Source organism: Phytohabitans maris (genome assembly GCF_031085175.1).
Taxonomy (GTDB): Bacteria; Actinomycetota; Actinomycetes; order Mycobacteriales; family Micromonosporaceae; genus Phytohabitans; species Phytohabitans maris.
In genome coordinates this window covers 229,079-275,496 of sequence record NZ_JAVHUY010000005.1, presented here as the reverse complement: position 1 = coordinate 275,496, position 46,418 = coordinate 229,079, and the positions used below count along the sequence as shown (strand labels likewise).

The 46,418-nt window shown below is 71.5% G+C and carries 39 protein-coding genes and 1 pseudogene (1 of these 40 cut by a window edge); 19 read left to right on the top strand and 21 right to left on the bottom strand.

Annotated features, from left to right (window positions below; all coding sequences use genetic code 11):
* Window positions 1-125: 125 nt before the first annotated feature.
* Entirely contained in the window at window positions 126-1,790 is a 1,665-nt protein-coding gene (locus RB614_RS07540; RefSeq protein WP_308711638.1) for a helix-turn-helix domain-containing protein, read from the top strand.
* 238 nt (window positions 1,791-2,028) lie between these two features.
* On the opposite strand, the gene metK is transcribed toward RB614_RS07540, so the two are convergent.
* The 4 genes from metK to RB614_RS07520 form a co-directional block, all read right to left on the bottom strand.
* Entirely contained in the window at window positions 2,029-3,222 is a 1,194-nt protein-coding gene (gene metK / locus RB614_RS07535; RefSeq protein ID WP_308711637.1) for a methionine adenosyltransferase, read from the bottom strand.
* A gap of 117 nt (window positions 3,223-3,339) precedes the next feature.
* Window positions 3,340-3,762 carry a roadblock/LC7 domain-containing protein gene (locus RB614_RS07530; protein ID WP_173072002.1) on the bottom strand — a complete coding sequence of 141 codons (423 nt, stop codon included), beginning with the start codon at window positions 3,760-3,762 and terminating at the stop codon, window positions 3,340-3,342.
* Between the two features lie 57 nt (window positions 3,763-3,819).
* Entirely contained in the window at window positions 3,820-6,294 is a 2,475-nt protein-coding gene (locus tag RB614_RS07525; protein ID WP_308711636.1) for a nitrate- and nitrite sensing domain-containing protein, read from the bottom strand.
* A gap of 288 nt (window positions 6,295-6,582) precedes the next feature.
* Window positions 6,583-7,920, bottom strand: coding sequence for an FGGY family carbohydrate kinase (locus tag RB614_RS07520; protein WP_308711635.1), 1,338 nt, complete (start codon window positions 7,918-7,920; stop codon window positions 6,583-6,585).
* A 190-nt stretch (window positions 7,921-8,110) separates the two neighbouring features.
* On the opposite strand from RB614_RS07520, the gene RB614_RS07515 reads away from it, so the two are divergent.
* The 6 genes from RB614_RS07515 (at window position 8,111) to RB614_RS07490 (ending at window position 16,978) form a co-directional block, all read left to right on the top strand.
* Window positions 8,111-9,982 (top strand): chorismate-binding protein, encoded by a 1,872-nt coding sequence (locus RB614_RS07515; protein ID WP_308711634.1) that lies wholly within the window; start codon window positions 8,111-8,113, stop codon window positions 9,980-9,982.
* Between the two features lie 83 nt (window positions 9,983-10,065).
* On the top strand, window positions 10,066-11,307 hold the full coding sequence (locus tag RB614_RS07510) for a pyridoxal phosphate-dependent aminotransferase (protein WP_308711633.1): 1,242 nt from the start codon (window positions 10,066-10,068) through the stop codon (window positions 11,305-11,307).
* 215 nt (window positions 11,308-11,522) lie between these two features.
* Window positions 11,523-11,693, top strand: coding sequence for a hypothetical protein (locus tag RB614_RS07505; protein ID WP_308711632.1), 171 nt, complete (start codon window positions 11,523-11,525; stop codon window positions 11,691-11,693).
* 78 nt (window positions 11,694-11,771) lie between these two features.
* Window positions 11,772-14,540, top strand: a complete 2,769-nt coding sequence (locus RB614_RS07500) for an alpha-amylase family glycosyl hydrolase (RefSeq protein ID WP_308711631.1) — start codon at window positions 11,772-11,774, stop codon at window positions 14,538-14,540.
* A 139-nt stretch (window positions 14,541-14,679) separates the two neighbouring features.
* Entirely contained in the window at window positions 14,680-15,156 is a 477-nt protein-coding gene (locus RB614_RS07495; protein ID WP_308711630.1) for a hypothetical protein, read from the top strand.
* Window positions 15,157-15,172: 16 nt separating this feature from the next.
* A complete protein-coding gene (locus tag RB614_RS07490) occupies window positions 15,173-16,978 on the top strand; it encodes a glycoside hydrolase family 15 protein (protein WP_308711629.1) in 1,806 nt (601 codons plus the stop codon).
* A 38-nt stretch (window positions 16,979-17,016) separates the two neighbouring features.
* On the opposite strand, the gene RB614_RS07485 is transcribed toward RB614_RS07490, so the two are convergent.
* The 10 genes from RB614_RS07485 to RB614_RS07440 all read right to left on the bottom strand — a co-directional run bounded on the left by RB614_RS07485 (window position 17,017) and on the right by RB614_RS07440 (window position 25,034).
* Window positions 17,017-17,175, bottom strand: a complete 159-nt coding sequence (locus RB614_RS07485) for a hypothetical protein (protein WP_308711628.1) — start codon at window positions 17,173-17,175, stop codon at window positions 17,017-17,019.
* A 48-nt stretch (window positions 17,176-17,223) separates the two neighbouring features.
* A complete protein-coding gene (locus RB614_RS07480) occupies window positions 17,224-17,691 on the bottom strand; it encodes a hypothetical protein (RefSeq protein ID WP_308711627.1) in 468 nt (155 codons plus the stop codon).
* Window positions 17,692-17,805: 114 nt separating this feature from the next.
* Window positions 17,806-18,270, bottom strand: coding sequence for an ArsR/SmtB family transcription factor (locus RB614_RS07475; RefSeq protein ID WP_308711626.1), 465 nt, complete (start codon window positions 18,268-18,270; stop codon window positions 17,806-17,808).
* Window positions 18,267-18,806: a hypothetical protein gene (locus RB614_RS07470; protein ID WP_308711625.1), complete on the bottom strand. Its 540-nt coding sequence runs from the start codon at window positions 18,804-18,806 to the stop codon at window positions 18,267-18,269. Before RB614_RS07470 ends, RB614_RS07475 begins: the two co-directional genes overlap by 4 nt.
* A 99-nt stretch (window positions 18,807-18,905) precedes the next feature.
* Entirely contained in the window at window positions 18,906-20,228 is a 1,323-nt protein-coding gene (locus RB614_RS07465) for an AfsR/SARP family transcriptional regulator (RefSeq protein WP_308711624.1), read from the bottom strand.
* Window positions 20,229-20,246: 18 nt separating this feature from the next.
* Window positions 20,247-20,723, bottom strand: coding sequence for a hypothetical protein (locus tag RB614_RS07460; protein WP_308711623.1), 477 nt, complete (start codon window positions 20,721-20,723; stop codon window positions 20,247-20,249).
* A 58-nt stretch (window positions 20,724-20,781) separates the two neighbouring features.
* Complete coding sequence (locus RB614_RS07455) at window positions 20,782-21,984, bottom strand: ABC transporter ATP-binding protein (protein ID WP_308711622.1); 1,203 nt, start codon at window positions 21,982-21,984, stop codon at window positions 20,782-20,784.
* A 4-nt stretch (window positions 21,985-21,988) separates the two neighbouring features.
* The gene (locus RB614_RS07450; protein ID WP_308711621.1) at window positions 21,989-22,816 is read right to left on the bottom strand and encodes a carbohydrate ABC transporter permease; all 828 of its coding nucleotides are present in this window, start codon (window positions 22,814-22,816) and stop codon (window positions 21,989-21,991) included.
* On the bottom strand, window positions 22,816-23,763 hold the full coding sequence (locus tag RB614_RS07445; protein WP_308711620.1) for a carbohydrate ABC transporter permease: 948 nt from the start codon (window positions 23,761-23,763) through the stop codon (window positions 22,816-22,818). Before RB614_RS07445 ends, RB614_RS07450 begins: the two co-directional genes overlap by 1 nt.
* Window positions 23,760-25,034 (bottom strand): ABC transporter substrate-binding protein, encoded by a 1,275-nt coding sequence (locus tag RB614_RS07440; protein WP_308711619.1) that lies wholly within the window; start codon window positions 25,032-25,034, stop codon window positions 23,760-23,762. Before RB614_RS07440 ends, RB614_RS07445 begins: the two co-directional genes overlap by 4 nt.
* A gap of 377 nt (window positions 25,035-25,411) precedes the next feature.
* On the opposite strand from RB614_RS07440, the gene RB614_RS07435 reads away from it, so the two are divergent.
* On the top strand, window positions 25,412-25,831 hold the full coding sequence (locus RB614_RS07435) for a RusA family crossover junction endodeoxyribonuclease (RefSeq protein WP_308711618.1): 420 nt from the start codon (window positions 25,412-25,414) through the stop codon (window positions 25,829-25,831).
* A 119-nt stretch (window positions 25,832-25,950) separates the two neighbouring features.
* Here the strand turns inward: RB614_RS07435 and RB614_RS07430 are convergent, their stop codons facing one another.
* Genes RB614_RS07430 through RB614_RS07420 form a run of 3 tightly spaced genes read right to left on the bottom strand, consistent with a single transcriptional unit; the run spans window position 25,951 to window position 27,761 of the window.
* On the bottom strand, window positions 25,951-26,523 hold the full coding sequence (locus tag RB614_RS07430) for a TetR/AcrR family transcriptional regulator (protein ID WP_308711617.1): 573 nt from the start codon (window positions 26,521-26,523) through the stop codon (window positions 25,951-25,953).
* Complete coding sequence (locus RB614_RS07425; RefSeq protein ID WP_308711616.1) at window positions 26,520-27,443, bottom strand: FAD-dependent oxidoreductase; 924 nt, start codon at window positions 27,441-27,443, stop codon at window positions 26,520-26,522. The genes RB614_RS07430 and RB614_RS07425 overlap by 4 nt, the downstream gene beginning before the upstream one ends.
* Window positions 27,444-27,497: 54 nt before the next feature.
* Window positions 27,498-27,761 (bottom strand): winged helix-turn-helix domain-containing protein, encoded by a 264-nt coding sequence (locus tag RB614_RS07420; protein WP_173071955.1) that lies wholly within the window; start codon window positions 27,759-27,761, stop codon window positions 27,498-27,500.
* A gap of 182 nt (window positions 27,762-27,943) precedes the next feature.
* Here RB614_RS07420 and RB614_RS07415 point away from each other — a divergent pair, with 182 nt between their 5' ends.
* The 4 genes and pseudogenes from RB614_RS07415 to RB614_RS07400 all read left to right on the top strand — a co-directional run.
* A complete protein-coding gene (locus RB614_RS07415) occupies window positions 27,944-28,822 on the top strand; it encodes a class I SAM-dependent methyltransferase (protein ID WP_308711615.1) in 879 nt (292 codons plus the stop codon).
* A 59-nt stretch (window positions 28,823-28,881) separates the two neighbouring features.
* Window positions 28,882-29,397, top strand: a complete 516-nt coding sequence (locus RB614_RS07410) for an ArsR/SmtB family transcription factor (protein ID WP_308711614.1) — start codon at window positions 28,882-28,884, stop codon at window positions 29,395-29,397.
* Window positions 29,394-30,842 carry a serine hydrolase domain-containing protein gene (locus tag RB614_RS07405; protein ID WP_308711613.1) on the top strand — a complete coding sequence of 483 codons (1,449 nt, stop codon included), beginning with the start codon at window positions 29,394-29,396 and terminating at the stop codon, window positions 30,840-30,842. The genes RB614_RS07410 and RB614_RS07405 overlap by 4 nt, the downstream gene beginning before the upstream one ends.
* A gap of 1,315 nt (window positions 30,843-32,157) precedes the next feature.
* Window positions 32,158-32,544, top strand: a pseudogene (locus RB614_RS07400) (NDP-hexose 4-ketoreductase); the annotation flags it as partial.
* Here the strand turns inward: RB614_RS07400 and RB614_RS07395 are convergent.
* Window positions 32,537-33,490, bottom strand: coding sequence for a helix-turn-helix transcriptional regulator (locus RB614_RS07395; RefSeq protein ID WP_308711612.1), 954 nt, complete (start codon window positions 33,488-33,490; stop codon window positions 32,537-32,539). The pseudogene RB614_RS07400 and the gene RB614_RS07395 sit on opposite strands and share 8 nt — an antisense overlap.
* A gap of 55 nt (window positions 33,491-33,545) precedes the next feature.
* Between RB614_RS07395 and RB614_RS07390 the strand changes: the two genes are divergently transcribed.
* Window positions 33,546-34,094 carry a mycothiol transferase gene (locus RB614_RS07390; protein ID WP_308711611.1) on the top strand — a complete coding sequence of 183 codons (549 nt, stop codon included), beginning with the start codon at window positions 33,546-33,548 and terminating at the stop codon, window positions 34,092-34,094.
* Window positions 34,091-34,684: a GNAT family N-acetyltransferase gene (locus RB614_RS07385; RefSeq protein WP_308711610.1), complete on the top strand. Its 594-nt coding sequence runs from the start codon at window positions 34,091-34,093 to the stop codon at window positions 34,682-34,684. Before RB614_RS07390 ends, RB614_RS07385 begins: the two co-directional genes overlap by 4 nt.
* Window positions 34,685-34,702: 18 nt before the next feature.
* Here the strand turns inward: RB614_RS07385 and RB614_RS07380 are convergent, their stop codons facing one another.
* Genes RB614_RS07380 through RB614_RS07370 form a run of 3 tightly spaced genes read right to left on the bottom strand, consistent with a single transcriptional unit; the run spans window position 34,703 to window position 38,014 of the window.
* Window positions 34,703-35,110: a type II toxin-antitoxin system VapC family toxin gene (locus RB614_RS07380; RefSeq protein WP_308711609.1), complete on the bottom strand. Its 408-nt coding sequence runs from the start codon at window positions 35,108-35,110 to the stop codon at window positions 34,703-34,705.
* Between the two features lie 2 nt (window positions 35,111-35,112).
* Window positions 35,113-35,337, bottom strand: a complete 225-nt coding sequence (locus RB614_RS07375; RefSeq protein ID WP_308711608.1) for an AbrB/MazE/SpoVT family DNA-binding domain-containing protein — start codon at window positions 35,335-35,337, stop codon at window positions 35,113-35,115.
* Window positions 35,338-35,374: 37 nt separating this feature from the next.
* A complete protein-coding gene (locus tag RB614_RS07370) occupies window positions 35,375-38,014 on the bottom strand; it encodes an MGH1-like glycoside hydrolase domain-containing protein (protein ID WP_308711607.1) in 2,640 nt (879 codons plus the stop codon).
* Between the two features lie 106 nt (window positions 38,015-38,120).
* Between RB614_RS07370 and RB614_RS07365 the strand changes: the two genes are divergently transcribed.
* The 5 genes from RB614_RS07365 to fxsT form a co-directional block, all read left to right on the top strand.
* Window positions 38,121-40,025: an amylo-alpha-1,6-glucosidase gene (locus RB614_RS07365; RefSeq protein WP_308711606.1), complete on the top strand. Its 1,905-nt coding sequence runs from the start codon at window positions 38,121-38,123 to the stop codon at window positions 40,023-40,025.
* A 153-nt stretch (window positions 40,026-40,178) separates the two neighbouring features.
* Entirely contained in the window at window positions 40,179-41,513 is a 1,335-nt protein-coding gene (locus RB614_RS07360) for a glycosyltransferase family 4 protein (RefSeq protein ID WP_308711605.1), read from the top strand.
* Window positions 41,510-43,408: a 1,4-alpha-glucan branching protein GlgB gene (gene glgB, locus RB614_RS07355; protein WP_308711604.1), complete on the top strand. Its 1,899-nt coding sequence runs from the start codon at window positions 41,510-41,512 to the stop codon at window positions 43,406-43,408. Before RB614_RS07360 ends, glgB begins: the two co-directional genes overlap by 4 nt.
* Before the next feature lie 171 nt (window positions 43,409-43,579).
* The gene (locus RB614_RS07350; protein ID WP_308711603.1) at window positions 43,580-44,845 is read left to right on the top strand and encodes a TIR-like protein FxsC; all 1,266 of its coding nucleotides are present in this window, start codon (window positions 43,580-43,582) and stop codon (window positions 44,843-44,845) included.
* Window positions 44,842-46,418 carry the 5' end (the start) of an FxSxx-COOH system tetratricopeptide repeat protein gene (fxsT, locus tag RB614_RS07345; RefSeq protein WP_308711602.1) on the top strand. Its footprint extends 2,383 nt past the window's final position, so only the first 1,577 of its 3,960 coding nucleotides appear in the window; its start codon is at window positions 44,842-44,844; its stop codon lies beyond the right edge, outside the window. Before RB614_RS07350 ends, fxsT begins: the two co-directional genes overlap by 4 nt.

The window sequence follows — 46,418 nt, the reverse complement described above, 5'->3', positions numbered from 1 at the left end:
GTTGGTGGCCACCGCACGAGGGAGGCTTCGCCTCGGACCGCCCAGACGGGTGATTGGCCTGGTGGGGCCGCTCGCGGTGGTCGCATCCTCGCATCCACGGATGTGGTTGCGGGAGGTGCACGGTCATGGCAGCGCGTGTGTCCAGAACGAACGCGGTGACGGTCAACGACGTACTCGACGGGCGCAAGCTGCTGGAGATCGACTGCCTGGACCGGGTCTATCTCACCTTGTCCGTGCCGAACCTGATGGTGGGCGGCCAGGTGGTCAGCTTCCTGACCCAGCATGAGGGCAAGCCGGTGCCATCACCGGCGTTGCTGGAACGCCGGGGACAGACGTTCCGCCGGGCCGTGATGTCGTTCGCGCGGGCCAACGACATCCCGGTCATCAGCTTTGCTGGGAAGAAGGACAACAGCAGACCGGGTGTGCTGGCCGACAGCCCGTGGCCGGAACGCAAGATCGATCAGATGATGCCGCTGATCCGCAAGGCCGCCGCCACCGGCCGGTCTCAGGTCGCCGCGATCGGCGTCGCGCAGGAATACCAACGAGTCTTCACCGGCACCAAGTCCGAAACCGGGACCGGCGCGGTGTGGTTCTCCTACCAACGGGTCGAACGCCGGGTCACCTGCTACTACTTCTACCTATGGGACGAGCAGGTCGGCCCGGCGTTCATCAAGATCTGCGCCTACTTTCCCTACCCGGGCAAGATTTGGATCAACGGGCACGAGTGGGCCAAACGCCAAGCCACCGCAGCGGGTGTCGGCTTCACCGAACTGTCCAACGGGTTCGCCTCCTGTGACGAGCCCGCCGCGCTGCAGGACATCTGTGACCGGCTCGGCCCCGGCACCATTACGGTGTTCGCCGAACGCTGGTGGGCCCGGCTGCCGTTGCCGTTCACCGGCACCGACCGGCAGGCCGGCTACTGGTGGGACATCTCCATGCGCCAGGTCGAGGTCGCCAAGACCATCGTGTTCAGCGCACCCCACCACGCTCGGGCCTTCTTCGAAGCCCTCGCCGCGGACAACCTGGACATCGGCCGCCCCGACAACATGGAGATCATCTTCAACCGGCAGGTCCGCTCCACCACCCACGGCGTGTTCCGCACCGCGATCGACCGGGACAACGACGGCGTCGTCGTCAATGCCTTCTACCGCCACTCGCGGATCAAGTACTACCTCAAAGACCGCCGCGCGCTGCGTATCGAAACCGTCATCAACGACACCTACGACCTGCGCGTGCTGCGCCGCCTGGAACACCTCGACGAACTCGTCGTCAAGGCCCGTGACGTCAACCGCCGACTGTTGGACACTATCCGGGTCGGTCAGGGCTGTGTCCTGGCGAGCCCAGCCATCGAGCGGGTCGCCCAGCCCACCCTCACCGAGGACGGCAGGAGGGCCCCAGCGCTTCGCTTCGGCGACCCTCGGGTCATGGCCCTGACCGGCGCCCTATGCCTGAACCTGTTCGCCGTCACCGGCATCACCAACAACAGCCTTCGCGCCTTGACCGCCCGGCTGCTCGGCACCAGCTACAGCACCAGCCAGATGACCTACGACCTGCGCCGGCTACGCGCCAACGGCCTAATCCACCGGATCGAACACACCCACACCTACACCCTGACCCCCGACGGGCAACGCCTAGCGATCTTCTACACCAAACTCCACAACCGACTCCTACGACCACTCACCGCCGCCGACCAGCCTCAAGCCCCACCCACCCTCCGCCACGCCCTAGCCACCATCGACCAGCACGTCGAGGACTACATCACCCGCACACGACTGAAAACCGCGGCCTGAAAACCTGACCCTCGTACTCAGATTCCCAAACCCAAGGATCTAGCGGCCGGGGCCGGCAACGAAGCCCCGGCCGGCAGCGCGACCTGGCGGCCGGCGCCGGCAACGAGGCGACGCCGGCCACGGCCGCTGGTCGGCGAGCGCGGTCACCTCGGCCACCGCCGCGCCGGCCGGGGCCTGGTCGGCGCCGGCCTTACCCGAACGCGGCCACCAGCGACGCCGGCCCGCAAGCGACCGAAGCTCAGGCGGTGACGACCGTCTTCAGGTCGTCGGCGCGGTCGGTGCGCTCCCAGGTCAGGTCGGGCAGCTCGCGGCCGAAGTGGCCATACGCCGCGGTCTGCCGGTAAATCGGACGCAACAGGTCCAAATCACGGATAATCGCCGCCGGCCGCAGATCGAACACCTCACCAATCGCCTTCTCGATCCGATCCACCGGCACGGCCTCGGTGCCGAACGTCTCCACGAACAGGCTCACCGGGTGTGCCTTACCGATCGCGTACGCCACCTGCGCCTCACACCGCTCCGCCAAACCAGCCGCCACCACGTTCTTGGCCACCCACCGCATCGCATACGCCGCCGACCGATCCACCTTCGACGGATCCTTACCCGAAAACGCACCACCACCATGCCGGGCATACCCACCGTAGGTATCCACGATAATCTTCCGCCCGGTCAAACCCGCATCACCCATCGGACCACCGATCTCAAACCGACCCGTCGGATTGACCAGCAGCCGGTAACCCTCGGTCTCCAGCCCCAAACCCTCCAACTCCGGGGCGATCACATGCTCCCGCACGTCCGGGGTCAGCAGCGACTCCAACGAAATGTCCGCCGCGTGCTGGCTGGAAACCACCACCGTGTCCAGCCGCACCGGCCGCAACCCGTCGTACTCCACCGTCACCTGCGTCTTGCCGTCCGGCCGCAGATACGGGATCGTCCCGTCCTTGCGCGCCACCGACAACCGCCGCGCCAGCCGATGCGCCAAAGCGATCGGCAGCGGCATCAACTCCGGCGTCTCCGAGCACGCGAACCCGAACATCATCCCCTGATCACCAGCACCCTGCGCATCCAACGCCGACTCCGAGCCACCAGTACGCAACTCGAACGCGTTGTCCACACCCTGCGCGATATCCGGCGACTGCGACCCGATACTCACACTCACACCACACGAGGCGCCATCGAAACCCTTGCGCGAGGAGTCATACCCGATCCCCAGGATCGTCTCCCGCACGATCGCCGGAATATCCGCGTAGGCCTTGGTGGTGACCTCACCGGCCACATGCACCTGACCGGTCGTGATCAGCGTCTCCACCGCGACCCGGCTACGCCGGTCCTTGGCGAGCAGGGCATCCAGGACCCCGTCACTGATCTGATCAGCGATCTTGTCCGGGTGGCCCTCGGTCACCGACTCGGACGTGAACAGACGACGCGCCACGACACCATCCCCCTTGCTCGACCTTTATCCGAGGGTAGAGGCCCGCGCTGGAACGCGGGTGGAGACGGCCGGGCTCAGCCAGTCGCGCTCGCTGGGCGCCAAGGCGGCCGGCAAGCCCTAGCGGGGCAGCGCCTGCTGGAGCTCGGCGCGGAGCGCCGGGGTCAGCATCTCGCCGGCCTGCTTGGCCAGCCGCGCCATCTCGTAGCCCACCACGCCGATGTCGGCGTCACCCGCGGCGAGGGTGGCCAGGATCGAGCCGTCCCGGATCGCCATCACCAGGAAGTAGCCCCGGCCCAGCTCCACCACGGTCTGCTTGACCACGTCGTTGTCGAACATCTGCGCCGCGCCGGTGGTGATGCTCATCAGACCGGAGGTCACCGCAGCCAGCTTGTCGGCGTGGTCGCGGGGCAGGTGGTCGGAGACCGCGACGAGCAGCCCGTCGGAGGAGACGACGATCGCGTGTGCCACGCCCGGGGTCCGATCGGCGAACGCGCTGACCAGCCAGCTCAGGTCACGGGCATCTTGACTGAGCTCACTCACAGCGCCTCCTCGGACCGCTGGGCGCCGTCATGGTCGAGCATCGCGAGCAACGCTCACTCACGTTGAATTCGCCTCCTGGTTGATCGTTCGCCGCAGGTCATCGCTGTCCTCCGCTTCGGCCCGGCGGACACCGCTGTAGTACTTGGAGAGCATGCTGCCCACGGCCTCGGGGTCCGGCTCCACCCGCGAGGTCGGCACGGGCGCCGCCGGCCGCGGCTGCTCGTCGACGGGAGGAAGCTGCGCCATGGGTACCCGCAGCGGCAGCCCGTTCGCCATCGTGCCGCCGGTGATCGGCACGGATGGCGGGGTGGGGCCACCGGGGCCGGTGGCGGCCGGCGGCATGGCGGCCGGGCCGCCGTTGAGCCCGCCGGCGCGGCCCCCGCCCTGCCGCGACCACCAGGTGCTGCCGGTCTCCGTCGCGGTGGCGCCGGCCGACTTGAGCACGTCTTCGGCACGGGTCAGCCCGCGCCGGGCCCGGGCCGCGGCCCCCGCCTCGGCGGCCGGGAGCGCGGGTGCGGGCGCCCGCTGCGGTACCCCGGGCCGGGGCGCCGGCGCGGCGGCCAGGCGCAGCTCGCGGGTGACCGAGTCGGGTACGGCGGCGACGGCGGCGAGCACCGGCCGGGCCGGCGGCTCGGGCAGCGCGCGGGCCGGCGGGGCGGGCGCGAGCAGGCTCGGCGGCAGCCAGATGCTGGCGATTATGCCCCGCTCGGCGGCGACCAGCCGGACCCGGATCGCGTGCCGCGCGGCCAGGTGGCTGACCACGAACAGGCCCATCCGCTCGGAGGCGGCCACGTCGGCAGCGGGCGGCTCGGCGAGCAGCGCGTTCGCCTCCTCCAGCGCCGCCTCGCTCATGCCCAGCCCCTCGTCGACGATCTCCACGGCGCCGGTGCGGCCGCTGGCCGCGCGCGTGGTCATCTTCACCTGGGTGAACGGCGCGGAGAAGTTCGTGGCGTTCTCCAGCAGCTCGGCGAGGAGGTGGACGACGTCGGCGACGGCGTGGCCGACCACGTACAGGTTGTCGACGGCCTCGTGCCGCACCCGCGGGTACTGCTCGATCTCGGCGGCGGCGGCCATCGCCACGGCGGAGAGCGCGACCGGCTCGTTCCAGCGGCGGCTGGACTCCGTGCCGGCGAGCACCAGCAGGCTCTCGTCGTTTCGGCGCATGCGGGCGGCGAGGTGGTCGAGCTTGAACAGGTTGGCCAGCTGGTCCGGGTCGCCCTCCTCGCGCTCCAGCTCGTCCAGCAGTTCCAGCTGTCGCTCGACAAGTACCTGGCTGCGGCGGGCCAGGTTGACGAACATCGCGTTGACGTTGCGCCGCATGACCGCCTGCTCGACGGCGAGGTCGACGGCGCTGCGGTGCACGGCGACGAACGCCTCGGCCACCTCGCCCACCTCGTCCATCGAGCGCACCGTCGAGGGCGGTACCTCGATCGTGGGTACGCCGTGGCCGACGCCGCGCAGCCGTTCGATCGCGTCGGGCAGCTCGTCCTGGGCCACGTGCAGCGCGTGGCGGCGCAGCTCGCGCAGCGAACGGGCCACCGACCGGCCGATCATGACGGAGATGACCAGGGCGATCAGCAGGACGGCGAGGACCGAGCCGGCCACCAGCAGGGTCTGGCGCAGCTGGTCGCCGCTGCGCGCCCCGGCCTCGTCGACCGCGTCGCCGAGCACGTCGGTCTCGACCTGGCGCAGCAGGTCGTGCCGGTCCTGGCTCAGCGACCACCAGCGAAACGGTTCGAGCACCTTCGCCTCGCCGCTGCCGGTGGCGATCGTGGTCTGCTCCATCGCGACCGCCGCGCCGAACTTGGGGTCGGCGGCCGCCCGCTCGTACCGGAGGATCTGGTCGTTGGTGGCCGCGACCCGGAAGTCGGCGAGGGCGGTGAGCTGCTGGGCCCGCAGGTCGGTGAGCTCGACCTGGTCGGTGGGGCCGTAGTCGCCGGCGCTGGCGGCGGCGTAGAGGCGGGCGCGCAGCCGGGAGCCGATCTCCTTGATCCGGGCGAGCTCGACGTAGCGCAGCACCATCTCGGTGAGCTCGGGTCGCTCGACGCCGGGCGAGGGCTGGGCGAGCAGGGTGAGCAGCGCGTCGATCGTGCGGGTGTAGTTGCCGATCACGGTGTCCGCGCTCACCGCGCCGCCGGCCACCGCGCCGCGCAGCGTGGGCAGGTCGTCGACCGCGTCCCGGGCCCGGTTGAGGGCGACCTGCCAGGCCGCGTCGCCGCTGGCGAGCGGGTCGGCCGCCTCGCGGAACTCGGCGGCGGAGCGGTCCACCGCCACGTAGTACTGCCGGATGTCGGCGGTGGCCTGGTTGGCGGTCATCTTCCGGGCCTGCAGCGCGGCCAGGTTGCCGGCGGTGCGGTCGCGCTCGCTCTGCAGGTCGTGCACCAGCGTGGTGACCTCCTGGCCGAGCGCCACCTGGTCGGCGAACTCGTCGAGCACCGTGGCCTGGCCGATCAGCGCGCTGGTCTGCACGCCGGCCACGACCATGAAGGCCAGCGAGGGGATGACAAGTACCGTGGCGAGCTTCGTGCGCATTCGCCAATCCCGGACGCGGAACCGCGAACGCCGCCGATGTGGGATAACCCGGACATCGAGCCGCCGTCGGTGTCGCGGAACCGTCCGGTCCGACGGCTCCGGGGCAGCAGCGACCACGCCTCCCCCTTACCTCGTACCCGGCCTGACGAGGAGCGGAGTCCATCCAATCAGGCACGCCGTCGGTGTCAACGGCGCGACCAGCGACAAGTTCACGAAGGATACAGCGGAGGACGGGATCTTGCCGGTACCGCCGAGGGGGCCTCCTCCATCCGGACGATGCTGTCCGCGTCAGCGACCCGCCGGGACCAGCCCCGCGGCGAGGAGTGCGGCCCCGGTCGCACCGACCTCCGGGTTGTCCACGTGCCGTACCGCCCGGGGCGCCAGCGCCGCCTGGAACGCGCGGCGCCACCACGGCTGCGCGGCCACCGCCCCACCGCCGAGCACCACCTCGGTCATACCATCCACAGTGGACTCCAATGTGGCCAGGTCGCGGGCGACCATCGCGCAGACCCCGTCCATCAGCCCGGCGAAGATCTCGGCGGGCGTGGTGGAAAAGGCCAGCCCGGCCAGCGTCCCCGCACCGGCCGGCGCGGTACCGGGTGGACGGTCGCCGCCCAGCCGCGGGTCGGCCCGCACCTCCGTCCGCCCCGGCGTGATCGCCGAGAGCTCCCGCTCCAGCGCCTCCCCCTCGGGCAGCTGGAGCGTCTTGCGGGCCCAGGCGAAGAGGTTTCCGCCGGCCGAGTACGCGGCGCCGGTGACGATCCGCTCGTGGTCCACCCGGTAGCGCCACACCGACTCCGGCAGCGGGGGCAGCGGCGCGCCCGGCGCCACCGGCTGTACCAGCCGCACCGCGGCCGACGTCCCGACGGTGACCGCCGCGCGGGTCGGGTCGACGCAGCCGGTGCCCACGTTGGACGCGGCCCCGTCGCCGGTCGCCGGCGCCCAGGGCACGTCCGCGAGGGCGGGCCAGCGGCGGGCGTACTCCTGGCGCGCCCGCCCCCGCCAGCCGGCCGGTGCCAGCGGCGGCACCTCGGCCCGGGTGACGCCGGCGATCGCCAGGGCCTCCTCGTCCCAGTCGAGCCGGGCCAGGTCGAGCAGGCCGGTGCCGGAGGCCTGGGACACCGACATCGGCGCCTCGGTGAGCAGCGCGCCGAGCACGAACTCGGGCAGGCCGGTAAACCGGGCCAGCCCGGGGCCGCTCCACGCGCGCAGCCAGGGCAGCTTGACCGTCCAGTAGAAGCGGTGCCACCACGCACCGGTGCGCTGGTGGAACGCGCGCGGGTCGGTCGGCCCGGTGGCGCCGGCGGCCGGCGTGGGGCGGGTGTCGAGCCAGGTGACCAGCGGCCCGAGCGGCGCGCCGGCCCGGTCCAGCGGGACGGCGGAGTGCCACTGGGAGGAGGCCGAGACCAGCCGTACCCCGTCGAGGCGCCCGGCGGCGTGCAGCTCGTCCACGCAGTCGACCAGCGCGGCCAGGTACGCGGCCGCGTCGAGCGTGGCCGCGCCGCCGTCGTCGACCGCCACCTCCACCGGCCGGCGGGCCAGCACCCCGGGCAGCGGGACCGCCGCGTCGTCCAACACCAGCCCGCGTACCGACGACGTGCCCAGGTCCAGCGCGAGAATGCTCATCGCCGCCACCGTATCTGTTACGCTCCCGCACATGTCCGCGCGCTTGAGTTCCTGGTGGCCCGCCACACCGGCGGCCCACCCCACCCGCGCGTAGCAGATACCCACGCGGCCGCCTCGTAAGGCGGTCGCCCGGCGTTCCGACGCACCGGTTGTCCGCCCCGAGCGGCCCCCGGCCCGGAGGAATGTACGGATGGATCTTCTGACCCTGCTCGACCCCGCCGACCGCCGCCCTTTCGCGCTGCTGCGCCGCGAGGGTGCGGCGCACATCGAGGTCTTCACCGGCGACGTGACCAGCGTCGACCGGCTCGCCGAGATACCCCTGCCGGCCGCGCGCAGCGGACCGGCGACGCTCGCGCTCGTCCCGTACCGGCAGATCACCGAGCGGGGCTTCGCCTGCGTCGACGACGGCGCACCGCTGGAGTGCCTGGCGATCCGCTCGTACGGTGAGGTGCCGCTCGCCGCCGCGCTGGCCCTGCTGCCCGACACGCCGGAGGTGGCCCGGGACGGCCGGTTCGACATCTCCGACGAGGAGTACGGCGAGACGGTCGGCGCCGTGCTCCGCGACGAGATCGGCCGCGGCGAGGGGGCCAACTTCGTCATCCACCGCACGTTCACCGCGCACGTGGACGAGCCGCTGCGGGCCGCGCTCGCCGCGTTCCGCCGGCTGCTCCTGGCCGAACGCGGCGCGTACTGGACCTTCCTCGTCTACACCGGCAGCCGCGTGCTGGTCGGCGCCACCCCCGAGCGGCACGTCAGCGTCGAGGACGGCCTGGTCATGATGAACCCGATCAGCGGCACGTTCCGCCACCCGGACGGGCCGGCCGGGCGGGACGAGCTGCTGGAGTTCCTGGCCGACCCCAAGGAGATCGACGAGCTCTACATGGTGCTCGACGAGGAGCTCAAGATGATGGCCACCGTCGCCGACCACGGCGGCCAGGTCATCGGCCCGTACCTCAAGGAGATGGCGCACCTGACCCACACCGAGTACCTGCTGGCCGGGCGGGGCTCGCGGGACGTACGGGAGGTGCTGCGCGAGACGATGTTCGCGCCGACGGTCACCGGCAGCCCGATCGAGAACGCGTTCCGCGTGATCGCCCGCCACGAGGGGCGCGGCCGGCGGTACTACGCGGGTGTGCTGGCGCTGCTCGGCCACGACGGCGAGGGGCGGCAGACGCTGGACGCGCCGATCCTCATCCGTACCGCGGAGATCACCCCCGACGGGGTACTGCGGGTGCCGGTCGGCGCCACGCTGGTGCGCCACTCGACCGCCGCCGGCGAGGTCGCCGAGACGCACACCAAGGCGGCGGGCGTGCTCGCCGCCCTGGGGCTGCGGCCGGCGGCGGCTCCGCGCCCGGCCGGCGACACCGCGGTACAGCTCTCCGCCGACCCGGCCGTGCGGGCCGCGCTGGCCGCCCGCAACGACCGCCTGGCCCGCTTCTGGCTGGACGAACGGGGACCGGTCGCGATCCCGGCCGCGGCGCCGAAGGCGCTGATCGTGGACGGCGAAGACACGTTCACCGGCATGCTGGCGCACCAGATGCGGTGGCTGGGACACGACGTCACCCGCCGCCCGTGGACCGACCCCGGGTCGCTGGACGGCTTCGACCTGGTGGTGGCCGGCCCCGGTCCCGGCGACCCGACCGACGTCGACGACGCCAAGATGGCCGCGATGCGCTCGGTGCTCACCACGCGGCTCCGCTCCGGCCGGCCGCTGCTCGCGGTCTGCCTCGGCCACCAGCTGCTGTGCGGGCTGCTCGGGCTGGACCTGCACCGGCGGGACGCGCCGTACCAGGGGCTGCGGCGCGAGGTGGACCTCTTCGGCCGGGTACGCCGGGTCGGCTTCTACTCCACGTTCACGGCACTCTCCGCGGTCGGGGCACTGACCACGCCGTACGGGCCGGTCGAGCTGGCCCGCGACCCGGCCGACGGCGCGGTGCACGCGCTGCGCGGGCCGGCGTTCGCGGGCGTGCAGTTCCACCCCGAGTCCGTGCTCAGCGAAGACGGCCTCGCCGTGCTGGCGGACCTGCTGAAGGCCCTGACCGAGGTACCCGCCGTGCATTAGCCGCGCCTTAAGCCTTTCTGTGGGATCGAACTCCGTCGTGGGGTGGTTCGTACCCCCCACGACACCCCACACATGGAGGCACCGTGCGACACGGAAACGTCGACCTGGGTCTGCTGCGCACCGGGGCACACAGCCCGTCGGTCTTCGCGCTCAGCCGCAGCATGGGCGATGGCACACCGATCGTCGACTTCTGCATTCCCTGCAACCCGTACTTCCCCACGCCCGACATGTTCGCCGCGCTGGCGCAGAACCTGGAGTCGATCCTCAAGTACTACCCGAGCGACTCCGCCGAGATCACCAACAAGCTGTGCAGCGTGCTCGGCCTGCACCAGAAGACGGTCGCGATGGCCAACGGCTCCACCGAGCTGATCACCTGGCTCGACCACCTGATGATCAAGGAGAGCATCGCCATCCCGATCCCGACCTTCGGCCGCTGGACCGACCAGCCGCTGGAGACCGGCAAGCGGGTCGACATGTTTCCGCTGCAGGAGGCGGACGGATACGCCCTCGACCTGGAGGAGTACGTCGCGTTCATCCGCAGCCGCGGCTCCCGCGTAGCGGTGATCTGCAACCCCAACAACCCGGACGGCGGCTTCCTGCCCCGCCGCGAGGTGCTCCGCTTCGTCGACGCGCTCACCGACCTCGACCTGGTGGTGGTCGACGAGTCGTTCATCGACTTCGTCGAGGCCGAGCGCCAGCCGTCGATCGCCCCGGACGCCGCCATCCGCCCGAACGTGGTGGTGCTCAAGAGCCTCGGCAAGAACTTCGGCCTGCACGGCATCCGCTTCGGCTACCTGGTGGCCAACCCGCAGATCGCCGGCAAGATCGCGAAGGTCCTGCCGAAGTGGAACCTCAACTCGCTCGCCGAGACCGTCGTCCACATGATCCAGGACTACGAGACCGAGTACCGGGAGAGCCTGCGCCTGCTCGCCCGCGACCGGTACCAGATGGCCGACGAGCTGAGCCGCGTGCCCGGCCTGACCGTCTTCCCCTCGCAGGGCAACTTCCTGCTGGTCAAGCTCCCGCCCGGATGGAGCGGCGTCGACCTGCGCGACTACCTGCTGTCCCGGCACGGCCTGTTCGTCCGCGAGTGCGGCAACAAGCTCGGCATGACCAGCCAGTTCCTGCGCTTCGTGGTACGCCCGCAGCAGGACGTGCGGCTGCTGGTCGAGGGCATGCTCGCCTACGGCCGCTACCTGCACGGCGAGTCGAGCCCGTCACTGTCCACCAGCGACGACCGCTACGGCACCTCCACCGCCCTGGAGCCCGACAACCTGATCCCCTACCCCGGCCGCCGCGGCCTGGCCACCGCGACGGCCAACTGACCCCAGACCTTCCCAATTAGGTATGCCGCGGGTCCACGCCACCCACTGACCGTTTGCGCGGGGGCCCCGGGGAAACGTGGAGCGCCGCGGAGCGTTTTCTTGGGGGTGCTTTCCCGCGGGCACCGCTCCGGCCGGCGGGCAGCGTCCACTGCCTCGTCTCTTGCGGGCCGGACGGGTTACAGCAGAAACCTGGTTTCTGCTGTAACCAGCGGCTTTTGAAGCAGCAGAAACCTGGTTTCTGCGCGGATCTTGATATGGGCGCACAGGCGGGGCAGCTCGAGAGCTTCCCGTACGCATCCATGGGTGCCGGCCGAAGGACGGCCCGCGCCAGCGTCAACATCACCAGCGAGGAACTGGCCGAAATCTGGACCGCGCACGTCATGTAGGCGTTTGAATCTTTGTTTCGACAGCGTAACGTCACCGCAGTCGATGCCGGCAGTCAACGTCGATTGTGGGGGGCCAGCATGTCCGTCCGTCGCGTCCTCGCGGTCTTCGCCGCGCTCCTCGCCGCCGCCGGACTGGCCCTGCCCGGCCCGGCCGCCGCGTCCGGCCGGCACGGGCTGGCGGGGCTGCACTCGCTGCGCTCGCCGGTCACCGACGAGTCGTTCTATTTTGTGATGGCCGACCGTTTCGCCAACGGCGACACCGGCAACGACCAGGGCGGGCTCGGCGCCGATCCGCTGGTCTCCGGCTTCGACCCGACCCGCAAGGGCTTCTACAACGGCGGCGACCTCAAGGGGCTGCTGTCCAGGATCGACTACATCCGCGGGCTGGGCACCACGTCGATCTGGCTGACGCCGAGCTTCAAGAACAAGGCCGTCCAGCTCGAGGACGGCCCCTCGGCCGGCTACCACGGGTACTGGATCACCGACTTCACCCAGATCGACCCGCACCTCGGCACCAACCAGGACCTGCGCGCGCTGATCGACGCCGCGCACCGCCGGGGCATGAAGGTCTACTTCGACATCATCACCAACCACACCGCAGACGTGATCGGGTACGAGGGTGGTGCCCGCCGCGGCTACGTCGCCAAGGACGCGGTCCCCTACCGCACCGCCGCCGGCGCGCCCTTCGACGACCGCGACCACGCCGGCGGGGCCACCTTCCCGCCGCTGAGCCCGGCGGTCTCGTTCCCGTACACGCCGGTGCTCGACCCCGCCGAGCAGGAGCTGAAGGTGCCGGCGTGGCTCAACGACGTGACGCTGTACCACAACCGGGGCGACACCACGTTCGTCGGCGAGAACTCGTACTACGGCGACTTCTTCGGCCTCGACGACCTGTTCACCGAGCACCCGCGCGTGGTCGCCGGCATGATCGACATCTACAAGGCGTGGATCCGCGACTTCGGCGTGGACGGGTTCCGGATCGACACGATGAAGCACGTCGACGACGAGTTCTGGCAGGAGTTCGGCCCCGAGGTGCTGGACTACGCGCGGCGGCAGGGCAAGCGCGAGTTCTTCATGTTCGGCGAGGTCTTCGACACGACCAAGAGCTTCACGTCGCACTTCACCACCGCCGACCGGATGCAGGCGGTGCTCGACTTCCCGTTCCAGGACGCGGCCCGTGGCTTCGCCTCGCGCGGCCAGCCGGCCGGCCAGCTCGCCACGTTCTTCGCCGGCGACGACTGGTACACCGACGCGGACTCCAATGTGTACGAACTCCCCACGTTCCTCGGCAACCACGACATGGGGCGGATCGGCCACTTCGTGACCGCCGACAACCCGGGCGCCGGCGACGCCGAGTGGCTGGCCCGGGACCGGCTCGCGCACGAGCTGATGTACTTCAGCCGCGGCAACCCGGTCGTCTACTACGGCGACGAGCAAGGCTTCACCGGCCCGGGCGGCGACCAGGACGCGCGGCAGACGATGTTTGCCAGCCGGGTGCCGGACTACCTCGACGACGACCTGCTCGGCACCGCCGCGACCCACGCGCAGGACAACTTCGTCCCCGGCCATCCGCTGTACCAGGCGATCGGGGGCCTCGCCGCGCTGACCCGCGCGCACCCGGCGCTGCGCGACGGCGCCCAGGTGCACCGGTACGCCGCGGAAGGCCCGGGCGTGTACGCGTTCTCCCGGCTGGACCGGCGCGACCAGCGCGAGTACCTCGTCGCGCTGAACAACAGCGAGCAGCCGCAGACCGCCGCCATCCCCACGTACGCGGCGCGCCGCGACTTCCAGCGCCTGTACGGCAGCGGCCCGGCCCGGGTAAGGTCCACATCGGACAGTGCGGTGACCCTGACCGTGCCGCCACTGTCCACTGTCGTCTACGCGCTGGACGGCCGGATCCCCGGTGCCAAGGCCGCCCCGCCGGTCACGGTCACCGGCGCCGCACCGGCCGAGGGCGCCCGCGGCCGCCTGCACGTCGCCGCGAGCGTGGCCGGCTCCTCCTTCTACGAGGTGGCCTTCTACGCCCAGAGCGGCAGCGGCCCGTGGCGCCCGGTCGGCGTCGACGACAACCCGCCGTACCAGGTGTTCCACGACGTGAGCGGGCTGCGGGCGGGCACGCCGGTGCGGTACAAGGCGGTGGTCCTGGACAACCGCGGCCACACCGCGACCAGCGCGGCCCGCGCCGCGACGGTGCCGGCGCCGCTGGTGTCGATCGAGGCGCCGGCCGAGGGGAGCCGGGTCCGCGGGACGGTCGAGGTCCGCGCGGTGGTCGACCCGGAACGGGCCACGCACACCGTTACCTTCGAACGCCGGATCGACGGCGGCGCCTGGACCCCGATCGGCGGCGACGCCACGTCACCGGTCTACACGGTCTTCGACCAGCTGCCGGCCGACCTCGCCGCCGACACCCCGGTCGAGTACCGCGCCACGGTCCGCGAGCCGGACGGCACCACCGCGACCGGTCCGGTACGCCGGGCACGGGCCGCCGGTCCACAAGCGACGGTCGCGACGCTGCACTACTACCGCCCGGCCGGCGACTACGGCGACCAGGACTCGGGCTGGGGCCTGCACATGTGGGGCGACGCGGTCGACCCGGCGGTGCTGGCCCAGGTCGCCTGGGACAACCCGTGGCCGTGGACCAGAATCGAGGGCGGCTGGGCCGAGTACGACATCCCGCTCGTCCAGGACACCCAGCCGGTCAACTTCATCATGCACCTGCCCTCCGGCGACTCGGTACCGGCCACGAGGGAGCCGGGCGGCGACCGTTCGTTCCTGCCGATCGACGCCCCGCAGGTCTGGATCGTCCAGGGCGACCCGACGGTCTACACCAGCCCACCCCCGATCTGAGGCCGGGGTTTTGCCGCTCTCGGGGAGGTTTCGCGGCGCGGAATGCGGTGAATACCGCAGGCGGCCCCAAGACCGCCGGGCCCACCGAGTCCTGCCGGAGGTGGATCGATGATCACGCTCGAACCCAGCCGCCGCTGAGATGGACTGGGCCGGGTGGGCCTTGTTCGGGCTGGTGGCCACCACCGCCCTCACCGCCGTATTGATCACCGCCCAGCTGGCCGGGCTCACCCGGCTCGACTTTCCCCTGGTGCTCGGCACCCTCGTCACCGACGACCCGGACAAGGCCCGGGTGGCCGGCTTCTTCATCCACCTCGCCGCCGGTCAGGGCTTCGCCTTCGGCTACGCGGCCACGTTCGCCCTGGTGAAGCAGGCCACCTGGTGGCTCGGGACGCTGCTGGGCGCCCTGCACGTGGCCGTCGCGCTGACGGTGCTGCTGCCGCTGCTGCCGGGTGTCCATCCCCGCATGGCGACGCATCGCGCCGGCCCGGCCAGCACCGCCGTGCTGGAGCCGCCCGGCCTGCTCGCCCTCAACTACGGCGTCCAGACTCCCGCGGTCGCGGTGGTCGCCCATCTCGTCTACGGAGCGGTGCTGGGGCTGCTCCTCCAAGCCCGCTGACCGGGAGGTGCCTTCCGTGACCGATGCGCGTGCCGGCGCACCGATCGGCGACTACGGGTTGCTCGGTGACACCCGCACCGCCGCGCTGGTGTCCAGTGCCGGTGCGATCGACTGGTTCTGCGTTCCCCGCTTCGACGGGGAGCCGGTCTTCGGCCGGCTGGTCGGTGGCCCGCCGGCGGGAACGTTCCGCCTCGGTCCGGCCACCCCGGCTCCGGTCGTCGAGCGCCGCTACCGCCGGCACACCGCCACCCTGGTGACGACCTGGCAGGTGGGCGGGGGTCGCCTCACCCTCACCGAGGCGATGGTGGCCGAGGTCGCCGGGCGGCTGCTGCCCGCGACGCTGCTCGTGCGGCGCCTGTCGGCGCAGGGCGCGGCGGTCGACGCCGTAGTCGAGTTCGACCCCCGCCACGGGGAACGGCAGCGCCCGCCCCGCGTCCGCCACCGCGGCCCGGCGCTGGTGTGCGAATGGGGCGCGCTCGCGCTCTGCCTGGCCTCCGCCCCGCGGGTCGACGTCGTGCCGGGTCGACCCGCGCCGGTCACCGTCGCGCCCGGAGAGCCGGTCACGTTCGTCCTGGCCGTCGCCCACCGGGAGCCGCTCGTCCACGTCGACCCGAGGGCGGCCTGGGACCTGCTGGCGGAGGACGAGGCCCGCTGGCGCGCCTGGTGCGCCGAGATCGACGAGGCGCTTCCCTTCCGCGACGCCGTCGTACGCAGCCTGCTGACGCTACGGCTGCTGACCTACTCGCCCTCGAACGCGCCCGTCGCCGCGCCGACCACCTCCCTGCCCGAGGACCCCGGCGGAGTACGAAACTGGGACTACCGCTACGTCTGGCCCCGCGACGCCAGCATCGGCATCGCCGCCTTCCTCGGCGCCGGCAAGCGCCGGGAGGCTCGGGGGTTCCTCGCCTGGCTCCTGCACGCCAGCCGCCTCCAGCGGCCCCGCCTGCCCGCACTGCTCACTCTCGACGGCCGCCACACACCACGCGAACGCGACCTGGCCGGCTGGAGCGGCTACGCCGGCAGCGCGCCGGTGCGGTTCGGCAACGGCGCGGCCGACCAGCACCAGCTCGACGGCTACGGCTGGGTGGTCGACGCGGCCTGGGTCCTGGTGCGGGCCGGGCACCGCCTGTCCGGCGAGACGTGGCGGACGATCCGCGGCTTCGCCGATCTCGTCGCCCACCACTGGTCCGAACCCGACGCCGGAATCTGGGAGGTCCGTAGCGCTCCGGCCCACCACGTGCACTCCAAGCTCATGGGCTGGCTCGCGCTGGACCGGGCGCTGCGCATCGCCGGCACCCACCGGCTCCCGGCCAGGCAGCGCCTGCGCTGGGAGACCGCACGGGAGGCGGTCGCCGCCGACGTCCGTACCCGAGGTTTCGACCCGGCCAAAGCCAGCTACGTGCGCGGCTACGGCGCCGCCGACCTGGACGCGGCACTGCTGCTCCTGCCGGTCATCGGCATCGACGACCCCGACTCACCGCGGGTGCGCGGCACGATCGCGGCCATCCGCCGCGAGCTCGGTGCCGGTGGCCCTCTGCTGTACCGCTATCCCCCGGGACGCGACGGCCTGCCGGGCACCGAGGGGGCGTTCCTGCCGTGCTCCTTCTGGCTGGTCCAGGCCCTCGCCGGCACCGGGCGGCGCGCCGAGGCGGTGGAGTTGTTTCAGGCGTTGCTCGATCGCGCCGGCCCGCTCGGCCTCTACGCCGAGGAGATGGACCCGACCACGGGCGCCTACCTCGGCAACTACCCGCAGACCCTCACCCACGCCGCGCTCGTCCAGGCCGCCCTGGCGATCCGGGAGGCGCCGGACGCGACGGGCTGAGCGACAGGCTGGGCCGGATCACCACGCCCGGGTGCCGGTCATGGCATGCCCACGGTCGCCGCGAGCGTCACGGTCGTGGGATAGGTCGTCTCCAGGCTGGAGATCTCGATGTAGGCGATGAGGCCCTCGTCGGTGCGCGCGCCGATGATGTCGCCTTCGGCGAGGTCGGCGAGCTGCGCGCGAGCGCCGCTGGTCACGCAAACCGGGGGGACCGGCGCGCGCCGGTCCCCCCGCCCCCGTGCCTGCTACGTGATCCTGATGGTCGGGCCGAACATGTCGTTGAAGTCAGGGTCGGACGCGTAGCCCTGGACGACGTCGCCGGCGTTCGCGCCGAGTGTCGGCGAAAAGCACACGACCCTGGTCCCCGCGGTGATCGTGCCCTCGCAGATCCGCCAGTCCAGGTACGTCGCGTTCCGGACGCTCCAGACCTCGGCGTCGTACCAGGCGGTCGTCCTGGCCACGACGATCAGCGCGCCCTGGTACGCCCGGCCGCTGACGATGCTGCAGACCTGCTCGTAGTAGTCGCCCCGGTCGACCGTCGCCCGGCAGTGCCAACTCGGCGTGAGACCCTGGAACGCGTACCAGTCAACGCGTTCGCCGAGAACCGCGCCGCGCGCGGTCGAGGCGTTCGCCGCGCCGGCGCCGCCGACCGTCACGCCCAGCGCGGTGAGAATCGCGAGCGCCGCGGTCGCCACGCGTGCACCCAGTTTCATCTGGACACCCCCAAATCCGTCGGTTCGTTCTGTGTCCATCGTGGAGACGGCGGGCCGCGGAGCGGGATGCCATTCGGGCAGCGCCGAATGACACCGGTCGTGCGCGGCGCGGGCTCATCGGTGAGGGCGGGGACGGCAGCCGTCCAGCAGCGCGGCGCCGGTCGGCGTGAGGCTGTGCAGGACGGTGTTGCCGGACCGGCGGGTGGCGATGAGCCCGGCGCCGCGCAGGATCGTGGCGTGTTCGCTGGCGGAGGGCGCGGAGATCCGCAGCCGGTGGGCGATCTCCTTCGTCGTGGCCGGGGCCCGGCCGACGGTATCCAGCACCGCGGCCCGGGTCGACCCGAGCAGTGCCGCCACGGCCCGGTCGCCGCAGGCGGGGGTCTTGCCGGGATGGTGGCCCAGCCAGTGCGGATCGCGCTCGACGGGATAGACCAGCACCGGTGGCAGCTCCGGGTTGATGAGCGTGACCGGCGTGCGCCAGCAGAAGAAGGACGGCACCAGCAGCAGCCCGCGGCCGCCCAGGTGCAGGTCGTAGTCCTCCGGGTACGGGCTGAGCAGCACCGGCGACTGCCAGCTCAACGGCTGGGCAGCCCGGCCAGGATCCGTTCCGGCCCGCCCAGCCGGGCGTCGCGGGTGCGGACCGCCCGGTCGGCGTCGAGGTAGGCGTTCATCTGGTCCTGGTAGGGACGGACGGCGACCTCGTGCCAGTCGCGCAACGCGGCGGCGACGTGGCCGAGCGCCAGCGCTTCCCCGTCGGCCAGCCGGCCGCTCCACGACGGCAGCCGGTGCCGCGCCGCGAGGTGGGTCAGGTCGCGGCGGATCAGGCGCCGCGGCGTGGCGCGTACGGCCTCCAGCCCGGCCTCCAGGCCGAGCGTGCCGGTGGTCGGGGTCAGCAGGTCGGCGAAGTCGCCGCGCGGCGGCGACAGCGGCAGCAGGATCTCCCGCGCCGAGCGGGGCGCCCGGTCCCGCACCTCGCGCCGCCACGGGTCGAACACGAGCCGGCCGTCGCCGTTGTGCAGCAGTTGCAGGCTCAACACCGTCTCCCACAGCGCGTCCGGATTGGCCGCGACGTGGGTCCGCGAAAGGTCTTCCGGCAGGAAGTGGATCCTCAACACATGGGCCCCCGTGAGCGCATGTGACGAGTGTTGGTGGCTACCGCCGGTCCACACCAGGGTTACATCGACAACCCGACATGTCCGGCTCGGCCGGACCGGCTACTTCGGGTGGTCGCCGCAGGTGGCGGTGCTGCACCAGCGGCGCCGTCCACTGTGGTCGACGAAGAGCCAGCCGCAGGTGGGGCTGGAGCAGGCGCACACGGTCAACCGGCGGCGGTCGGCGAGCAGCTCGCCGGCGCTCCGCGCGGCCGCGTGCAGCGGTGCGCGCAGTCCCGCTGACGGGGCCGGCCGCCAGCGCCCGAGACCGTCCGGCGCGCGGCGGAAGACCGAGACGGCGGCCGCGGCCTCCACATACGGGACGACGGCCGCGAACGCCTTCGCGTCCTCCGGCCGGGTGAGGCAGGCGTAGAGGCGGGCGCGCAGCTCGCGGGTCTCGTCGAGCACCACGGCCGCGCCGAGCGGGTCGCGCCGGGCGGCCTCGACCAGCTGGGTGACCGTGGCGTCGTCGAGCAGGTCCTGGTGGCCGGCCCAGACCGCCAGGGTCGGGTACCCGCGCAGCCACTCCGCGCCCGGCTGCCGCTCCCCGCCCCACCCGGCGTACGTGTTGCACAGCTCCAGCGCCGGATGGCCGCCGACGCTCCACGGCAGCCACAGGTCGCGGACCCGGACCGCGTACACCGGGGCGGCCGGCCGCTCCAGCCGCGGGTCGCCGGCCAGGATCCGCTGGTGCACGGTCTCCAGCTCGACGCCCGGCTCCACACCGGACCCGGTGGCCAGCGCCTTGCGGGCGAGGTCGTAGAGGGCCAGCGCGTCGGCCTGGCGGGCGGCCCGGTACAGGGCGGTCATCACGTGCGCGACCAGCCCTTCCCGGGTCGGGTGCGCACCGGCCAGGGCGGCGAGGTCGAGCGCGACCCGCTCGTGGTGGCCCATGTCGAGCAGCACCCGCGCGTACGCCTCGGCCGTGGCCAGCCGCAGGTCGGTCAGCGGCCCGCCGAGCCGCCGGCGCAGCGACTCACCGGCGAGGTCGGCCAGGAGCGGGCCGCGCCACAGGGCGAGCGCGGCGCCGCCGAGGCGTACCCGCTCGGCCAGGTCGCTCGTGGCCGCCGCCGCCCGGGCCAGGTCGGTGAAGCGGGCCGCGTCCACCTCCGCCCCCTCGACCGCGTACCCGCTCCCCCGGGTCACGATGCCGGCACCGTACGGCGCGAGGGCGGTGCGCAGGCGACCGACGTACGTGTGCAGCGTGCCGCGGGCGCTCGGCGGCGGCTCACCGTCCCACAGCAGGTCGGCGAGGCGGTCGATGGCGACGGCGTGACCCGCCTCCAGCAGCAGGATGGCGAGCAGCAGCCGCTCCTGCCGCCGCCCCACCACCACCGGCTCGCCCGCCGGCCCGGCCTCGAAGGATCCCAGCAGCCTGAACTCCATACCGTAAGGACGCTTCGATCACGCCAGTTCGGTGCAGAGCTCGCGCTCGGATCCGTGGTACACGGTCACGGTCTTGACGCCGTTGGCATCGAACGCCACGGTGTAGACGCCGTCGAAGACCCAGATCCCGCGCGGCCGGTTGCCGCCGCCCTCGCGAAAGCCGAAGAGCGCCGGCCCCACCACGTACCAGGTGGAGTTGGTGGTGAGGGTGCCGCCGGGCTGGTACTCGACGAGGGCGCTGCCGCTCAGGTCGACCTCCACCGTCTCGCCGCTGTCGGTGTTGGTCACGGCGAGGACCAGGTCGCCCACGTACGCCTCGCGCTTCGTCGAGCCGTCCGGATAGCGGGCCAGCACCCGGGTCTTCACCTCGTCGACGACGGGCTCGGCGTGCACCGGAAAGTCGCAGCGGGCACCGGCCGGCACGTCCCACGGGGCGGAGGGCGCGGGCACCCACGCCCCCGCCGCCAGCACGATCGCGGTCAGGAGAGTATGCATGGCTCCCGAGCCTGGCCCACCCGGCTGACCAGAGGCTCACCACGGGCGGGCCCGGACCTCAGGAGATCCCCGCCGCGCGCCCTTCGTGCAGCGTGATGTTGCGGCCGTCGGACGGGTCGAAGAGGTGGATCTTCTCCAGGTTGAACCACACCTTGTACGGCCCGCCCTCCCGCACCCGCGACTCGGCCGACAGGCGGGTCACCAGGTTGGCACCACCGGCCGGCAGGTCGGCTGCGCCCGCGTCGGCGGCGAGTTCCTCCAGCTCGGCCGAGCTGGCCCGCTCCCCCTCGACGGTCAGGTACACGTACTTGTCCGAGCCCATCGACTCGACCAGCTCGACCGGCGCCTCGAACTCCCGGCCCTTCGCCCGCGCCGCCTCGTCGACCAGCGCCGCGTCCTCGAAGTGCTCGGGCCGCACGCCGAGGATCATCTCCTGCGGCGCCTCGCCCCGCTCCAGCATCCCGCGCAGGCGGTCGCCGATCGGCACGTCACCCAGCGCCGTGCGAAGGGCGCCGTCGAGGGCCCGTGCGCTCAGGAAGTTCATCGCGGGCGAGCCGATGAAGCCGGCGACGAAGAGGTTGGCCGGGTGGTCGTAGAGCGTCTGCGGGTCGCCGACCTGCTGCACGACGCCGGCCCGCAGCACCACCACGCGGTCGCCGAGGGTCATCGCCTCGGTCTGGTCGTGCGTGACGTACACGGTGGTGGTGCCGAGCCGCTTCTGCAGGCGGGAGACGACCGTGCGCATCTGTACGCGCAGCTTGGCGTCCAGGTTGGACAGTGGCTCGTCCATCAGGAACGCCTTGGGGCTGCGCACGATCGCCCGTCCCATCGCCACCCGCTGCCGCTGGCCGCCGGAGAGGTTGGCCGGCTTGCGTTCCAGCAGCTCGGTCAGCTCCAGTACCTTGGCCGCCTCGGCGACCTTCTCGTCGATCGTGGCTTTGTCCAGTTTGGCCAGTCGCAGCGGGAAGGCCATGTTCTCCCGGACGGTCATGTTGGGATAGAGCGCGTACGACTGGAACACCATCGCGATGTCGCGGTCGCGCGGCGCCTTCTCGTTCATCCGCTCGCCGCCGATGCGCAGCTCGCCGCTGGAAATGTCCTCCAGACCGGCAATCATGTTGAGCAATGTGGACTTGCCGCAGCCCGACGGGCCGACCAGGATGACGAATTCGCCGTCCGCGATCTCCAGGTCGACGTCGCGGACGGCGACGGTGCCGTCCGGGTACTGCTTGCCGACCTTGTCCAGCACGATGTCTGCCATGGGGTCACCCCTTAACCGCGCCGGACGTCAGACCGGAGACGATGCGGCGTTGGAAGAAGAGCACGAACAGGATGATCGGTACGGTGATGACGACAGCCGCCGCCGAGATGGACCCGGTCGGGTCCTCGAACTGCGAGTCGCCGGTGAAGAACGACAGCGCCACCGGCACCGTGCGGGACCGCTCGGTGGAGGTGAGCGAGATGGCGAAGAGGAAGTCGTTCCAGCAGAAGATGAACGCGAGGATCGCGGTGGTGAACACGCCCGGCGCGGCCAGCGGCGCGATCACCTTGCGAAACGCCTCGCCCTGGGTGGCACCGTCCATCTTGGCCGCCTTCTCCAGGTCCCACGGGATCTGCTTGAAGAACGCCGACAGCGTGTAGATGGTCAGCGGCAGCGCGAACGTGATGTACGGCAGGATCAGCCCCGGCCAGGTGTCGAAGAGCCCCAGCCGCCGCTCGATGTCGAAGAGCGGCGAGACGAGCGACACCTGGGGAAACATCGCGATCAGCAGGGAGACGCCGACCAGCAGCCCCTTGCCGGGAAAGTCGAGCCGGGCGATCGCGTACGCGGCCATCGTGCCGAGCACCACCGCGATGAGCGTGGAGATCAGCGCGATGCCGATGGAGTTGACGAGGGCCCGTACGAACTGGTCGGTCTGGAAGATGGTTTTATAGTTTTCGAGCGTCCACTCGCGCGGGATGAAGTGCCCGTCGGTCAACGTGTTCGTGGTCTTGAACGACAGCGACATGATCCACAGCACCGGGATGAGCGCGAAGACCACGACGACGACGTCGAGCAGTCCCCAGCGCCATTTCGCACCACGAGACTCCATCACCGCCTCCCTTCCTCAGAGCTGCCCGGGGCGGCCGTGCCGAAGAGCTTCACGAAGACGAACGCGATGATCGCCACGGTCAGGAAGATGAGCACCGACATGGTGGAGCCGATGCCGAGGTTGAGCCCCTTGATGAGGTTGTTGTACGCGAGCATCGACACCGACGAGGTCTCGTTGGCGCCCGCGGTCAGCACGTAGATGTTGTCGAAGACCCGGAAGGCGTCCAGCGTGCGGAAGAGCAGCGCCACCAGGATCGCCGGCTTCATCACCGGCAGCATCACCTTGGTAAACCGCTGCCACGCGGTCGCGCCGTCCATCGCCGCCGCCTTCAGCAGGTCCTCGGGTACCAGCGCGAGGCCGGCCATCAGCAGCAGCGCCATGAACGGCGTGGTCTTCCAGATCTCGGCCAGCATGATGATGGCCAGGGAGCTGGCCCGCTCGGTGAGCGGGGCGCTGTCGCTGAAGAGGTTGGCCAGGTAGCCGGTGCCGGGCGTCCACGCGTACCGCCAGGAGAAGGCGGCGACCACCGTGACGATGCCGTACGGGATCAGCGCGGAGGTGCGCACGATGCCCCGCCCGACGAGGGTGCGGTGCATGACGAGCGCCAGCGCCATGCCGAGCACGAGCTCGACCACGACCGTCACGACGGTGATCAGCATGGTCACGCCGAACGCGGTCCACCAGTACTGGTTGCCCAGCACGGTCACGTAGTTGGAGAGGCCGACGAACTCGCGGTCGTCCGGAAACTTCAGGTCGTACCGCTGCAACGAGAGCCAGACCGAGTAGAGGATCGGGTACGCGGTCACCGCGACCATCACGATCGCGGCCGGCGCGCAGAGCAGCCAGCCCAGCCGCCGTTCGGCCCGCTTCCCCTCGGACAGGCGCGCCTTCTCCGCCCGGCTCAGCGGCTGCGCGCGATGCTTCGCGGCCGTCGAGGTGGCACTCATGGCAGCACCCCCTTCGACTCCAGCGCGTCCTTTATGGACTTACGCAGCTCGTTCGCGGTGTGCTCCGGCCGGATCGACGCCGGCGGCGAGAGCGTCGCCGACATCACCGTCGAGATGTTCTGGTACGCCGGGGAGAGCGGCCGGGTGGCCGGGTCCCGCAGCTCCTCCAGGATCGTGTCCTTCATCGGGTACGCCTCCGTCATCTCCGGATCGGCGTAGACGCTCTCGATCGTCGGCGGTACGCCGTCGTTGATCGCGGAGAACTTCTGGTGCTCGGCGTTGCGCAGGCACAGCGCCGCGTCGAACGCCTCCTGCGGGTGCTTGGAGTAGCGGGAGACCGCGAGGTTGTACCCACCGATGGTCACCTTGCTCGGCGTACCCGCGTCGACGCCCGGGTAGCGCGCCCACCGCACCTTCGCCGCGAGGTCCGGCGCCGCCTCCTGCATGGCCGGGTAGACGAACGGCCAGTTGAGCTGGAAGGCCGCGTTGCCGCCCTGGAACTGCAGCCGCGCGTCGTCCTCGATGGAGTTCGTGAACGACGGGCTGGTCACGCCGGCCGTGGCGAAGCGGTGCAGGATCTCCAGCCCGCGCACCGCGCCCTGGTCGAAGACCACGTCGGTGCCCTCGTCGTCGAGGATGTGGCCGCCGGCGCTGACGGTGATCGTGTTGTAGAGCACGACGAGCCCCTCGTACTGCGCGCCCATCGTGATGACCTGGTACGGCTTGCCCTGCCCCTTGAGGTCCAGCGACTGCTGGATCATCTCGTCCCAGGTGCTCGGCGGCTGCGGCACCAGGTCGGTGCGGTACCAGAGCAGCTGCACGTTGGTGTTCTTGGGCGCGGCGAAGAGCTTGTCCTGGTACTCGGCGCTGGCCAGCGGCCCGGCGAGCGTGCCCTGCTCGGCCTGCGCCTGGTTGTCACCGGTCCACTCCAGGATCCAGTCGGCGCTGGCGAACTCCTGCGTCCACGTGATGTCGAGGCCCAGCACGTCCATGCCGTCGTCTTCGGCGGCCAGCCGGCGCACCATCTGCACCCGCTGGTCGTCGGCGCCGCGCGGCAGCACCTGGTAGCTGATCCGGTAGCGCCCGGCCGCCTCGGCGTTGCAGTCGTCGACGACCTTCTGCAGGTTTTGCTCGGGCGCGTAGTACAGGTTGATGGTGGGTGTGCCGCCCTCGTCGCCGCCGCACGCGGCCAGCGGCCCGAGCAGCGCCAGCGCGGCGGCGGCCGCGCCCACCCTCCTGGCCCGCCACGCCGTCCGTCTCGTCTTCCGCACCGGCCTCGCCTCCCTCCGGTCGGGCGCCGGAAAGGCGCAGCGCCCGCGGGTACCCCTACCGCCGCGGCGCGAGCGCGTCGGCGTCGACGCGTGATCTGTCACCCCCGGCCGGTCGTCGCGTCGCGTGCCCAACGACCAGCCTCGAGAGGATCGTTCGTGCGCCCCTTCTCCCCCGTCCGCCCGGACGTCAAACCTGGCGACTTCACTATAAGGATCAACTCCACGATATCGGGGCAAAATGATCCACGCTCACAAGCGTCGATAGGGAAATGTGCACGAACGGACCCTGTCCCGTAGGCGAACCGCGTCGGTACGGTCGGGTCGCGGGTCGCCGCCGAAGCCGATCCTCCTTGTTGGACGATCCGGAGGGCAGGATCGTGAAAGACACCATCGCGGCGATCACGTTCGACGTGAGCGGGCTGCCGCCGCTGAAGAACGAGGCACTCTCCGTCCTCGCCGCCGGTAACCGCCAGGCCGGGCGCGTGCGCGTGCTGCTGGAGGCGGCCTGCGCGGAGGCGCAGCGCACCGGCTGGACCGCGCTGGCCGACCCGGTCGCGCTCGACGTCGTGCTGCGCCGCCCACCGGGCCACCACAGCGGCGACGCCACCAACTTCCTCGGCGGGATCGGCGACGTGCTCCAGGACAAGCGGCGCTCGGCGCGGGTGATGAGCCTGGCCCACCTGGGCGTCCTGGTCGACGTGGCGCTCTACGTCGACGACCGCCAGATCCGCCAGCTCTCCTACCGCGAGGAGCACGCGGACGAGCCGTCGTACACGGTGCGCGTCTCCACCCTCTAGCCCCCCCGGTGATCAAAGCTCCCGCCACGTCGCTAGAACGACATGAAGGGAGCTTTGATCACGGCACGGGAGCGCGCGGGAGCGGCGCGGGAGGGCGCGGGAGCGGGCGGGAGCGGGCGTCAGCCGCGCAGGCCGTTGCGGAGCAGGTCCATCGCGCGGTCGGCGCTGGCCCGGCGGCGCTCGACGTCGTCGACCCGCTCGATGACCGACGCCACCATGCGCATGATGTCGAGCAGGTCCTCCTTGACCAGGTCGGCGCGGAGCACGCCGTCCTCCTGGGCCCGCCGGACCGGCTCGGCGAACGCCCGCACCACCCGCTCGGCCAGCGCCTGCAGCTCCGGCGCCTCGGTGCCCTTGTCGAGCGCCTGGTGCAGGCCGTGGCTGCGCACCTGGTGGTCGACCAGCGCCCGCAGCAGCGCGTCGAACGCGTCCGCGCGCCCCTCGTACGCCGCCGCGAGCTCCTCGATGTCGCGCACGTTGTCTTCGAAGATGGCGACCGCCAGCGTGTAGCGGTCCGGGAAGTGGCGGTAGAGCGTGCCCCGCCCGACGCCGGCGCGCCGGGCCACCGCGTCCAGGGGCGCACCGAAGCCGGCGCCCGCGAACACCTCGCGCGCCGCCTCGATGATCAGCGCCCGGTTGCGCCGGGCGTCCCGCCGGAGGGTGTGGCTCTGCGTGATCTGGACCGAGGTCACGGCCCGAAGTCTACGAGAACGCTGGCCGCGCAGCCCCAGGACAGCGTCACCCCGGCCCCTCCGTGCCCGTAGTTGTGGATCATTCGGGCACCGCCGGGCAGTAACGCGGGGTCCAGGCCCACCCGCGGGCCGCCGCGGCGCACCGGCCGCAGCCCGGCCCGCTCGCCGAGCACGGGAGCGCCGGCCAGCTCCGGTACCAGCTCCGTGCAGCGGGCCACGATCTGCGCCGCCGCCCGCGGATCCGGCCCGGTGTCCCACTCCCCCGGCTCGAACGTGCCGCCCAGCACCACGTCCCGCGACCGGGGGTGCACATAGACCATGCCGGCCGGGTGGTGCTCGTCCCGTACCGACGTCTCGATGCCCGGGTTGGCGACCAGCACGACCCGCCCGCGGGCCGGGACCACCGCGGCGTCCGCGCAGAGCTCACCGGCCGCGAGGCCGGTGGCGTTGACCACCACGGGGGCCAGCTCCGCGGCCTCCGCCAGGTCGCGCAGGCGCCGGCGCTCCAGCGACACACCGCCGCCGGCCAGCCGCGCCACGAGCCACTCCAGGTAAGGGCCCATCTCCACGGTGGGCACGGTGAACCGCCACTCACGGCCGTGGTCTTCAAAATGGGGTACGACTTGCGCCCACCACGGGTCGTCGGACGGCTGGACGGCCATCCGGGTGCGGCGCATGACCACCCCGGGCACACCGGCGGCCGCCTGGCGGGCCAGCTCGTCGTAGGTCTGCCCGGCCCAGGCCAGCACCCGGGGGTCGGGGTCGGTGCGCGTGGGGTACCAGACGGCGGCGGCCACGGCGGAGACGGTCTCGGCGGGTGGATCGGCGGCCACCAGGGCGACCCGGGCGCCAGCCTCCCGCAGGCGGACCGCGGACGTCAGCCCGATCACGCCCGCGCCGACCACCACGACGTCGAACATTTGGGGTGGATGTACCACCTTCCGGTGCCCGGTACGGTTGACTCGCGCGTGATTCTACTGGCCTGGGGAGGACGAAATCGCCGACGACGTGCCCTTGACGGGCTTGCCCATGACGTAGACACCGCGGCCCTGATGGCCCTCGAGCACCCCGGCGTCCTGCAGGCGGCCCAGCGCCGCTTTGACCGGGGTGTCGCTGCACTCGTACGCCTGCATCAGCTCGGCGATCGAGGGCAGCTTGTCGCCCGCCTTGAGCTCACCGGACTCTATCCGCTCGCGGATGTCGTTAATGATCTTGCGGTAAACAGGCACGGCGGGCATGTGCTGGCACTCCCCTTGGTCGGCGTATGACATTTGATCATGCCCGCCCTGGGGTCTCAAGTATTCGTCGTACCCAATTGACTCTGGGTCCTTAGAACCCTAGGTTGGCGTTCGGTGAGGCGACCCCGCCCCTTGGTCGGCAACCTGGTGGCCCGGGTCGCCTCACCCTTCCAGGAGGTTCGATGCCCGGCGGCTACGCCTACGACAACGACGTGGACGCGGCGGTCCAGCAGCACGCCTGCCTCTCCGCGATGCTCGACGACTTCACCAAGGCACGGCTATCCACAGTGGATGCGTACGCCACCGCCGGCCCGGCGCTGGGCCCCTTCCGCGGCCCGGATCCCGTTCCCGACCCGGCGGCCGGCGCGAGCACCGTTGCCGACCCGGCGGCCGGCACGGACGCTTTTCGCTGCCTGGAGGTGGGCGCCGGCGCCGGCAGCATCGCGCGGTGGCTGGCCGACCGGGGCGCCTCCGTGGTCGCCACCGACCTCAAACCCAGCCACCTGAGCGAGGACGCCGGCATCCAGGTGCTCGCCCACGACATCGTGGCCGACCCGGTGCCCGACCCGCCGTACGACCTGGTCCACGCCCGCCTGCTCCTGCTCCACCTGCCCGAGCGGGAGCGGGTGCTCCGCAAGCTGGCCGCCGCCCTCCGCCCGGGCGGCAGCCTGGTGGTCGAAGACTGGCACGTCAGCGTGGAGCACCTCGTGCTGGACGCGCCGGAGCCGGCCGACGTGGCGCTGTTCGACCGCTACCAGCACGCCCTGATCGGCATCCTCGACAACGACCCGACCTGGGCCACCCGCATCCACGCCAAGATGGTGGCCGCCGGACTGCGCCGGGTGGAGACCGCGATCCACTCCCCGGTCTGGCCGGCCGGCAGCCCCGGCGCGCTGCTGGTGACGGTCAACCTGGCGCTCTTTCGCGAACGCCTCCTGGACGCCGGCCTGACCGGCGGCGAACTCGACCACCTGGAGTGGCTGGTCCGCGACCCCCGCTCCGGCCTGGTCATCCGCGGCCACTTCCTCTACTCCACGATCGGCCACGCCCCTGCCCCATAAGTCGCGCCGGACAGCGCGAGCATTTGTCGTAACTACGTAATTGCGTAATACTCGGGTGCATGACGTCTCTGGAGGAACGCGTCGCCGCCCTGGAAGAGCAGGTGACGGCGCTCGCCGCCCGGCTGGACCGGTCACCGCCGGAGGCCGGCGAGGCCGTCCCGCGTACCAGGGATGTCTTCTGGGCTTTGGAGGGGCTCAAACGGCGAGTGACCGGCGGCGCCGGAGCCGTCCTCTACGCCGGGGTCGTGGCGCCGGCGGAGGGCGAGCGGTACGAGTGGCAGTACGGCGCGGCGGCCGCGGACCTGATGGCCGAGGACTGGTCGGCCGCAGCCGGCGCGCTCTCCGCGCTCGCCCACCCGGTGCGGCTGCGGCTGCTGCGCGAGGTGCTCGGCGGGCGGCATGCCGCGTCGGAGCTGTCCGAAGTGGAGGGTCTGGGCACCAGCGGCCAGCTCTACCACCATCTGCGCCAGCTGGTCGGCGCCGGGTGGCTGCGCGCGACCGGCCGCGGGCAGTACGTGGTGCCCGCGGAACGGGTGGTGCCGCTGCTGGTGACGCTCACGGCGGCGACGCGATGAGGTGGGACAGGTGGGCGGTGCTGGCCGCCGTGCTCGTGGCCGCGCTGGGCTGGCTGGCCGGGCCACGGCCGACCGAGCTCGGTGGCGAGTCCACAGGGGACGCTCAGCTCGGCGCGCTGGTACGCTCCATGGTGGACGACCCGACCGGCTATCGCGGCCTGGCCGTGGCGTACGTGACCCGCGACGCCGTGCGCATCGCGGGGCTCGGCGACGACGGGACCGGCGGGCGGGTCGGCGCGGACACGCGCTTCGAGATCGGGTCGATCGGCAAGCCGCTGACCGGGATGCTCCTGGCCGACCTGGCCCGCGACGGCACCGTGCACCCGGACACGCCGCTGCGCGATCTTCTGCCCACTGTGGACTTCGAAGACCCGGACACCGCCGCGAAGACCGCCGAGGAGCTGGCCAGCCACCGCTCCGGGCTGCCCAGCGTGCGGATCACCGGCCCGGTGCAGGGGCTGAGCACCGGGTTGAGCACGCTGGGCGGGACCGATCCGTACGCCGGGGCGGACACGGAGTGGCTGCTGTCCACTGTGGGCACCGCGTCGGCGTCCGGTGGCGCGCAGGGGGTCGGCTACAGCAACTACGGGATGGCGGTGCTGGGGCACGCGCTCGCCCAACGAGCCGGCGTACCGTATCCGGAGCTGCTGCGGCAGCGGCTGCTCGACCCGCTGGGCATGACGGCGACCGGATACGCGCTGCCGTCGCCGCACGCCCAGGGGTTCACGGCCGGCGGGCGGTCGGTCGACCCGTGGCGCGGCTCCGGCTACGCACCGGCCGGCGTCGGCGCCTGGTCCACCGCCGCCGACCTGGCCACGCTGGTATCGGCCACAATGGACGGCAGCGCACCGGGCGCCGCCGCAGCGGACCCCCGCTTCGACGCCGGCGACGGCGAGCGGATCGGGTACGGCTGGTTCACCGAGCCGGACGGGATCACCTGGCACAATGGCGGCACCGGCGGCTTCAGCGCGTACCTGGGCTTCGACCGCTCGGCGGGCCGCGGCGTGGTGGTGCTCGGCAACACCGACCGCTCGGTCGACGACCTCGGCCGCCGCCTGCTGGGCACCGAGGGCGAGGAGGGCGGCTTCGACGTACGCGGCGCGATCCGGATCGGCGTGACCGTCTTCCTCAGCCTGGCCGGCGCCTGGGGCCTGCTCAGCGTCGCCCGCCAGCCCGCCACCGACCGGCTGCGGCTGGTCTCCAACGCGGTGTGGGCGGTCGCGCTACCGGCCCTGGCGTACGCGGTGGGCACCTGGCAGTCCGTGCCGCCGCTGGTGTGGGCGGTCGGCGCCGGCCTCAGCGGCTACGCGGCGGTCCGAGCCGCCCGGCGCTGGCCGTCCGCGCCGACCAACGGCCGCACCCGGTACCCCTGGCTACGCTGGACCACGACGGCGGTCAACGTGGCGCTCGCCGCCGCGCTAGTCACCTGGGCGGTGATCCTCTAGCGAGGCTCGGAGTCGGGGTTGCTTCGGCCGTCGGCGGCTTCGAGAAGTTCCAAACCCGAAAGAGGACTTGAGCTACCGCAACCCCACCTTCCCCGCCTCATTGAAGGAAGGGGCGCAGGGCAGGACCGGCTTCACCACGGTGAGTGGCACTGGGGCCCAACCGTCGCTCCCGCGGCCTCACCCTCCGCTAGCGGACATGAAAATCTCCGAATGGGCGGACGCGCCTCTCCGATCTGGCGGACACGTCGGCTCCGGATCGGCGGACAGCCGAGGCTACCGAAGGTGACGTGGCCAATGGTCGGCCGCCGCACTGTGTCCAGCCTGATCGATGGACGATCGGTCCGCGCACGGGCGCTGCCGCGCCGCTTCCGCTCCTCGGCGCGCAAGACGCGCCTGTGGTGCGGGTCGGCTTGCCACCGGACGACGTGGCCGCACTAATTGCCATCGATGGACCGGAGTGTCGAGCAACGGGCGGATGTCGCTGCCGCAGCGGTTCCTGTGCGCTACCTGGCGTAGCGGCAAGTCCTGCAAGAAGTTTCAGCTTGCTGTCCGTCGATTCGGAATTTCAGATGACCGCCCACACCCCTCCACGTTTCCACAACCATCCACCGCCCCACCGCCGTCCGCCCAACGCCGCCCGACATACGCCCCGCCCTCGCGCCGCGCGCCTCAAGATCCCAACAAAATCCCTGACTTTGCTGCCACGTCGGCGGGCGGAAGCAGCAAAGTCAGGGATTTTGCTGCTTCCGGGCCAGGGTCCACAGTGGCGTGGTCGGACGGCCGCACGCCCGCCCTCGATCGGCGCGGAGTCTCACGGCGGAGCCGAGCCAGCACACCGGCGGGGTTGAGGCCGCCGGGCGCCGAGGGTGAGACCACCAACGAGCAACGGTCCAGACCCAACGCCACTCACCCCCAAGTTTTGATCAAGGCCAGGCGGCCGTGCACCACGGGGCGACCGGGACTACCCCGGAACGCCGGTCAACTGGCGCACCGACCTCGACCCCCGAGTACACCTCAACAGCGGACCACCCCAGCAGATCATGGTACGAATCCGCCCGCCCGAGGGCATCTGCGTACCACGATCTCGACTGCCCGCCCGCGCCGGGCGACGGCCTGACGCTTCTGAGCGCGCCCAGCCCACACCTTGATCGAACCTGCGTGAGTGGCATCAGGTCCGGACCGTTGCTCCTCACCACCGTGGGGAAGCTCTGGAGCTGCCCCGTCTGTGCGTGCGACTCCACAGCCTCGACGCACCCGCGGCGGGCGGTGAGCGCGGGCGTCGCTTGGGGTGGGCTTGCGTCGCGGAGCCGGCAGCGAGCGGATGAAGGCCAAGGTCAGCGAGGCGCTCAAGCAGCACTTCCGCCCCGAGTTCCTCAACCGCGTGGACGACGCGATCGTCTTCCACCAGCTCCGGCCGGAGGAGATGCTGTCCATCGTGGACATGATGGTGGCGCGGATCGACAGCCGGCTGCGCCACAAGGGCATGGGGCTGCGCCTGACCGACAGCGCCCGAGAGTACCTGGCCCGCAAGGGATTCGACCCGGCGCTCGGCGCCCGGCCGCTGCGGCGCCTCGTCCAGCGCGAGGTCGAGGACAGCCTGGCCGAGCGGATACTCGTCACCGAGCTCAAGCCCGGCCAGATCGTAGACGTCGACTGCGCCGGCACCCCGGACGACGTCGACGGCGCCCACCTGGTCATGTAGCCGCCGCGAGGAGGCGCTTGCCTAGCGCGTGCACGGCCTGCCGCAGCTCCGGACCGCCCACCACCCGGGCGATCCGGGGCACGGCGGCGAGCTGCTCCGCGTACCAGATGGGGTTGCTCGTCGTGCCGACCAGCCGGCAGCTGCCGGCGTCGACCGGCTCGACGCGGCCCAGTGCACGCGGCAGCCAGCGGGACAGCTGCTCGGCGGGGAGGTCGACGAGCACCTCGGTGTCGTACTCCCAGCCGACCGCCAGGTGTTCCTCCAACATGGACACCGGGTCGAGGTCCGCGGGCGGGCTGAAGGCCGCGTCCAGCACGGCCACGTCGAGGATCCGGTCTATCCGGTACGCGCGGCGCGCGCCCGAGGTGTGTGACCAGCAGAGCAGGTACCAGCGGCCGTGGCGGACCACGACGGCCCAGGGGTCGACCTCGAAGACCCGTTCCGGACCGGCCTCCGGGCGGTAGCCCAGGCGCACCCGGCGTCCCAGCGCGCGAGCCTGTACCAGCGCGGTCGTGGTCTGTGGGTCTGGCCGCGCGGCGGCCCGGTCGGGCGCGGGCGCGGCGCTGCGGCGGACCGCCTCGGCCTGGGCGGCGACCGACTCGGGCAGTGCCCGGACGAGTTTGCCGAGCGCGCTGCCGACCGGGTCGGTGGGGTCGGCGGCGTCGTGGTGGCCGTCGAGCACCGCCATGACCAGGCCGAGCGCCTCGATGCCGGTGAACATCAGCGGCGGCAGCCGCAGCCCGCGGCCGAGCCGGTAGCCGCCGTGCGGCCCGCGCTCGGACTCGATCGGGATGCCGGCCTCGCGGAGGATCTCGACGTACCGCCGGGCGGCCCGGTCGGAGACCCCGAGCTTGCCGGCGATCCGCTCCGCGGTGATGCCCGGGCTGCCCTGCACCAGCTCGAGCGCGAGCAGCGCCCGGGCGGTGGGACTCGCGTCGGGTCTCACGGCATCCCCACATTCCGGAAGCGAAACGACCGGAATGCAACCTAGCATGTCGGGCATGACCGTTCTCGACACCACGATCCAGGAGCCGTCGCTGAGCGCCGACGAGGTGGAGACGATGCTCTTCGCGCTCGACCGCTCCCGCGCCCAGTTCGCGTGGAAGTGCGGCGGCCTGGACGCCGCGGGGCTGCGCCGCCCGCACCCGCCGTCCACGATGACGCTCGGCGGCCTCCTCAAGCACATGGCCTTCGTCGAGGCGTACTACACCGCGCGCGACCTGACCGGCGGGCCGCCGGTGGGGCCGTGGCGCACGGAGGACTTCGAGGCCGACCCCGACTGGTGCTGGCACAGCGCGGCCGGCGACTCGCCCGACGAGCTGTACGCGCTGTGGCGGGACGCGGTCGAGCGGCGGCAGGCGGCGCTGGCGAAGGTGCTGGCCGAGGGCGGGTTGGACCAGCCGACGAGGTTCGTCACCCGGGACGGCCGCTCACCCAACCTGCGGCGGCTGCTGGTCGACCTGCACGACGAGTACGCCCGGCACGTGGGCCACGCCGACCTGCTGCGCGAGGCGGTCGACGGCCTCGTGGGCGAAGACCCGCCGCGGTGAACGTCCGCGTCGTCCCCGCCAACGAGGCGTCGTGGGAGGACCTCACCGCTGTCTTCGGCGGCTCCTACCCGGGCCGGTGCCGGTGCCAGCGGTTCAAGGTCGTCGGCTGGATCTGGCGCGACTCGACGCAGGAGGAGCGGAGCGAGGCCCTGCGGGCACAGACCGCCTGCGGCGACCCGGACGCCCCGGCGACCAGCGGCCTCGTGGCGTACGCGGACGGCGAGCCGGCCGGCTGGGTCGCGGTCGAGCCGCGCGTCGCGTACCCGAAGCTGCGCACCATGCCCGTTCCCTGGAGCGGCCGCCAGGAAGACAAGGACGACCCCGACGTGTGGGCGGTGACCTGCTTCGCGGTGCGCGCCGGCTACCGCGGGCGCGGCCTCACGTACGACCTCGCCAAGGCCGCGGTCGGCTTCGCCCGGGAGCGGGGCGCGCGGGCGCTCGAGGCCTACCCGATGATCACCGAGCCGGGCAAGGTGATCACCTGGGGCGAGCTGCACGTCGGCGCCCGGCAGGTCTTCGAGGAGGCCGGCTTTACGGAGGTCGCCCACCCGACCAAACGCCGCGTCGTCATGCGCGTCGACATCCAATGACGGCGGATGGTCAGGACGTCATTGCGGCGCAATGACGTCCACAGTGGGAAAATAGGCGCGGTACCGGGTCGCATCGCGGGTGAGCAGCCGATAGCCCTCGATCGCGGCATGCGCGCCGATGTAGAAGTCCGGCAGGGGCGTTGCCTTGGCGCCGCCTCGTCGCCGGTAGCTGAGGAACGCCTTGCCAGCTAGGAAGCCAGCCTCGTATGGCAGCTTCAGACGCGCGAAGGTGTCGGCTGGGACAGCATCCTCCAGCTCCTCGATCGTAGGGAAACCGATGGAGACTTCGGCGTAGACGATTGGATTGATCGCTAGCTGGCCACTGTCGGCTGCATCGATGAGCGCCGTTTCCGACCAGGCGTACCACTGAGGGTCTTCGGTCGCGATGTCCAGCAACACGTTGCTGTCGACCAGCGTGACGCCCACTGCTACCTGGTCAGCGCGAGGATCTCGTCGGTGGTCATCTTGCCCTTGGCGCGCCCACGCAGACGGCTGATCACTCGGTCTCCACGCCGATGCTCAGGCTGATCGACGCGTCGCAGCCGGACGATGTCGTCCTGGACCACGAACTCCACCTCAGTGTCCGGCAGGAACCCGAAGCGCTCCCTGATCTCGACGGGGATCGTCACTTGACCCTTGGTAGTGACCCGCATGTCGCCTCCTACGTAATACTCGTACGAATCTTACCGGCTAGCGGCGGGTGGTGAGGATCAGGTCGGCGACGAGCGCGGTCCAGCCGGTCTGGTGCCACGCGCCGAGGCCGGCGCCGTTGTCGCCGTGGAAGTACTCCGGGAAGGCGATCAGGTCCTTCCAGTCGGGGTGGGTCTGGAAGAGCTCGCACGCGCCGTACATCGGGCGGCGGCCCCACTCGTCGGGCACGAAGAGGGAGATCAGGCGGTCGGAGAGGTCGTCGGCGACCTCGTTGAGCGTCCGCTTCTTGCCCGAGCGGGTCGGGTGCTCGATCATCAGCCCGTCGCCGAAGAAGTCGGCGTAGTCGCGCAGCGCGCAGATCAGCAGGTAGTTGGTGGGCATCCAGATCGGGCCGCGCCAGTTGGAGTTGCCGCCGAAGAGGCCGCTGGTGGACTCGGCCGGCTCGTACCCGACCGCGAACTCCTGCCCGCCCAGCTCGACGGTGAACGGCTTGTCCAGGTGGCGGCGGGAGAGCGTGCGCAGCCCGTACTGGGAGAGGAACTCCTCCTCGTCGAGCATGCGGGTCAGGATCCGCACGATCTGCTCCGGGCCGACCATCGACAGCAGGCGCCGCTTGAGGCCGTCGCCGGCCATCCGGCGGGCGCCGACCACGTCCGCGTACGCCGGCTTGTTGGTCAGGAACCAGCGCAGCCGCGCGGCCAGCTCCGGCAGCCGGCCGAGCGTACGCGAGGTGACGGTGGTGGTGGCGGCGAGCGGGAGCAGGCCGACCACCGAGCGCACCTTGAGCGGCACCGTGCTGCCGTCGGGGAGGCGGAGCTGGTCGTAGAAGAACGAGTCGCCCTCGTCCCAGAGCCCCTGGTGGTACGCGGCGGCCGCGATGTACGCGAAGTGCTCGAAGAACTTGGTGGCCACGTCCTCGTACGCCCGGTCGTGCTCGGCCAGGCGCACGGCCATGTCGAGCAGGTTGAGCGCGTACATGGCCATCCAGCCGGTGCCGTCGGACTGCTCCAGCACCCCGGCCACCGGCAGCGCGGCCGAGCGGTCGAACGGGCCGACGTTGTCCAGGCCGAGGAAGCCGCCCTCGAAGACGTTGTTGCCGTTGATGTCCTTGCGGTTGACCCACCAGGTGAAGTTGAGCAGGAGCTTGTGCATCACCCGGGCGAGGAAGTCGTAGTCGCGGCCGCCGTCGATCTCGAAGACGCGCAGCGCCGCCCAGGCGTGCACGGGCGGGTTGACGTCGCCGAACGCCCACTCGTACGCCGGGATCTGGCCGTTGGGGTGCATGTACCACTCGCGCAGGAGCAGCAGCACCTGCTGCTTGGCGAACTCCGGGTCGACCCGGGCCAGCGTGACGCAGTGGAAGGCCAGGTCCCAGGCCGCGTACCAGGGGTACTCCCAGGGGTCCGGCATGGAGATCACGTCGAAGCTGTTCATGTGCCACCAGGCGCTGTTGCGCCCGTGCTTGCGGCCGGCCGGCGGGGGCGCGCTGGCCGGGTCGCCGCCCAGCCACTGCTCGACGTCGAAGTGGTAGAACTGCTTGCCCCACATGAGCCCGGCGATCGCCCGCCGGAGCACGAGCGTCTCGTCGCGGCTCGCGCCCTTGGGGGTGAGGCCGGCGAAGTACGCGTCGGCCTCGGCCCGCCGCGCGGCGACCACCCGGTCGAACTCCCGGCCCAGGTCGAGCAGGGGCGCCGCCTCGTTGCCCGGGGGCGGCGAGGTGAGCGTGAGCCGCAGCCGGATCCACATCTCCCCGCCGGGCGGGACGGTCAGCTGGTAGTGGAGCGCCCCTTTTGTCCCGGTCAGCGCCGGGTTTACCGTGCCGGCGCCGTCGACCACGTGGTCGTTGATGCCGTCCTTCGGGTACTCGCTGCGGCCGGGCAGCCCCCACAGCCGCTGCGTGTTCGTCTCGTTGTCGCAGCAGAGCACGGTCGGGTCGCCCTCGCCCTGCAGCACGATCTGGCCGAGCACCCAGTGCTCGCCGACCAGCCGGCCGTCGCCGCCGCGCAGCACCGGCACCTGGTCGCGCCCGGGCAGCCCCCAGGACCAGGTGTTGCGAAACCACAACGTGGGCAACACGTGCAGCGTCGCGGTGTCCGGACCGCGGTTGGCCACGTTGACCACGATGCACATGTCGGTGGGCGAGGCCTTGGCGTAGTCGACGGTCACCGCCCAGTAGCGGTCGTCGTCGAAGACGCCGGTGTCGACGAGCTCGTACTCGGTCTCGTCACGGCCCCGGGCGGCGTTGACGGCCACCAGGTCGTCGTAGGGGAAGGCGGACTGCGGGTAGTGGTAGCGCCAGCGCATCCAGGAGTGGGTCGGGGTGGAGTCCTCGTACCACCAGTACTCCTTGACGTCCTCGCCGTGGTTGCCCCCGTCGCCGCCGAGGCCGAACATCCGCTCCTTGAGGATGGGGTCCTGGCCGTTCCAGAGGGCGAGGGCGAAGCAGAACGTCTGGCGGTCGTCGCAGACCCCGGCCATGCCGTCCTCGTTCCACCGGTAGGTGCGCGAACGGGCGCAGTCGTGCGGGAAGTAGTCCCAGGCCGTGCCGTGCTCCGAGTAGTCCTCCCGGACCGTGCCCCAGGCCCGCTCCGACAGGTACGGCCCCCAGGACCGCCACGGCTGTTCCCCCGCGTTCGCCTGGGCCAGCCGCGTATGCTCCGCGTCGCCTGCGGGCGTCACCCCGTTCGCCACCTTCGCCTTCCGTCGTCGTGACCACACGGGACCATTGTCCCGGTGGTGTGTTACGGCCACCGTCACCGCTGTCCCATCTTGGTAAGGGAGCCTAATGATCCCCATCGGGTTCGGACCGCAGGTCTGTGCTGATCTAGTGGCGGGTGCCACAAGGGAGTGGCTGCTCACGGACGGCCTGGGCGGCTATGCCATGGGAACCGTCTCCGGCCTGCGCACCCGCCGGTACCATGCCCTCCTCGTGGTCGCCGGCGACGTGCCCGCTTCCCGACATGTGGGACTGGTGTCGCTCGATCCGGTGGTGACCCTCCCCTCCGGCGCGCCGGTGCGGCTGGCCACCCACGAGTGGGCCTCCGGCGCGATCGAGCCCAAGGGCCATGAGCTGCTGGAACGCTTCGACTTGACCGACGGGCTGCCCCGCTGGCGGTGGCGGATCGGCGACGTGGTGATCGAGCGGGAGCTCGCCATGGTGCACGGGCGCCCGGCGATCGCGGTGGTGCACCGGCTGCTCTCCGGCGGCCCGATCCGGCTCGCCCTGGAGGCGCTCTGCACGTGGCGGGACGCGCACGGCGAGCGGTACGCGGACGGGCCGCCGCCGCGGGTCATCCCGACCGCCGACGGGGCCGTCGTCGAACAGGCGTACCGGCTGGCCGGACCCGGCTGGGCCCCGACCGGGCAGTGGTGGCGCGGCGCCCACCACCGCGAGGAGGCCGCGCGCGGGCTCGCGTCCGAAGAGGACATCTGGTACGCGGGGCGCTTCGGCGGCACGCTCGACTCGCCCGGCGACACGGTCGAGGTGCTCGCCTGGGCCGGCGACCTGGACGACCGCCCCGCCCCGGCCGGCGAGGTGGTCACCGCCGCCCGGGAGCGGCACTGGAAGGTCATCGCGGCGGCCACCCCGGCCGACCCGGTCGACGCCACGCTCGCCCTGGCCGCGGACGCCTTCGTGGTACGCACGAGCGCCGGGCCGGACGTGGTGGCCGGCTACCCGTGGTTCGGTGCCTGGTCGCGAGACACGATGACCTCGTACGAGGGGCTGTTTCTGGCCACCGGCCGGGCCGAGGAGGGGCGCGAGCTGCTCCGCGCGTACGCCGGCACGCTGTCCCGGGGCATGCTCGCCAACACCGCGGACACCGGCAGCGTCGAGTACAACACCTGCGACGCCACGATGTGGTTCCTGCACGCGGTCGACCGGCACGTCACGGTCACCGGCGACACCGACCTGGCCGCCGAGCTGCTGCCCGCGCTCCGCGAGGTGGTCGACGCGCACCTGGCCGGCACCCGGTACGGCATCCGGGTCGACCCGGCCGACGGGCTGCTCACCCAGGGCGCACCGGGTGCGGCGCTGACCTGGATGGACGCCCGCGTGTACGGGGTACCGGTCACGCCGCGCGCCGGCAAGCCGGTCGAGGTGAACGCCCTCTGGGTCAACGGCCTGGCGGCGATCATGGAGCTGGCGGCGCGCACCGGCGGCGACCCGGGCGCGGCTCCGTCGGTGCACGCGCGCGCGTTGGACTCGTTTCGCGCCCGCTATCCGGCGCCCGCCGGCTGGCTCTACGATGTGCTCGACGGGCCGGGCGGCAACGACATGTCGCTGCGTCCCAACCAGCTGCTCGCGTGGTCACTTCCCCGCGCGCCACTGGAGCCGGACCCGGGCGCGCTGCGCGCGATCGGCGCGGCGCTCATGACTCCCCTCGGCCCGCGCAGCCTGGCCGCCGACTCGCCGGGCTTCACCGGCCGTCACCGCGGCACGCCGGCGCAACGCGACGCCGCCTACCACCAAGGGACCGTATGGCCATGGACAATAGGCCCTTACGCGGACGCGTGCCGGAGTGCAGGGTGGCGAATTAGCGAGTTGTTCACCGGTATCGAGTCTCATTTGCCCGAGTTTGGCCTAGCATCCGTAAGCGAAACCGCCGACGGGTACGCGCCTCACGCCGCGACCGGCTGTCCCTTCCAGGGTTGGTCCGTCGCTGAGGCGCTGCGCGCTCGACGGTTTTGATCGGTGCGCGTTACATGCACGCAACGGTGGTGTCTTCACTGGTTTTCTCGTGACCGGCACGATTGGTCCGAACCCAACACGCGAAGGCACCGGGGGCCGGGGTGCCGGTACGCGCATGGGCAAGGGGGCGACTGCACACTAGGGGGCGGCTATATGACTTCGGCGGGCGGCGACGTAATCGACATCCGGACCTCACCGCGTCAGCGGGTCCTGATGCTTTCCTGGGAGTACCCACCGGTGGTCGTCGGGGGTCTCGGTCGGCACGTCCACCACCTGTCCACGGCGCTGGCCGCGGCGGGCCACGAGGTCACCGTCGTCACGCGGCACGCGCCCGGCGCCCCGCTGGAGGAGTACGCGGACGGCGTGCGCATCGTCCGCGCCCCCGAGGACCCGCCACTGTTTCCGCTCTCGACCCCGTCCCTGCTCGCCTGGACCATGGCGTTCAACCACACGCTGACCCGCGCCGCCCTGCGGGCCGCCCAGTCCGGCGAGTACGACGTCATCCACGCCCACGACTGGCTCGTGACGCACACCGCGGTCACCCTCAAGGAGCACCTCGACCTCCCGCTCGTCGCCACCATCCACGCCACCGAGGCCGGCCGGCACCAGGGCTGGCTCCCCGACGAGATGAACAAGTGCATCCACTCCGTGGAGTGGTGGCTGGGGCGCGAGGCGTGCCGCGTGCTGGTCTGCTCCGAGTACATGAAGTGGGAGGTCACCCGCCTGCTGGAGCTCCCGCTCCCGCGCGTCGAGGTGATCCCCAACGGCGTCGACGACCGGGTCTGGCAGGCCCAGCCCGGCGCGGTCGCCGCGGCCCGGTCGCGCTTCGCCGGCGAGGGCCCGCTGGTCGGTTTCGCCGGCCGCCTCGTGTACGAGAAGGGTGTGCAGCACATCCTGCACGCGATCCCGCGGCTGCGCGCCGAGCACCCGGAGCTGCGCGTCGTGATCGCCGGCGACGGGCCGTACCGCGCCGAGCTGCTAGACGTGGCGCACAAGCTCGACCTGGGCCGCACCGTGAGCTTCGCCGGGTTTATGAACGAGACCCAGCTGCCGGCCGTGCTCGCCGCCACCGACGCGACCGTGGTGCCCAGCCTGTACGAGCCGTTCGGCATGGTGGCGCTGGAGGCCGCCGCGGCCGGCGCCCCGCTCGCCGTCTCCGCCACCGGCGGCCTCGCCGAGATCGTGGAGCCGGGCGTGACCGGTGTGACGTTCCCGCACAGCGACCCGGACGCGCTCGCCGGCGCGGTGGGCACGCTGCTCGGCGACCAGACGTTCGCCCGCTCGGTCGCGCAGCGGGCCCGCACGATGGTGGCCGAGCGCTACGGCTGGTCGACGATCGCCGCGCGCACCGCCGCCGCGTACGCGACCGCCCGGCGGGAGAGCTCCGTCTTCAACACCCGGCAGGCGGAGATGCTCCTCGAGGAGGGGCGCACCAAGATCGTCGTACCCGAGGGCAACCTGCTGGCCCTGGACGGTGTCCTGTCTTGACCACCCTCCTTCCCACCGCCCTGCCCACCCAGCTCACCCGGTCTGAGCCGTCGTTGATCGGCGACCTCGACCTGTACCTGTTCGGCGAGGGGCGCCACGAGCGCCTCTGGGAGGTGCTCGGCGCGCACCCGCGGCCGGGCGGCTGCCGCTTCGCCGTCTGGGCGCCGAACGCCCGTGAGGTCCGGGTCATCGGCGACTTCACCGGCTGGGGCCCGTACGACGGCATCGTGCTGGAGCCGCTCGGCGACAGCGGCATCCGCGCCGGCTTCGTGCCGGGAGTCGAGCCGGGGCAGCGGTACAAGTACCGCGTCCACGGCGCCGACGGCCGCTGGACCGACCGCGCCGACCCGATGGCCACCCACACCGAGTGCCCGCCGCGCACCGCCTCGGTGGTGTACGAGTCGGCGTACCAGTGGGGCGACGCGGACTGGATGGCCAGCCGCGCGCCGGACCACCACGCCCGGCCCATGTCCGTGTACGAGGTGCACCTGGGCTCGTGGCGCCCCGGACTGTCCTATCGCGACCTCGCCGACCAGCTGGTGTCCTATGTGGCCGATCTGGGCTTCACGCACGTGGAGCTGATGCCGGTCGCCGAGCACCCGTACGGCCCGTCCTGGGGCTACCAGGTCACCGGCTACTTCGCGCCGACGTCCCGCTTCGGCACCCCGGACGACTTCCGGTACCTGGTGGACAGGCTGCACCAGGCCGGCATCGGGGTGCTGCTCGACTGGGTGCCGGCCCACTTCCCCAAGGACGACTGGGCGCTGGCCCGCTTCGACGGCACGGCGCTCTACGAGCACCCGTGGGCCGGCGAGCACCCCGACTGGGGCAGCCTCATCTTCAACTACGGCCGCACCGAGGTGCGCAACTTCCTCGTCGCCAACGCGCTGTACTGGCTGGCCGAGTTTCACATCGACGGGCTGCGCGTGGACGCGGTCGCCTCGATGCTCTACCTGGACTACTCGCGCCAGCCCGGCCAGTGGGCGCCGAACGCGTACGGCGGCAACGAGCACCTGGAGGCGATCTCCCTCATCCGTTCGTTGAACGAGACCGTGTACCGGCTGCACCCCGGCGCCATCATGATCGCCGAGGAGTCCACCGCCTGGCCCGGCGTGTCCCGCCCGGTCGACTGGGGCGGGCTCGGCTTCGGCCTCAAGTGGAACATGGGCTGGATGCACGACACGCTGGAGTACGTCTGCCGCGACCCCCTCTACCGCTCCTTTCACCATGATCAACTGACCTGGCCGACTGTGTACGCCTTCGACGAGCAGTTCCTGCTCCCGATCAGCCACGACGAGGTGGTGCACGGCAAGGGCGCGCTGGTGGCCAAGATGCCCGGCGACTGGTGGCAGCGGCAGGCCGGGCTGCGCGGCTTCCTGGCGTACATGTGGGCCTTCCCCGGCAAGCAACTGCTCTTCATGGGCTGCGAGCTCGCCGACGAACGGGAGTGGAACGAGGCCCGCGGGCTCGACTGGTCGCTGCTCCCCGCCTCGGCCGGCACCCGCGACCTGCTGCGCGACCTCAACCGCGTCTACCGCGAGTCGCCCGCCCTGTGGTCGAGAGACACCCGGCCCGACGGCTTCCGGTGGATCGCCTGGGACGACTGGCGGCAAAACGTGCTGTCGTTCGTCCGGATCGGCGAGGACGGCTCGATGGTGGCCTGCGTCGCCAACTTCTCCGGCGTCCCCCGCTGCGACTACCGGATCGGCCTGCCGGCGGGCGGCCGCTGGACCGAGATCCTCAACACGGACGCCACCTGCTACGGCGGTGCCGAGGTCGGCAACTACGGCGGCGTGGAGGCGGCACCGAGCGAGTCGCACGGCCACCCGTACTCGGCCGAGGTCCACGTCGGCGCCTACGCCACCGTCTGGTTGAGGGCCGATTCCCGGAACTGATCCTCCCTGCGGTCGCCAAGGCGACTCCCATTGGGCGTTGACAGTACGTATCAGCTGAGGGACTCTTAGTGTCTGACAATTCAGGGTCCCTCCCGCTGATCATTTCCGTGTCGAACGGCAGGCCCATCACCTACCGGCGGACCGCGGTCATTCCTGCGCATGGAGGCTGGTGTGCCGGAGAGGCTTCCGTACTTCTTCCTCAGCTATGCGCGCGGCGGTGACGACGCATACGTCCGAAAGTTCTTCGAAGAACTCTGCAAGGAAGTCAGAATGCGCTCCGGCGAGCCCGCCGGATTCGAGATCGGATTTCTGGACACCCGAGATATCGGGTTGGGTGCGCCATGGACCGAGGAGCTCACGAGCGCATTGCAGCGCAGCCGCACCTTCGTCGCGCTCTGCTCACCCCTCTACTTCAACAGCGAGTACTGCGGCAAGGAGTGGGCCGTCTTCGCCGAGCGCGTGCGCTACACGTCGACCCAGTCCGGTTCGCGGCCGCCCTTGATGTTTCCCCTGGTGTGGATGGCCGGAACGGCCATGCACAACTCGGCGCAGGAGCTCCAGCAGACGACCGAACACCTCGGCCTGCGCTACCGCGAGGACGGTCTGCGCAACTACATGCGTCTCGGCAAGCACCGCGACCGCCGGCTCAGCTTCATCTCCGCCCTGGCCGAGATGATCGTGGCGAACGCACGGACGTTTCCGCTCCAGCCGCTACCCGGCCGCACGGACATCCGGTTCGTACAGAGCACGTTCGCGCCGGAGAAGGGGCCCGCCGGCTCCGCCGCCCTGCGGCACACGGCCAAGCATGTGCACTTCGTCGTCGCGGCGGCCTCCCGGGAGCATATGCGGGCACACCGCACCAGGCTCGACTACTACGGCGACACGTACGGCGACTGGGCCCCATACCGGCCTCACCTGTCACAGCCCTTGGGCTCCTACGCCTCGGCCATCGCCGCGCGCCGCCAGTTCCGTGCGGAGGTCGCCGACATCGGTGAGCTGTCCGACCGCGCCGAACGGGCCCGTGCGCACAACCAACTGCTCGTGCTCCTGGTGGACGCCTGGGCGACGCAGCTGACCGAGCACGGCTCGATGCTGGCCCAACACGACGCTGACGGCTCCGCCACCGCCGCGGTCATGATCCCGCTCAACCGGCACGACAACGAGAGCATCGACCACTGGCGGACCCTCGACGAAGCATGCCGCATGGTGCTTGCCCGCAGCGCCCGGCATCAGGACCCCCGCATGTTCCGCTTCGGGGTGCCCACCCACGACGACTTCACGAGCGTCCTCGACGAGGTGCTGGAACACGCGTACAACCGGCTGCTCGCCGAGGGCGAGTCCCTGCGCGTACCGCCTGACCTGCACGTGGATCGCCCAATCCTGGACGGACCGCAGTCCAGACCGGAGAACGAAACATGGCCGAGGGACACGTCATGACCGGAGCCGGCAGCACACCAGGTCAGATCGTCACCTTCTACTCGTACAAGGGCGGCACGGGGCGCACCATGGCGGTGGCCAACATCGCCTGGATCCTTGCCAGCAATGGGTTGCGGGTGCTCACGCTGGACTGGGACCTGGAGTCGCCAGGGCTGCACCGGTACTTCCGGCCCTTCCTGGTCGACAAGGAGCTGCGCTCGTCTCCGGGAGTCATCGACCTCATCCGCAACTTCGCCGCCGCGACGTTGCAGCCACGCTCCGGCACGGAGCCGGACACCGAGGCTTGGCCCCGCGAGTACGCCCGGATCAGCGACTACGCCGCTTCCCTGGAGTGGCCCTTCCCGGGCAACGGCACCATCGACTTCGTCCCCGCCGGCCAGCAGGACTCCGCCTACTCCCTCTCCGTGAGCACGTTCGACTGGGCGAGCTTCTACGAGAAAAGAAAGGGCGGCACCTTCCTCACCATTCTTCGCGAAGAGATTCGGCGGGAGTACGACTATGTGCTCCTGGACAGCCGCACCGGACTGAGTGACGCGGCCGGCGTCTGCACCGTACTGCTGCCCGACATCGTCGTGGACTGCTTCACGATGAGTACGCAGAGCATAGACGGCGCCGTGGCGGTCGCGCATTCGATTCAAAACAGGCGGCGCGGTGCGCCGGTGCGGGTGCTCCCCGTCCCGATGAAGGTGGAAGACGGGGAACAGATCAAGCTGGAAGCGGGCCGCGACTTCGCCCGAATCGGATTCGACCATTTTCTGTCTCAAATGTCCCCCGGCGACATAAGCCGCTACTGGGGTGACGTGGAAATTCCATACAAACCCTACTACGCGTACGAGGAGATCCTCGCCGCGTTCGGTGACCGGCCGCACCAGGAGAACTCCCTGCTGGCCGCGTTCGAACGGCTCGCATACGTGCTCACCGACGGCCAGGTCAGCGAGGTCGGTGCGATCGACGAGGCCGAGCGGCGGCGCTGGTTGGCCCAGTTCGAGCGGCCTCGCGCCGGTCTGATCTCCACGGTCCTCGTCAGCTACGCCTCGGTCGACCGGATCTGGGCCGAGTGGATCGTCTCCGAACTCTCGACCGCCGGGGTGCAGGCGACCTACCAGGAGATCGACTCGCCAGCGGTTACGCAGACCATGGCCGACCTCAGCAGCACCATGACCAGCACCGCCCGGGTCATGGTGCTGCTCTCACCGGAGTACGTGCAGTCCGACAACGCGGCTCTGCTCTGGAAGACGCTGAGCGACCTGGAGGCGACCAACCTGCACCGGTACCTGGTGCCGCTGCGTCCGGTGCCGGCTCGCGTCGTGCCGCCGTTCGCGGACCGCCCGCCGGTCGACCTCTTCGACCGGTCGGAGGAGGAGGCACGGGACGCGCTCCTCAACTCGACGGGTCGCCAGCCGACGACCGTCGCTCCCCGCCAGCGGACCGGAACGGCGGGACACCGACCCCGCTTCCCCAGCGCCCGCCCTCCGGTCTCGAAGGTCCCCCCACGCAACGCCGCGTTCACCGGCCGCAACGACATCCTGGAAAACCTTCGGGACGAGCTGGCCGGCACGGTCACGGTGGTCAT

Bases quoted from the DNA above. Each gene is read 5' to 3' on its own strand.
- RB614_RS07390 (WP_308711611.1), top strand. From the start codon at position 33,546: ATGACCGTTCTCGACACCACGATCCAGGAGCCGTCGCTGAGCGCCGAC.
- RB614_RS07460 (WP_308711623.1), bottom strand. From the start codon at position 20,723: ATGCATACTCTCCTGACCGCGATCGTGCTGGCGGCGGGGGCGTGGGTG.
- RB614_RS07450 (WP_308711621.1), bottom strand. From the start codon at position 22,816: ATGGAGTCTCGTGGTGCGAAATGGCGCTGGGGACTGCTCGACGTCGTC.
- RB614_RS07455 (WP_308711622.1), bottom strand. From the start codon at position 21,984: ATGGCAGACATCGTGCTGGACAAGGTCGGCAAGCAGTACCCGGACGGC.
- RB614_RS07520 (WP_308711635.1), bottom strand. From the start codon at position 7,920: ATGAGCATTCTCGCGCTGGACCTGGGCACGTCGTCGGTACGCGGGCTG.
- RB614_RS07525 (WP_308711636.1), bottom strand. From the start codon at position 6,294: ATGCGCACGAAGCTCGCCACGGTACTTGTCATCCCCTCGCTGGCCTTC.
- RB614_RS07420 (WP_173071955.1), bottom strand. From the start codon at position 27,761: ATGCCCGCCGTGCCTGTTTACCGCAAGATCATTAACGACATCCGCGAG.
- RB614_RS07425 (WP_308711616.1), bottom strand. From the start codon at position 27,443: ATGTTCGACGTCGTGGTGGTCGGCGCGGGCGTGATCGGGCTGACGTCC.
- RB614_RS07415 (WP_308711615.1), top strand. From the start codon at position 27,944: ATGCCCGGCGGCTACGCCTACGACAACGACGTGGACGCGGCGGTCCAG.
- RB614_RS07405 (WP_308711613.1), top strand. From the start codon at position 29,394: ATGAGGTGGGACAGGTGGGCGGTGCTGGCCGCCGTGCTCGTGGCCGCG.
- RB614_RS07495 (WP_308711630.1), top strand. From the start codon at position 14,680: ATGGACTGGGCCGGGTGGGCCTTGTTCGGGCTGGTGGCCACCACCGCC.
- RB614_RS07540 (WP_308711638.1), top strand. From the start codon at position 126: ATGGCAGCGCGTGTGTCCAGAACGAACGCGGTGACGGTCAACGACGTA.
- RB614_RS07375 (WP_308711608.1), bottom strand. From the start codon at position 35,337: ATGCGGGTCACTACCAAGGGTCAAGTGACGATCCCCGTCGAGATCAGG.
- RB614_RS07480 (WP_308711627.1), bottom strand. From the start codon at position 17,691: ATGAAACTGGGTGCACGCGTGGCGACCGCGGCGCTCGCGATTCTCACC.
- RB614_RS07445 (WP_308711620.1), bottom strand. From the start codon at position 23,763: ATGAGTGCCACCTCGACGGCCGCGAAGCATCGCGCGCAGCCGCTGAGC.
- RB614_RS07465 (WP_308711624.1), bottom strand. From the start codon at position 20,228: ATGGAGTTCAGGCTGCTGGGATCCTTCGAGGCCGGGCCGGCGGGCGAG.
- RB614_RS07360 (WP_308711605.1), top strand. From the start codon at position 40,179: ATGACTTCGGCGGGCGGCGACGTAATCGACATCCGGACCTCACCGCGT.
- RB614_RS07365 (WP_308711606.1), top strand. From the start codon at position 38,121: ATGATCCCCATCGGGTTCGGACCGCAGGTCTGTGCTGATCTAGTGGCG.
- RB614_RS07410 (WP_308711614.1), top strand. From the start codon at position 28,882: ATGACGTCTCTGGAGGAACGCGTCGCCGCCCTGGAAGAGCAGGTGACG.
- RB614_RS07500 (WP_308711631.1), top strand. From the start codon at position 11,772: ATGTCCGTCCGTCGCGTCCTCGCGGTCTTCGCCGCGCTCCTCGCCGCC.
- RB614_RS07515 (WP_308711634.1), top strand. From the start codon at position 8,111: ATGGATCTTCTGACCCTGCTCGACCCCGCCGACCGCCGCCCTTTCGCG.